Genomic DNA, 56981 nt, shown 5'->3' on the forward strand with positions numbered 1-56981 from the left:
CACCCCGATACGATTGGGATCTTCGGCCAGTAATGGGTACAAATACCCCATTGGATTCCTTCCAGCGCAGCTGTCAATAAAGCCGCTTAAGGCTATTTGAGTCCCATCCAACCAAACCTGGCGGGGTAGAGCGGGTTTTTAATACGTTTGTCATGTTTGATTCTCTGGTGTGCCGGGCCGCCAGCCCCGGCGACGGCCCATCGGCACGGCGATGCCGGCCGCGGTGACCAGAACGCCCGCGGCGAGCGCGCTCAGCGCGAGCCACAGAGCGCGCGAGACGGCGACGGGATCCCGGACGGGAGCGGGCCGCACCGCGTCCGCGGGCAGCGGGGCCGCCTCGCGCGGCGCGAGCGCCACCTGCTCGGACGGCAGGATCGCCGAGACCGCCAGCAGCGGGTTCACCATCCCCGCGCCGGTGCCCGTCCCGGTGCCGCCGTCCGCGGTCAGCTCGATGCGCCGCCGGATCCGCACGTTGTCCAGCTGCGGGTGGCGGGCGCGCACCAGCGCGGCCACCCCGGCCACGTACGGCGCGGCGAAGCTGGTGCCCTCCAGGTCCTCGCGGTAGCTCCGCCCGGCCCAGGTGCTCGTGACCCCCCGGCCCGGGGCCAGGACGGTGACCGGGGTGACCGCGTTCGAGGAGTCGGCCCTGGCCCCGTCGGGACCGGCCGCCCCGACCGAGATGACCCCCTCGTAGGCGGCCGGGTAGGCGGGCGCCGGGGTGCCGTCCTCCTTCTGCACGTTGCCGGCCGCGGCCACCACGACCGCGTCCCTGGCCAGGGCGTAGGCGACCGCGTTGCGCAGGTCGGCCTGGTCGCTCGCCTGCACCGAGACGTTGATCACGTCGGCGCCGAGCTCGGTGGCCCGCACGATGGCCGCGGCCAGCCTGCCCACGTCCCCGGTGCCGTCGGAGGTCTGCTTGACGGAGATCAGCCTCGCCTGCGGCGCGACCCCGGTGAACGGCACCCCCTTCATCTCCGCCGCCCCGATGATGCCCGCCACCGCCGTGCCGTGGCCGAGGCAGTCGCGGACCCCGGTGGCGGTCAGGTCGACCGAGCGGATCCTCCTCAGCTGGGGATGCCGGGCCTCCACCCCGCTGTCGACGACCGCGACGGTCACCCCGGCCCCCTTGGTCAGCTCCCACACCTCGGAGAGGCTGAGCCGGCGCTGGGCCCAGGACTCGGAGATGCTGGTCGTACCGCGCCTGGGAGTGCATTTCTCCGGCGCCGATCCCGCACCGCGCGCCGAGGCCGTGACCGTCGCTCCCGCGGTGGCCGCAGCCGCCGTCGCCGTCCCGACCGTCGCCCTCACGGCCGTCACCGTCCCGGCCACGGCCGGAGGGGCCGCGACCGCCACCAGCGCCAGCACCGTGGCGAGCATCCGACCGATCACGAAGAGCCCCCAGAACGACACGGCCCCTGAGCGCGACGGCCCCCTGACCGAGGCGCTCCGGAGCGCACAGGCCCCGGAAACAGGTGATACCGGGCAGCACCCTACTCAGCCCGGTGCCTTCCGTCACGGCGCGGCGGGATTTCCGGGCCGGGGACGCGATCGCGCGGCCATAAGCTGCGTGGGCGGGTGAGCCGGGCAGGCACCGGCGGAGCCCGCCCATGTTCCGACGCGAGACCAGGAGCAGTTGTGAGCCAGTACCCATGGGGTGAGGCGACCGCGACCGGCATCGGTTCGCATCCGGGCGAGGACCACGCCGAGGCCGTCAGGGTCGTCCTCGGCGAGTCGCCCGCGCTGCCGTACCTGCCGGAGCTGCCCGCCCGCGGCGTGGGCGCCGACATGATCGGGCGCACCGCGTCCCTCCTGCTGGAGATGCCGGTGGAGGTGCAGCCGTCGGGCTGGCGGTTCGCCGACCGGCCCGGACGCGACGCCAAGCGCGCCCGCGACCACCTGATCCGCGACCTCGACGGGCTGGAGGAGGTCGTCCAGGGGTACGAGGGTCCCTTCAAGATCCAGGCGTGCGGGCCGTGGACGCTGGCGGGCGCGATCGAGCTGCGGTACGGCGACAAGACCCTCGCCGACCCCGGGGCCGTGCGCGACCTGGTGGCGTCCCTGGCCGAGGGGCTCGCCGCGCACGTCGCCGAGGTGCGCCGCCGGGTGCCCGGCGCGTCGGAGATCGTGCTCCAGCTCGACGAGCCGGGGCTGCCCGGCGTGCTGGCGGGCACGGTCCCGACCGCCTCGGGCTTCGGGCGGCTGGCCGCCGTCGACCGGCAGGTCGTCGCCGAACGGCTGCGGGCGGTGTTCCCGCCGGACGTGTTCACGGTGGTGCACTGCTGCGCCCCGCGCGTGCCCTTCGGCGTGCTGCGCGCCGCGGGCGTCCGGGGCGTGTCGCTCGACGCCCGCCTGCTGAACAGGCGCGAGGAGGACGCGATCGGCGAGGCCGTCGAGGCGGGCACGGCCCTGTTCCTCGGCGTCGTGCCGGGCGTGGACTCCGTGATCGCCGACGCCGGTGCGGTGGCCGCGCCCGCGAAGGAGCTCTGGCGCCGGCTCGGCTTCCCCTCCGCGACCCTGGCCTCGCAGGTCGTGCTCACCCCCGCCTGCGGCCTGGCCGGGGCCTCGCCGGCCTACGCCAGGGCGGCCCTGGCCGCCTGCCGCCGGGCCGCCCTGGTGCTGCGGGACGACCCCGGCGAGTGAGCCCGGGGACGGCGGCGCGCCGGAGCCGACGCGCCGGTGACGTGGCACCGGCGGCGCACCGGCGGTGCCCGGTGAAGGTGACACGGCACCGGTGACGCGGTGGAAGTGACGCCGTACCGGTGACGCATCGGCGGTGACCCGATGGTGACGCGGTGGAGGTGACCCCGGCACCGGTGACGCGGTGGAGGTGACCCGGTATGGGCGGCCCGGTGCCGGTGACGTGGCGCCGGCGGCCGGTCGCCCGAGCCGGTTGTCGGTGTCCGGCGATAACGTTTGCCCTGGGCGACGACGAGGGGAGGGCCCGGCGATGGGAGCTGAGGTCGAGGGTGTGCCGGTGGCCGCGCTGGAGCGGCACGCGGAGCTGAGCGAGCTGGCCGAGGAGGCCAACTGGCGCTACCACGTGCTCGACGCGCCCACCGTGAGCGACGCCCAGTACGACCTGTGGATGCGCGAGCTGCGTGCCCTGGAGGAGGAGCACCCCACCCTGCGCACGCCCGACTCGCCCACCCAGAAGGTCGGCGCGCCGATCTCCAGCGACTTCACCCCGGTCGAGCACCTGCAGCGGATGGAGAGCCTCGACAACGCCTTCAACGCCGACGACCTGGCCTCCTGGCGGGCCAGGGCCGAGCGGCTGGCCGAGCGCGACCCCGCCCCGTACCTGTGCGAGCTGAAGATCGACGGCCTGGCGATCGCGCTGCTCTACCGCAAGGGCCGCCTGACCCGGGGGGCGACCCGGGGCGACGGCCGCGTCGGGGACGACGTGACGGCCAACGTCCGCACGATCACCGGCATCCCGCACCGCCTGACCGGCGACGACGTCCCCGACCTGGTGGAGGTCCGGGGCGAGGTCTACATGCCGGTCGAGGAGTTCACCAAGCTCAACGAGCACCTGGTCGAGGCGGGCAAGGCCCCGTTCGCCAACCCGCGCAACTCCGCGGCCGGCTCGCTCCGCCAGAAGGACCCGCGCGTCACCGCGCAGCGCCCGCTGCGCATGATCGTCCACGGGGTCGGCAGGTGGGAGGGCACGGCCCTGCCCCCCACCCAGTCGGAGATCTACCGGCGGCTCGCCGGGTTCGGCCTGCCGGTCAGCGATCTGTACCGGGTCGTCGACGACCTCGGCGGCATCGAGGAGTTCATCGAGTTCTACCGCGAGCACCGGCACGACCCGGCCTACGAGATCGACGGCGTCGTGGTCAAGGTCGACCGCGTCGAGCTCCAGCGCAACCTGGGCTCCACCAGCCGGGCCCCCCGCTGGGCGATCGCCTACAAGTACCCGCCGGAGGAGGTCAACACGAAACTCCTCGACATCCAGGTCGGGGTGGGCCGCACCGGCCGGATCACGCCGTACGGGGTGATGGAGCCGATCGTCGTGGCCGGGTCCAGGGTCGAGCGGGCCACCCTGCACAACGGCTCGGAGGTCGCGCGCAAGGGCGTGCTGATCGGCGACACCGTGGTGCTGCGCAAGGCCGGTGACGTCATCCCCGAGATCACCGGCCCGGTGACCGGCCTGCGCGACGGCAGCGAGCGGGCGTTCACGATGCCGGAGCGCTGCCCGGAGTGCGGCACCGGGCTGGCCTACGAGAAGGAGGGCGACGCCGACCTGCGCTGCCCCAACACCAGGGCGTGCCCGGCGCAGCTCCGCGAGCGCATCTTCTTCGCCGCCGGTCGCAAGGCCCTCGACATCGAGGGGCTGGGCTACGTGGCGGCCACCGCGCTGACCCAGCCGCTGCCGCCGCAGCAGCCGCCGGTCCGCACCGAGGCCGACCTGTTCGACCTGACGATGGAGCAGCTGCTGCCGATCCGGTCGGTGGTCCGCGACCTGGACACCGGCCTGCCCAGGACCGACCCGGAGACCGGTGAGCAGAAGGTCGTCACCTTCTTCGCCAACCAGAGCGGCGAGCCCAGCAGGAACGCCGAGAAGATGCTCCAGGAGCTGGAGAACGCCAAGGACCGGCCGGTCTGGCGGGTGCTCGTGGCGCTCTCCATCCGGCACGTCGGCCCCCCGACGGCCCAGGCGATCGCCGCGGAGTTCCGCTCGATCCCGGCGATCGCGGCGGCCTCGGAGGAGGAGCTCGCCGCCGTCGAGGGCGTCGGCCCGCGGGTGGCCGCGGCGATCCGTGACTGGTTCGAGGTCGACTGGCACCGGGAGATCGTCGACCGGTGGGCGGCGGCCGGGGTCCGGATGGCCGACGATCCCCCGGCCGAGCAGCTCCCGCAGACCCTGGCCGGGCTCACCTTCGTGGTGACCGGCACGCTGGCCGCCTTCACCCGCGACGAGGCCGGCGTGGCCCTGACCTCGCGCGGGGGCAGGGTCTCGGGCTCGGTGTCGAAGAAGACCTCGTTCGTGATCGCGGGGGAGAACGCCGGGTCCAAGCTCGACAAGGCGATCAAGCTCGGTGTGCCCGTCCTCGGCGAGGAGGGGCTGGGGGTGCTCCTGGCCGAGGGGCCGGAGGCGGCGTCCGCCATGACCGTCAAGCCCGAGGAATAGCCGGGGCTCCCGTGCCGGGTGATGAAAACGTGCGAATTCTCCGTGACGGAACGTGCGCAATCGGTTTCGCGAAGTGGCCCATAGGCCGTACTCTCCCATAGTGAACTAATGGGGGTTTTGTTACTCATGGCCGACCCGACCGATACCCGCGACACCGGACCGCGACCGGGATCGCCCCTGTGGGCCTATCTCGGTGCCGTCACCGCCGTCGGGTTCACCGTGCTCGTCGTGTCCCAGCTGCGCCTGGACGCGGTCGACGCGGCGACGCTGGTCCGCAGCCCGGTGTTCTGGATGCTCGCGGTCCTGATCGTTCTGGGCGAGCTGCGCCCGGTGGTGCTGTCGTCGTCGATGACGGTGGGCGGCACCTATCCGTCGACGATGTTCACCTTCGCCGCCCTGCTGCACTACGGCCTGCCGGTCGCCGCGCTGCTGCAGGCGGTCGCGATCGTGGTCAACGGGGTGGTGACCCGCAAGGCGTGGCACCGGGTCATGTTCAACATCGCCCAGGTGACGCTGGCCTGCAGCGCGGCCGGGCTGGTGCTGGGGGTCTTCGGCGACCTGCCCGTCATCGGGGGCTCGGGGGTGCCCGACGGCTCGGACCTGCTGGTGATCGGGGCGGCCGGGCTCGCGTACTTCACGGTGCGGGCGCTGCTGGTCTCCGGCGCGGTGGCGCTGCACGAGCGCAGGTCGATCCACCGGGTGATCCGGACCACCATCGGCCACCAGAGTCTGGTGTACGCGGGACTGCTCGGCCTGGCCCCGCTCGTGGTGGTGGTGATGAACCACTCACCGGCCATGGTGCCGCTGTTCCTGGCCCCGATGGTGGCGGTCTACTTCACGGCCACGATGTCGGTGCGCCGCGACCACCAGGCGATGCACGACGGGCTGACCGGCCTGCCCAACCGCAAGATGCTCGTGCTCAGCACCGAGGAGGCGCTGGCCGAGGCGCGGGACGGCGAACGGGTCGGCCTGTTCCTGCTCGACCTCGACCGGTTCAAGGAGATCAACGACACGCTCGGGCACCCGGTCGGCGACCGGCTGCTGCAGACGGTGGCGCACCGGCTCACCCACAGCGTCCGTCCCGGCGACGTGGTGGCCCGGCTCGGCGGCGACGAGTTCGCCGTCCTGCTGCCCTCGGTCAGGGACGCCGCGGCGGCCAGGGAGGTGGCGGCCCGCCTGCGGGTGGCGATCACCGAGCCGGTCCGGCTGGAGGGCATGAGCTTCGACCTGGACGCCTCGTTCGGCATCGCCCTCTACCCCGACCACGCGCCGGACTTCGAGATGCTGCTGCAGCGCTCGGACGTGGCGATGTACCTGGCCAAGGAGGGCCGGACCGGGGTCGAGATCTACGCCGCCGACAAGGACCGCAACAGCCCCGAGCGGCTCACCCTGCTGGGCGACCTGCGCAGGGCCATCGACCGCTCCGAGCTGCGGCTGCACTACCAGCCCAAGCTCGACCTGGCCGGGGGGCAGGTGCGGGGCGTGGAGGCGCTGCTGCGCTGGCGCCACCCCGAGCGGGGCATGATCCCCCCGGACGAGTTCGTGCCGATGGCCGAGCAGTCGTACCTGATGCGCCACCTCACCGGGTACGTCATCGACGCGGCCCTGGAGCAGGCCGCGCACTGGTGGCACACCGGGCTGCACGAGCAGATCTCGGTCAACGTCTCGGCCCGCGACCTGCTGGACTCGGCCCTGTCCGACCAGCTGGGGGCGGGGCTGGCGCGCTACCGGCTGCCGCCCAAGGCGATCCAGCTGGAGGTCACCGAGCGCATCCTGATGACCGACCAGGCCTACACCGCCGACGCCGTCCGGGCCCTGGCGTCGCTGGGCGTGCCGCTCGCGCTGGACGACTTCGGCACGGGCTACTCCTCCCTGGTGCGCCTGCAGCGCCTGCCGGTCGCCGAGGTGAAGATCGACTCCTCGTTCGTCCGCCGTATCGCCGAGTCCAAGGACGACGAGCGGATCGTCCGCTCCATCGTCGACCTGGTCCGCTCCCTGGGGCTGCGCTCGGTCGCCGAGGGCGTCGAGTCGGACGAGGTGGCCGAGCGGCTCAAGGCCATGGGCTGCGACCTGGGCCAGGGCTGGCTGTTCGCCGAGCCCATGTCGGCCGCCGACGCGACCGTGTGGCTGCGCGAGCACCGCGCGCTGGCCACGCACGATCTCAGCCTGCTGCGCCGCCACGAGATCCTCGACGCGCAACGGGCCTGAGAGCCGCGGGCACGCCCGCGCGCGCCTTGCCCTTCGCGGCCCATGGCGGTCCTTCGCGGTTCTTCGCGTGCCTCCGCCCGCCTCAGCGGGTCCGGCCAGGTCCGGCCCGGTGAAGGTCACAGGGGGGCCGTACGGGGATCGCGATGTGATCGCGGCGGGGTCAATGAGTCGGGAGCCTCAGGTCGCGAGCCATAGGATGACAGTGTCCAATTGACATTTCAGGAAACGGGTTCAACGACTCATGTCCGCCATAACCCGCGACGAGGTCGCTCACCTCGCCCGGCTCTCCCGGCTGGCGCTGGCCGACGAGGAGCTCGACCACTTCGCCGCCCAGCTCGATGTGATCATCGGTGCGGTCGCCCGCGTCGCCGAGGTGGCGGCCGACGACATCCCACCGTCCTCGCACGCGCTCCCGCTCACCAACGTCTTCCGTCCCGACGAGATCCGGCCCGGCCTGACCCCCGAGGCGGCGCTCGCCGGCGCCCCGGCGGTCGAGGACGGCCGCTTCCGCGTGCCGCGCATCCTCGGGGAGGAAGCATGAGCCTCATCCGCAAGACCGCCGCCGACCTGGGCGCGATGATCGCGAGCGGCGAGGTCTCCGCCGTCGAGGTCGCCCAGGCCCACCTCGACCGGATGGCCGAGGTCGAGCCGAAGATCAACGCCTTCCTGCACATCGACGCCGAGACCACCCTGGAGCAGGCGCGGGCCGTCGACGCCCGCCGCGCCGCCGGTGAGGAGCTCGGCCCGCTGGCCGGAGTGCCGATCGCGCACAAGGACGTCTTCACCACCTCCGACATGCCGACCACGGCCGGATCGAGGATCCTCGAGGGCTGGCGGCCGCCGTACGACGCGACCGTGACCCGGCGCCTGCGCGAGGCCGGGCTGGTGATCCTCGGGAAGACCAACCTGGACGAGTTCGCGATGGGCTCCTCCACCGAGAACTCCGCCTACGGCCCCACGCACAACCCGTGGGACCTGTCGCGCATCCCCGGAGGCTCCTCGGGCGGCTCCTCGGCCTCGGTCGCCGCGTACGAGGCCCCGCTGTCCACCGGCACCGACACCGGCGGCTCGATCCGCCAGCCCGCCGCGGTCACCGGCATCGTGGGCATGAAGCCGACCTACGGCGGCTCGTCCCGCTACGGGCTGATCGCCTTCGCGAGCTCGCTGGACACCCCCGGCCCCTTCGCCCGCACCGTGCTCGACGCGGCCCTGCTGCACGAGGCGTTCTCCGGCCACGACGTCATGGACTCCACCTCCGTCGACGCCCCGGTGCCCTCGGTGGTCGAGGCGGCGCGCAACGGCGACGTGGCGGGCCTGCGCGTCGGCGTGGTCAGGGAGTTCGGCGGCCAGGCCGAGGGCTACCAGCCCGGCGTGCTGGCCCGCTTCCAGGAGAGCGTGGAGCTGCTGGAGTCGCTGGGCGCGAAGGTCGTCGAGGTCTCCTGCCCGTCGTTCACCACCGCCCTGCCGGCGTACTACCTGATCGCCCCCTCGGAGTGCTCGTCCAACCTGGCCCGCTTCGACGCCATGCGCTACGGCCTGCGGGTCGGCGACGACGGCACGCGCAGCGCCGAGGAGGTCATGGCCCTGACCCGGGCCCAGGGCTTCGGCCCCGAGGTCAAGCGCCGGATCATCCTGGGCACGTACGCGCTCTCCAGCGGGTACTACGACGCCTACTACGGCCAGGCGCAGAAGGTCCGCACGCTCATCGCGCGCGACTTCGAGGCCGCCTTCCAGCAGGTGGACGTGCTCATCTCGCCGACGACCCCCACCACGGCGTTCCCGATCGGCGAGCGCGCCGACGACCCCATGGCCATGTACCTGGCCGACCTGTGCACGATCCCGTCCAACCTGGCCGGCAACGCGGCCATCTCGGTGCCGTGCGGCCTGGCCGACGAGGACGGCCTGCCGGTCGGCCTGCAGATCATGGCCCCGGTGCTCGGCGACGACCGCTGCTACCGGGTCGGCGCCGCGGTCGAGCAGGCCCTGCGGGACCGCTGGGGCGGCGACCTGCTGTCCCGGGCCCCGGAGCTGTAGGGGACGGGTTTCGGCACATCGGGATTTTCAGGGCTCGTGGGCCTCGGGACGGCAGGACGCCGGGGGCGTCGAGGACGTCGAGGGCGTCGGGGACATCGAGGCCAGGGGGCGACAGGTGACAGGGAGAACGGCGGCATGATCACTCGGATCGAGATCGACGGGTTCAAGTCCTTCTTGAACTTCGATCTCGATGTGCCGCCCTTTCTCGTGCTGGTCGGCCCGAACGCGAGCGGCAAGTCGAACCTCTTCGACGCGGTCGCGTTCGTGGCCGCCGAGATCGAGGGGGCCGGCGGGCTGTTCGGCGCGACCCGGGGGCTGCCGGGCGACCAGTTCCACCGGGTCGCCCAGGGCTCGGCCGTGCCCGGCTTCGTGGTCTCGGTGGAGGCGATGGTCGCCCCCGAGCCGAGGTCGGTCGTGCCGATCAGGTTCGACGTGGGGGCGGAGATGGTGCTGAAGATCCCCCGGTCCAGCGGGGCCGTCGTCAGCCACGTGGCGCAGCAGATCCCCCCGGAGCTGCTGGAGCTCATGATCGCCGACCCGGACCCGGAGGGCACGCCCCGCCGTACGGTCCGGTCCTGGCGCCGCTACGCGCCCTCGCCCGCGGCGATGCGCCGCCGCTGCCCTGCGGCCGACGCCGGGCCGCTCGCGGCCGACGGCGCGAACCTGGCCGCGGTGCTGGGCCGGATGGCGGGCACCGAGGCGATGACCGACCTCACGGCGGACCTGGCCGGGGTGGTCCCCGACGTCGCCGACCTGGTGCCGCGCACCGACCGGGGCGAGTGCTCCTTCGAGCTGGTCGTCGACGGGCAGGGGACGGTCCCGGCCGCGCTGCTGTCCGACGGCACGCTGCGCGTCCTGGGCCTGCTGACCGCCCTGCACGACCCCGACCACCCGGGCACGCTGCTGGTGGAGGAGATCGAGAGCGGCGTCCACCCCGTCCGCCTGGGCGAGCTGCTCCGCCGGGTGCGCCGGAGGGTCACCGTTCCCGGGGGGCCGGAGCCGCTGCGGCAGGTGATCATCACCAGCCAGTCCCCGGTGGTCGTCGCGGAGGTCTACCGGACCGAGCCGGAGGCGCTGACGTTCCTCGACACCGCGGTCCGCGTCGACCCCGACAACGACCGGGTGTCACGGGTGACGGTGGCCAAGCCGATCCAGCCGGACGGCGAGCCGGGCACGTTCGTCTCGCCCCGGCAGGTCCGCAAGTACCTGGGCGCGGCGGCGTGAGCAGCCGTCCGCTGGTTCCGGGACTCGTCGCCGAGGGGGAGGCCGACGAGGGCTTCCTCGGCATCGTGATCTCCCGGCAGCTGCGCGAGCTCACCTGGATGTCGCCGCACGCCGTCGACGTCGAGGCGACCGAGGTCGTCTCCTGCGACCGGGAGCGCCTGGTCGCCGCGCTGGAGGAGCTCGCGGCCGACTGCCACCTGCTGTTCACGCACGACGAGCAGCGGGAGCGCCGCAGGCGCGACAGCGTCCGCTACCACTCGCACTACCTGGTGCCGGTGATCGGCCTGGGCGAGACCGAGGGCTGGCTGCTGGCGGACCGGGCCGTGTGGGCGGGGCTGGAGGGCAGCGACCTGAGCCTCCTGCCGTCCCGGCCCCGCGAGGTCGACAGGATCGCCGATCCCGCCGGGGTGCTCGCCGCGACCGTCCCCCGGCGCGGCAAGCCGGTGCGCGACTACTTCGAGTACGTAGGACGCAACATCGATCTCGCCGTCCTGGCCCAGGTCCCGGCCTACGCGAACTGGGTGGCCGAGACGAGGAACGCGTTGAAGGGACTCGGCTACCTATGAGGCGGACATCCATGACGCGGGTTTTCGCAACGCACGTTTTCACGACGCAGATCCTCACGGCGCGGGACGCGGGCACGGTGGGCGCGGGCCGGTCCCGGCGCACCGGGCGCTCCGGCGCGCGAGGAACGATCGCTCCGCGGAGCGGAAGAGGAATGGTGAACGACCGATGAGCACCGAGACGTTGATGCCGTACGACGAGGCGCTGGAGCGCTTCGAACCGGTGCTGGGCCTGGAGACGCACGTCGAGCTGGGGACGGCGTCGAAGATGTTCTGCGGCTGCTCGACCACGTTCGGCGCCCCGCCGAACACGCACGTCTGCCCGGTCTGCCTGGCGCTGCCCGGTTCGCTGCCGACGGCCAACGCCGCCGCGATCGAGTCGACGATCCGCATCGGCCTGGCGCTCAACTGCTCCATCGCCGAGTGGTGCCGCTTCGCCCGGAAGAACTACTTCTACCCGGACATGCCGAAGAACTACCAGATCAGCCAGTACGACGAGCCGCTCTGCTTCGACGGGTACCTCGACGTCGAGGTCGACGGCAGGACCGTCAGGGTCGAGATCGAGCGCGTCCACCTGGAGGAGGACACCGGCAAGTCCACCCACGTGGGCGGCGCGACCGGCCGCATCCACGGCGCGGACTACTCGATCGTCGACTACAACCGCGCGGGCATCCCGCTCGTGGAGATCGTCACCAAGCCGATCCCGGGGACCGACCGGCTGGCCCCCGAGGTCGCCCGCGCGTACGGCACCGAGCTGCGCGAGCTGGTGCGCGGGCTCGGCGTCTCGGACGTGCGCATGGAGGAGGGCTCCATGCGGTTCGACGTGAACGTCTCCCTCATGCCGCGCGGCGCCTCGGAGTGGGGGACGCGTACCGAGACCAAGAACGTCAACTCGCTGCGCAGCGTCGAGCGTTCGGTCCGCGGTGAGATCGAGCGCCAGGCCGCGATCCTGGCCTCCGGCGGCCGGATCATCCAGGAGACCCGCCACTTCCACGAGAACACCGGGACCACCACCTCGGGACGGTCCAAGGAGGAGGCGCAGGACTACCGCTACTTCCCCGAGCCCGACCTGGTGCCGATCGCCCCCGACCCGGCGTGGGTCGCCACCCTCAAGGCCGCCCTGCCCGAGCTGCCGAGCGTGCGGCGCAAGCGGCTCCAGCAGGAGTGGGGCGTGTCCGACCTGGACATGGCGGCCATGCACAACGCCGACGCCATCGCGCTGGTCGAGGCGACGGTCGCCGCAGGGGCCCCGCCCGCGGACGCCCGCAAGTGGTGGATGGGCGAGCTGGCCCGTCGCGCCAACGAGTCCGCGGTCCCGCTGAGCGCGCTGCCGATCACCCCGGACCAGATCGCCCGGGTGTGCGCGATGGTCGCCGGGGGTGCGCTGAACGACAAGCTGGCCCGCCAGGTGCTGGAGGGCGTGCTGAACGGCGAGGGCTCCCCGGACGAGGTGGTGGCCGCCCGCGGCCTGCAGATCGTCAACGACGAGGGCGAGCTGATGGAGATCATCGACCGGGTGCTGGCCGAGAACGCCGACGCGGCCGACAAGGTGCGCGGTGGCAAGGTCGCCGCCGTCGGCGCGCTGGTGGGCGGGGTCATGAAGGCCAGCCGCGGCAAGGCCGACGCCGGCCGGGCCCGGGAGCTCATCCTGGAGCGCCTCGGCGTCTCGGGCTGACCTCTCGGGCTGACCTCTCGGGCTGACCGGGGGCCCCGGCTCCGGCCGGGGCTCCTCGACGGTGAAGGGTCCCGCGGGGACCTCTTGCGACGGGTGAAGGGGTTCCGCGCCGGCGGGGCCCCTTTTCCCATGGGTGAGGGGGCCCGTACGCCCGGCGGCCCCTTTTCCGGTGGCGCACGGTCGGCGGATCCCTTTTTCGACGGGCGGGGGTCTCGCACGTCGGCGGGACCCCTTCTCGACGGGGGAGGCCGTCCCGGGCGTCCGTCTCGGGTGGGTGAGGCCCGGACGGCACGGATTGCCCGGATGAACGCGGCCCTCCCGGATGGACACGGCCCACCCGGATGAACGCGGTTGAAAAGCGCGGTACCCCGATGACTTTTATGTGGTAATTCGCATTTCTGGAGTTCAGGGGCTATTGACGGAATTCGTGATTACTTGCACAGTGATCACGGCACTCTCGCCATTCACTCCGGTATGACCTGACCTCACGATCGGAAGAATGCACATGAGAAGTTTCCTGGCCTCCGCGGCCATGGCGCTGGTGGCGTTCGCGGGGACGGCCGCCATGGCGGTTCCCGCCTCCGCGACCCCCGTGACCGGCGGTTCCGCCCTGTCCGCGGTCCCGGGGATAGACGCCGTGATCATCGCCGACGGGGTACGCCTGAGGTCGACCCCGGGCGGCTCCAAGGTCATCGGCTATCTCTACTACGGCGATTACGGCCAGGTCGGTACGAGCTCGACGAACGGCTGGTGCTATTTCCGGCTGGGCGGGCGATCGGCCTCCGGATTGCCCGCGGGCACCGCGGGATGGGTCTCGTGCAGCTATCTGGCGAGGGAGGACGGCCTCGGGTACGACGGGCCGGCCGTCGACACCCTGGCGGGGTGAACCCGGCACCCCGAACCCGGAACCCGAGCCCGGACCCCGCGCTCAGCACCCTGAGCCCGGACCCTGAGCCCGGACCCCGGACCCCGTGCCCGGCACTCAGGCTCCGGCACCCCGGGAAAGGACCCGGCCGCCCGGCTCCCCACGGCCGGGCGGCCGTGACCCGCTCCCGCGGGTCCTTTCTCGATCGGGCCCCTTCACGATCGGGTCCTCCCCTCGCCCCTTCCCCGATCGGCCTCGCCGCGGGCCGGGCCCCGCTCCTTGCCCCCGCCGACCCGCTGTGGAACAGACCACCGGCCCCGGGCCGGGCGTCATCCCTCCAGGAGCTTGAGGCCGATGACGCCGAGCAGGATGAGCGCCAGGCAGGCCAGCCGGGCCGGTGCCGCGCTCTCGCCCAGGGCGACGATGCCCGCGACCGCGACCCCGAGCGCGCCGAGCCCGACCCAGACGGCGTACGCGGTGCCCATGGGAAGGGTCTTGAGGGCGAAGGTCAGGATGACGAAGCTCAGGGCCGCCGTCGTCACCCCGACGACCGTCGGCCAGAGCCGGGTGAAGCCGTCCGAGCGTTCGAGCGCGGTGGCCCAGACGATCTCCAGCATGGCCGCGAGGACGAGCAGGAACCAGGCCATGACGGTCAGGCCGTGGTGCCCGCGTCGACGACGACGGCTGTACCGGTGATGTTCCTGCCGCCCTCGCCCGCCAGGTGGGCGACGGTGGCGGCGATGTCGGCCGGGTCGCAGTAGCGGCCCAGCGCGGAGAAACGCCGTTCCTCCTCGGCCTCCTCGCCGTCGGCCGGATTCATCTCGGTGTCGGTCGATCCGGGATGGACGAGGTTGGCCGTGATGCCGCGCGGCCCCAGGTCCCTGGCCAGCCCCTTGGTCAGGCCGGTCAGCGCGGACTTGCTCATCGCGTACAGGGTCCAGCCCGGGTACGGCACGCGCTCGGCGAGGCTGCTGCCGATGCAGATGATCCGTCCCCCCTCCCTCATGTGCCGGGCGGCGGCCTGGGCCAGCACGAACGAGGCGCGGGCGTGGATCGCCAGGGTGGCGTCCACCTCGGCGAGCGTCACCTCCTCCAGCGGCCCGTACGGGGCGATGCCCGCGTTGCTCACCAGGACGTCGATCCGCCCGAACTCGGCGACCGTGCGCTCGACCGCCGCGACCAGCGCGCCGGCGTCGGCGGCCTCGGCCTCCAGGGCCAGGCCGCGGGTGCCGGCGGCCTCGATCTGTGTGACGACCGCCGCGGCCCGCTCCGCCGAGCGCGCGTACGTGATGACGACGTCGGCGCCTTCGGAGGCCAGGCGAACGGCGACGGCGGCGCCGATCCCGCGGCTCCCCCCGGTGACGAGCGCGACCCTGCGTGTCATGTCTTCTCCTCATGCGGAACGGATTCCGCTTGACCATAAAGCGGAATGTGTTCCGTTTGCAAGCCCGTCGAGCGCCCCTGACCGTTTAACCTGTGACCGTGGACGCCGTCACGAACCCACGCCCCGAGCGGATGGACGCGGCGCGCAACCGGATGAAGATCCTTGCCGCCGCGGCCGACATCGTCGCCGCCCGTGGCGTCGAGGGGCTGGCGATGGCCGAGGTGGCCGCCGCGGCGGGCGTCGGCGTCGGCACCCTGTACCGCCGGTTCGGTGACCGCTCGGGGCTGGCGTACGCGCTCATCGACGAGCGGGAGCGCGAGTTCCAGGCGGCGTTCATCGAGGGGCCGCCGCCGCTCGGGCCGGGCGCCGACGCGCCCGCCCGGATCCGTGCCTTCCTGCACGCCCTCGTCGACAGGACCGTGGAGCAGCTGGACCTGCTGCTCATGGCCGAGACGGCGTCCCCGCTGGCCCGTTTCGGCGGTGCCTACGACGCCTACCACGCCCACCTGTCGCTGCTCGTCACGCGGGCCAGGCCCGGAGCCGACGCCCCCGTCCTGGCCGACGCGCTGCTGGCGCCGCTGGCCGCCCCGCTGCTCGCGCACCGGCTGCGCGGGAGCCGGCCGGTGACGCCCGAGCGCGTCAAGGCGGCGCTGGACGACCTGCTGGCCACGTTCAGGGCCTGAGCGCCCGGCGTCCGCCCGGCCGAGGTCCGCCCGGCCCGAGGGCGGAGGGCCGAGGTCAGACGGCCGAGGGCGAGGGGTCAGGCGGTGCGCCGGGCGACCGCCTTCCTGATCAGGGGCGTCAGCAGCGCCAGGAGCGCCACGACGAGCAGCGTCGCCGCGATCGGGCTCCTGACCAGCACCGTCACGTCACCCGCGCCGATGGCCAGGGCCCGGCGGAGCTGGATCTCGGCCATCGGGCCCAGGATCAGGCCGATCACCGCGGGGGCGACGGGCAGGCCGAAGCGGCGCATCGCGAAGCCGAGCAGGCCCAGCAGGTAGAGGATGACCAGCTCCACCCAGGAGGAGTTCAGCGCGTAGACGCCGAGCGCCGCGAACAGCACGATCCCCGAGTACAGGTACGGCCGGGGGATGTGCAGCACCCTGGCCCAGAGCGGGGCCAGCGGCAGGTTGAGCACCAGCAGCATGGTGTTGCCCACGAACAACGACGCGATCATGCCCCAGACCAGCGCCGGGTTGTGGTCGAACAGCTGGGGACCCGGCTGCAGGCCGTACTGCTGGAAGGCCGCCAGCAGGATCGCGGCCGTCGCCGAGGTGGGAAGGCCCAGGGTGAGCAGCGGGACCAGCGTGCCGGCCGCCGAGGCGTTGTTGGCGGCCTCGGGACCGGCGACCCCCTCGATCGCGCCGTTGCCGTACTCCTCGCGGGCGACCCCGCGGGCCAGCCGCTTCTCGATCGAGTACGACAGGAACGTGGGGATCTCCGCGCCTCCGCCGGGCAGCGCGCCGAACGGGAAACCCAGCGCGGTGCCGCGCAGCCACGGCCGCCAGGAACGCGACCAGTCCGAGCGGCCGAGGAACGCCCGGCCGACCGGGATCACCTCCGGCGGGCCGTGCCGCAGCCGGGAGGCGACGTAGAGCACCTCGCCCATCGCGAACAGGCCGACCGCGACGATCACCACGTCGATGCCGTCGAGCAGCTGGGGCACCCCCAGGGTGAGCCGGGCCTGCCCGGTCTGCTGGTCGATGCCGACCAGCCCGATGACCAGGCCGAGCCCGAGCGAGGCCAGCCCCCGTACGACCGAGCGGGACAATACCGACGAGACGGCGGTGAAGGCGAGCACGGCCAGCGCGAAGTAGTCCTCCGGGCCGAAGGAGATCGCGAAGTCCACCACCAGGGGCGCCGCCAGGACCAGCAGCGCCGTGGCGATGGTGCCCGCGACGAACGAGCCGATCGCGGCGGTCGCGAGCGCCTGCGCGGCCCGGCCGCGCCTGGCCATCTTGTTGCCCTCCAGCGCGGTGATCATCGACGAGCTCTCACCGGGCGTGTTGAGCAGGATCGAGGTGGTCGACCCGCCGTACATGCCGCCGTAGTAGATGCCCGCGAACATGATGAACGCGCTGGCCGGGGGGACGGTGAAGGTGATCGGCAGCAGCAGCGCCACGGTCATGGCCGGGCCGATGCCGGGCAGCACGCCCACCAGCGTGCCCAGCGTGACGCCCGCCAGCGCGTACAGCAGGTTGACCGGGGACAGGGCGGTGGCGAAGCCCTCCATCAGCAACCGGAACGATTCCACTAGATCACCCCGGAGAGCAGCCCGGCCGGCAGCGTCACGCCCAGGCCCTTGACGAAGGCCAGGTAGGTGGCCGTGGACAGCAGGATCGCGATCACCGCCGCGCGCGGCCGGTGGGCGGCGCCCAGCGTGACCGACAGGCCGAAGAACAGCAGCGCGCCCGCGATGATCCAGCCCAGCAGGTCGAGCAGCCCGGCGAAGGCCAGGAAGATCACGCTGACCAGCGCGACCGTGCGCCAGTCGGCCCGCACACCGGTGTCGGCGTCCTCGGCCTCCTCGGGGTCGCCGTGCCCGCCCCTGAGCACGTCGATCACGTAGCACAGCCCGGTCAGCAGCATCGCCCCGCCGACCAGGACCGGGAAGAACCGCGGCCCCGGCCCGAGCGCGGCGCCCGCGGTGCCCACGTCGGCGGTACCGACGATCACGAACGTGCCCAGCGCGAGCACCAGCGCCGCCAGCCCCAGCTCGGGCCGCCGCCACGACCGGCCGGGGCCGGGGCCGGGGCCGGGGCCGGTGGACGGGTCCTCGACGGGGGACATCAGGAGACGAGACCCATCTCCGCGATGACCGCCTTGACCCTGGCCTGCTCCGCGGTGAGGAAGTCGGCGAACGGCTTACCGGTCTGGAAGACGTCCGTCCAGCCGTTCTTGGTGACCGCGTCCTTCCAGGCCGGTGAGGCGTGCATCTTCGTGACCAGGTCGGTGAGCCTCTTCGTGGCCTCGGCGTCCAGCCCGCCGGGCGCGACGAACCCGCGCCAGTTGGCCAGTTGCACGTCCAGGCCGCCCTCGACGAGGGTGGGGGCGTCCACGTTGCCGAGCCGCGCGGGCGAGCTGACGCCGAGCGCGCGCAGCTTGCCCGACTTCACGTGCTCGGCGAACTCGCCGATGCCGGAGATCCCCACGGCCACCTTCTCGCCGAGCAGCGCGTTCAGCGCCTCCCCGCCACCGGAGTGGGCGATGTAGTTGACCCGCTTGGGGTCGATGCCCGCGGCCTTGGCCATCAGACCGGCCACGATGTGGTCGGTGCCCCCCGCGGAACCGCCCGCGACGGCGACCTTCGCGGGGTCGGCCTTCCACGCCGCCACCAGGTCGGCCAGCGTCTTGTACGGCGACGCCGCGGGGACCACGACGATCTCGTACTCCTCGGTCAGCTTGGCGATGGGCGTGGTGTCGGCCAGGGTGACCTTCGACCTGTTCTGCTCCACCGCGCCGACCATCACCAGGCCCATGGTCATCAGCAGGTCGCCGTTGCCCTTCTCGCCCGCGAGCTGGGCGAGACCGATGGTGCCGCCCGCGCCGGGCACGTTGTACACCTCGACCTTGCGGGAGGGCTCGGCGGCCTTCAGCGCCTCCGCGGCCACGCGGGAGGTCTGGTCCCAGCCGCCTCCCGGGGCGGCCGGGGCCATGATTCTCAGCGCGCTCACGCCCGAGCCCTCACCCGAACCGCAGGCGGTGAGGGCGGCGAGGGACACCACCGCGAGGGCGGCCAGCCTCCGAAGACGCATTGCAACTCCCAACAACGTAAGTACAGCGTGGTGAGGATGGTGGGCCCCGTCGCCTCCCGTGTCGATCCTTTGCGTGTTTGCCGTCGTATCGGTCATATTGGTCACACCCCCCGCGATCCCGCCGTTACCTCGGGCTGCTTTCATCGAGACCCCTGACCTGGGAGTCATCTCGTGCGACGCCTGCTGAACGCCTCGCTCGGCACCCAGCTCTTCGTCCTGCAGACGGTGATCGTCGTCCTCGCGGTCGGCGGTACGGCCGGTGTCTGGATGGAGCACACCCGCGGCCTGCTGGACCGGCAGTACCAGCAGCGCGCGCTGGCGATCGCCGAGTCGGTGGCCGGACTGCCCCAGGTGCGGGAGGCGTTCACCAGGGCCCGGCCCGAGCTGAGCCTGCAGCCGATCGCGGTCGGCGTGCAGGCGGCCACCGGCGCGGACTACGTGGTGATCGCCAACCGCGAGCAGATCCGCTACGCCCACCCCAACACGGCCCTGATCGGCAAGAGGCTCTCCACCGACGGCTCGGAGGTGCTGACCGGCGGGCACACCTGGACCGGCGTGCAGACCGGCACCCTGGGCCGCTCGGTCCGCGGCAAGGCGCCGATCTTCGACTCCGAGGGCCACGTCATCGGCCTGACCTCGGTCGGCATCCTGGAGGCCACCGTCGCCGACCGGCTCGGCGAGGCGCTCCCGCCGCTGCTGTGGACGGTGCTGGCGGTCCTGGTCGCCGGGTCGGCCGCCACCGCCCTGATCGCGAGAAGGGTCCGCCGCCAGACGTTCGGCCTGGAACCGCGCGAGATCGCCGCCCTGCTCGAACAGCGCGAGGGCGTCCTGCACGGCGTCAAGGAGGGGGTGCTCGCCCTCGACCTCGCCGGCCGGGTGACGCTGGTCAACGACGCGGCCCGCGACCTGCTCGGACTGTCGCAGGACGACGTCGGCCGCAGCCTGCGGGAGATGCCGCTGTCGGACCGGATGCGGGACGTGCTGGACGGCGCGGACCCGGGGGAGGACCGGGTGGTGCTCCACCGCGACCGGGTCCTGGTCCTCAACCGGACCCCGGTGGCGGTCCGCGAACGGCGCAGCGGCTGGGTGGTCACCCTGCGGGACCGGACCGAGCTGGTCCGGCTGACCCGCGAGCTCGACCAGGCCAGCACCACGACCGGTGCGCTGCGCGCGCAGGCCCACGAGTTCGCCAACCGCATGCACACCGTGGTCGGCCTGCTGGAACTGGGCGAGCACGAGACCGCGGTCAGCTACATCACCCAGACCACCGAGGCCTACAGCAGGCACGCCTCCGCGATCCGGGAGAAGGTCGCCGACCCGACGCTGGCGGCGCTGCTGCTGGCCAAGTCGGCCGAGGCGGCCGAGCGGGGCGCCACCCTGACGCTGTCGGAGGACTGCCGGGTGGAGGAGGGCATGCTCGGCGACCCGCACGACGCGGTCCTGGTGGCCGGCAACCTGGTCGCCAACGCCCTGGACGCGCTGCAGGAGAGCGGCGGCACGGTGGAGGTCTCGGTCCGCACCGAGGCGGACGGGCTGCACCTGCGGGTGGGTGACTCCGGCCCCGGCATCACCCCCGACCTGGTCCAGGAGGTGTTCCGCGAGGGCTTCACCACCAAGGCCGCCCTGGCCGGGCCCCGGGGGCTGGGCCTGGCCTTGACCCGTCAGACGTGCGCGCGGCGGGGCGGGTGGGTGCGGGTGCACAACGCCGGTGGCGCCGTCTTCACCGCCTTCCTCCCGGTCCCGCCCGCGGAACGTACGGCCGGGCCGTCCCTGTCGGGTCCATCGGGTCCGTCCTCGGTCGATCCGCCCGCGAAGTCCCCGGCGGCGGACCCGTCCGCGCCGTCCCCGGCGGGCTCGCTCGCGCCGTCCGGGCGGGGGGCGCCGGGATGAGCGGCGGGCGCGGACCGGCGCGGGAGATCCGCGTGCTGGTCGTGGACGACGACTTCATGGTGGCCAGGATCCACGCCGGCTACGTCACCAGGACGCCCGGCTTCACCGTCGCCGGCGTCGTGCACACCGGGCAGGCCGCGATCACGTCGGCCGCGGAGTGCGGGCCCGACCTGGTGCTGCTCGACATCTACCTCCCGGACATGTCGGGACTCGACGTGCTCGGGACGCTCAGGAGTGCCTCGCACCCGGTGGACATCCTGGTGATCACCGCCGCGCGCGACGTGACCACGGTCCGGGCCGCCATGCGCGGCGGCGCGGTCAACTACCTGATCAAACCCTTCACCGCCCGCGCGCTCACCGAGCGTCTCGAACGGTACGCCGAGACCCACCGGCGGCTGGCCGGCCTCGGCGACGAGACCCGCCAGGAGGAGGTCGACCGGCTCTTCGGGGCGGTCAGGGGGGTCCCGCCACCGCTGCCCAAGGGGCTCTCGGTCACCACCTGCGCGCTGGTCGCGTCCGCGCTCAGGAAGAGCGGCACCGACCTGTCCGCGGCCGAGGCCGCGACGGTCACCGGCCTGTCCCGGGTGAGCGCGCGCCGGTACCTGGAGTACCTCTGCACGGCCGGTCAGGCCGAGCTCCGGCCCAGGTACGGGACCGCGGGCCGGCCCGAACACCGATACCGCTGGACGGGCTGATTTGTTATTCCTTTTTAGACGGTGGTCATCCGATGTGGTTTAGGGTTGCCGGAGGTGAATGCTGCGAGGCAGGAGGAGACGGAGGCCGTGCGGAACGCCGGAGCGTCTGTGAACCCGCCGACCGACCCCTTCGAAGGGGTTCCGCTTCCCTCGAACCCCGTCCCGCCGGGCGCCCGCGAGCCACGACTCCCCCCGGCAGGACGACAGCCCGGCCCGTCCAGGAACGGCTCCCGCCTGCCGCCCGGCGTGTCGTCCGACATCTTCGGCCCCACCGGCCTCGGCGGCTCCAGCGGGCCCGGCCGTGGATCACCGGTCATCCCGCCCGCGGCGGACCCCCCGCAGCCCTGGCAGATGCCGCCCCCGCCCGAGCGCCCCTCCCCGCGCGACGAGCCCACGCTGGTCCCCGGCGGTGACGGGGGTTTCCCCCGCCCCGAAGGGTCCCGCTTCGAGGAGCCGCCCCCGCGCAGCCGCAAGGGGCGCAGGATCTTCCTGATCGTCCTCGCCGTCCTGTTCGTCGCCGGGCTCGTGTACGCGGTACCGGCGGTCGTCATGTCCGGCAAGGTGCTGCCGGGCACCACCGTACGGGGCGTCGACATCGGCGGGCTGACCGTGACCGAGGCGGCCGACGAGCTCAGGGAGCGCCTGAGCGCCGTGGCGGCCGAGGAGATGACCCTGCTGGCCGCGGGCAAGCGCTTCGCACTCGACCCCGACAAGGCCGGGCTGGAGTTCGACGTCGTCGCCACCATCAACCAGGCCCCCAGCGGCTTCCCGGGCCCCGGCCAGGTCTGGCGGGCCCTCACCGGCACCACCGAGCTCGACCCCGAGGTCTCCTCCGACCGCGAGACGCTGAACGGCGCCGTGGACGACCTGGCCAGGAAGATCGACCTCAAGGTCCGCGAGGGCTCGGTCACCTTCAAGGGGGTCGAGCCCGTCGTCGTGACGCCCCGGGACGGCCGGGAGCTGGAGCGGGAGGCGGCGGTCGCCGCGATCGAGGACGCCTTCCTCGGCCCGGCGCGGGAGGTCCGCCTCCCGGTCTCGGTGATCAAGCCCAAGGCCTCGGCCGCCGCGGTGAGGAAGGCCGCGGCAGGCGCGTCCGGGGCACTGTCCGGACCGGTCACCCTCACCTCGTCCGGCAGGCAGGTCCTGCTGCCGGTGGAGACCCTCGCGGCGCACCTGTCCTTCGAACCGGACGCCTCCGGCGACATGCGTCCGGTGTTCGACGCCAGGAGCGCCGTCGCCTCGGTGGAGAAGGGGCTCATCGACCCGGCCACGGCCCCCCGCGACCCCACGTTCCGGATCGTCGGGGGAGAACCGAGGCTGGTGCCCGGCCGCAAGGGGAAGGGCATCGACGACGAGCGGCTCGCCACGGACGTGGCGGAGATGGTGCGCCGCGACGGCGAGCGGACGATCCCGGTGGCCCTGACCACCGTCCAGCCCCGGATGTCCGACGCCGAGGCGCGCGGGCTCGGCATCAAGGAGCGGATCAGCCAGTTCACCACCTTCTACGACTGCTGCCCGCCACGTGTCACCAACATCAAGACGATCGCCCGGCTCCTGGACGGCTACCTGGTGAAACCGGGCGAGACCTTCTCGCTCAACGAGATCGTCGGCCGGCGCGACACGGCCCGCGGGTTCGTGCCCGCCCCCATGATCGAGGGGGGCAGGCTGGTCGACTCGGTCGGCGGCGGCATCTCCCAGTTCGCCACCACCATGTACAACGCCGTGTTCTTCGGCGGGCTGGAGGACGTGCAGCACGTGGCGCACGAGTTCTACATCCCCCGCTACCCGGCCGGGCGCGAGTCCACGGTCTCCTGGCCCCAGCCGGACTTCCGCTGGAAGAACGACTCGCCGTACGGGGTGCTGGTGAAGACCGCGGCCGACGACCGGGGGGTCACGGTCGCCTTCTGGAGCACCAAGCGCTACGAGATCGAGTCGATCTCCTCCGAGCGGTACAACGTGACCCCGTTCGAGAACGCCACCGACACCGGCCCCGACTGCATCGAGATGATCGGCCAGCAGGGGTTCACGATCGACGTCTGGCGCATCTTCAAACAGGACGGCAAGGAGATCAAGCGCGTCAAGAAGACGACGATCTACAAGCCCGAGACCAACCTCAGGTGCTCCTAGCGACTGTGTTTATGGCGACGCTGCGCGTCGCGGTGAAGCCGCTTGGATCCGGCTCCTTCCCTCGTCGGGAGGAATCGTTCGTTCCTCACGATTTCTCCCTCCTCGGTCCAGTCGCCGGCGCGGCTTCACAGGTCCGGCGGCTGTGTTGATTGGGCCTGTGAGATCTGTCCATGGCGACGCTGCGCGTCGTGGTGAAGCCGCTTGGATCCGGCTTCATCCCTCGTCGGCGCGGCTTTACGGGTCCGGCGGATGTATTTGTGGCGATGCGCAGCGTCGCCTTGAGGTTGTGAGACCGCGCCGGTGACTGGACCGAGGAGCGAAGGAGCGAAGCGGATGAGCGACGAGGGAAGGAGCCGGCTCTAAGCGGCCTCACCGCGACGCGCCAGCGTCGCCATGAACACAGATAATGCCTCCATGAAGATCTGGGTTCCCTCCAAGGCCGCCGCCGATGTTCTGTGTGATCTGCCCGAGGTGGAGTGCGTCGTCTACGACGGCACGGAGCCGGTGCCGGAGGGGGCGCACGAGGCCGAGGTCTGGATCCCGCCGCTGATGCCGGTGGCGGACCTGCCCGCGCTGCTCGGCCGGATGACCGGGCTGCGGCTGCTGCAGACCGTCACGGCGGGGGTCGACGCCTACCTGCCGCACCTTCCGGAGGGGGTGACGCTCTGCAACGCGCGGGGCGTGCACGACGCGGGCACCGCCGAGTGGGCCGTGGGGGCGATGATCGCGGTGCTCCGGGAGTTCCCGGGGTTCGCGCGGGCGCAGGCGCGGGGCGAGTGGACCTACCACCACACCGGGGTGCTGGCCGACTCCACCGTGCTGATCGTGGGGTACGGCTCGATCGGTGAGGCGCTGGAGCGCAGGCTCGACGGTTTCGAGGTGGACGTGGTCCGGGTGGCCAGGACCGCCCGGCCCGGCGTGCACGGCCTGGACGAGCTGCCCGGGCTGCTGCCCGGCGCCGACGTGGTGGTGCTGCTGGTACCCTCCACGCCCGAGACCACCGGCATGGTGGACGCGGGGTTCCTGGCGGCGATGAAGGACGGGGCCGTCCTGGTGAACGCGGCCAGGGGGCCGGTGGTCGACACCGGCGCGCTCGTGGCCGCGCTGAACGGCGGCCGGATCCTGGCCGCGCTCGACGTCACCGACCCCGAGCCGTTGCCGCCGGACCACCCGCTGTGGACGGCTCCGGGGGTCTTCGTCACCCCGCACGTCGCGGGCAGCAGCCCGGCGTCCGTACGGCGCACGCTGAAGCTCCTCCGCTCCCAGCTGCTGCGTTACCTGGCGGGCGAGCCGCTCAAGAACGTGATCACGGGTTCTTACTGACCGGCAAAGGAATCCTGACCGTGGCTGCCTCGTGACCTGTGCTGCGTACCTTCGTCAGAAGCGGTCTGGTCCCCGCGGTTATCAGATCGGTGACGACTGCGGTGTTGTCGCCCCTCGCGTGAGCCGGACGGCACACACTTGGCCTGTGCCGGTGTGGGCTCCGAGACGTGACGGAGCGCTCGCGCCGGCGGCGTGGGCGCGGCGAGCAAGGGACGCTGCAGAGCGAGAGACACCGAGACGACACCGATGGGCAGACGACATTGATCCGCTGGCGTGACCCCCGGGTACCGCTGACCGCCGCCGCCATCGGCGTGCTGGGGCTCGTTGCCGCGCTTCTAAGCGGGGCCACGGCCGTGGTCGTGGAGGCGGTGGCGGGCGTCGTCAGCGCCGCGGCCGCCGCGGGATCGCTGTTCGCCGCGGCCTCCAGGACGGTCGGCCGGCGCAGGGCGCTGGCCTGGCGCTGGCTGGCGGGCGGCTCGGCCACCTGGCTGGTCGGGGTCGGCGTCCGGCCGATCGCGGACGGCACGCCCTTCGTGGTGACCTTCGCCGACCTGGTGCTGCTCGCCGGTACGGCGATGCTCGCCGTCGGCACCGGCCTGTCGGCGGCCAGGCCCGCCCGCGGGCACGCGCTGCTGCGCGACCTCGCCGACTCCTACGTGTGCGCGGCCTCCATCGTGGTGATCCTGTGGGTGACGCTGGTCGGACCGGCCTCCCGCGGGGCCGGGGACGCCGGGGACATCGCGGTCACGTTCGCCTCGCCCCTGTTCTGCCTGATCCTCGCCTGCGTGGTGGGCCCGGCCGTGGTGCCGGTCCGCCGGTCGGCCTGGCCGGTCGGCCTGGCCGCGCTGGCCGTGCTGGCCGCCGTCGCGGCCTCCGAGACGATCACCGCGCTGGCCCGGGTCGGTGGTGAGACGCCGTCGCTCACCTGGGTCTGGCTGGCCCCGGCCGCCTTCCTCGTGCTGGCCGCGGTCCCGTGGAGCGGGCCCGCGACGCAGTCGTACGATCCCGGCGACGACGAGATGCCGGCCCGTGAGAGCACGTCCTCGCTGATCGCGGCGGTGCCGCTCCTCCTGGTCGCGGTGGCCACCGTCGTGGTGCTGCTGCGGGTGGCCGGTGGCGGCGGGGTCCAGGGGTCGCCGATGGTCCTGTCCCTGGTGTGCGCGTCGATCGTGGCCGTCCTGGTGGGCCGGCTGTTCGTGATGCTGGTGGAGACCGGGCGGCTGCGCAGGCTGGTCCACCAGGGCGAGCGGCAGCTGAACGACCTCGCCGAGAGCACCGGGGACGTGGTCCTGGTCTGCGACCACGAGGGCGTGGTGCACCGGATCGGCGAGGGCGTCGAGATCACCTACGGGTACCGTCCCGCCGACCTGGTCGGAGGGACGATCTTCGACTACATCCATCCCGAGGACGTGCCGGGGATCCGGGCGGCGCTGAGCGTGATGAGCCTGGAGGACGAGCCGTCCGAGGGGCCGGGGGCGTGCATGGTCGCCTGCCGGGTCCGGGCCTCCGACGGCACCTGGCGGCCCGCCGAGTCGGTGGCCACCCGGCACGTGGGCGGGGAGGACCTGCTGCTGGTCACCACCCGCGACGTCAGCGACCAGGAGGCGCTGCGCAACCAGGTCGCTCACCTGACCTTCCACGACGGCATCACCGGCCTGCCCAACCGCGCCTACTTCGAGGAGCGCACCCGGGAGGTGCTGGCCCGTCCCGGCGCGAGCAGCGCGGCCGTGGTCTTCCTGGACCTGGACGGCTTCACCGCGGTGAACGACTCGGTCGGCCACGCCAGCGGCGACTACCTGCTGGGCCAGGCGGCCCGCAGGCTCCGCGCCACCGTACGGGCCGACGACACCCTGGCGCGCTGGGGCGGCGACGAGTTCGCGGTGCTGCTGGAGGGGGCGGCCGACGCCCAGACCGCGGTGGACCTGGCCGAGCGGCTGGTCCGTACGGTCTCCTCGGAGCCGTTCCGGGTGGCCGACCGCGACATCGCGCTGACCGCGAGCGTCGGGGTGGCCTTCGCCGACGACGACGTCCCCTCCGGGGACCTGATCCGCAACGCCGACGTGGCGATGGCCAGGGCCAAGGAGCTCGGCGGGCGCCGGGTCGAGGTGTTCGCCGCGCACATGCACGCCGACGTGGTACGGCGCCTGGAACTGGCCGCCGACCTGCAGCGGGCGCTGCTGGAGAACCAGTTCGCGATCGAGTACCAGCCCGTGGTCGACCTGGCCACCTCGCGGGTCACCGCGGTCGAGGCGCTGGTGCGCTGGTGCCGGGCAGGGGAGTTCGTACCGCCCGAGCAGTTCCTCGGGCCGGCCGAGGACACCGGCCTGATCGTGCCGCTGAGCGAGTGGATCCTGCGCGAGTCCTGCCGGGAGGTGGCCGCCTGGCGCGCCTCGGCCTGGGAGATCGGGCTCTCGCTCAACCTGTCGGCCCGGCAGATCATGGCGCCGCGTTTCGTGGAGACCGTCGAGTCGGCCCTGGGCGAGAGCGGCCTGCCGCCCAGCGCGCTGACCCTGGAGGTCATCGAGGAGATGCTGGTCGAGGACGCCGAGGAGACCATCGTCCGCCTGTCGGAGCTGCGGGCCCTGGGCGTCCGGCTGGCCATCGACGACTTCGGCACCGGGTACGCCTCGCTGGCGTTCCTGCGGCAGCTCCCGGTCGACATGATCAAGATAGATCCGTCCTTCGTGTCCGGGCTCGGCCGGGACGAGACGCTGACCCTGCTGACCCGCACGATCGTGCGGCTCGGGCACGACCTCGGGCTGATCGTGGTGGCCGAGGGCATCGAGCGGCCCGAGCAGCTGGAGCTGCTGCGCGAGATGGGCTGCACCCGGGGCCAGGGGTTCCTGGTGGCGCGCCCGATGGCGGCGCGCGGGGTCGACTCGCTGATGCGCACCAGCCTCTCCAGCCTCGGTTCCCCCGCCTGATGTCATATCTCAGGATCTGAGATACCTGTCCATGGATTTGACGTGGACACACCGGGTCGGCCATGGTGGAGCCATGCAGCTTCACCGTGGGATTCTCGTAGTACTTCGCCGGCGCGCAGGCCGATAGCCGAAGCACTACGACCTGCGCGCCGCCCCAGCTCCGCCGACCAGGTGGAATGGGGCCTTTTTTATGCCATCACGCATGCTCAGCCAGCCACAAGGAACGAGCCGATGACCGAACAGATGACAGGAGCCCAGGCCCTCGTGAGGGCGCTGGAGAACGTCGGGGTCGACACCGTGTTCGGGATCCCCGGCGGCGCGATTCTGCCCGCCTACGATCCGCTCTACGACTCGACCAAGGTCCGGCACGTGCTCGTACGGCACGAGCAGGGCGCCGGGCATGCGGCGCAGGGGTACGCGCAGGCCACCGGCAGGGTCGGGGTGTGCATGGCCACCAGCGGACCCGGCGCGACCAACCTGGTCACCCCGATCGCCGACGCGTACATGGACTCGGTCCCGATGGTCGCGATCACCGGCCAGGTGGCCAGCGCGGCGATCGGCACCGACGCCTTCCAGGAAGCCGACATCTCCGGCATCACCATGCCGATCACGAAGCACAACTTCCTGATCACCGAGGCCGCGGACATCCCCAGGACGATCGTGGAGGCCTTCCACATCGCCTCCACCGGCCGTCCCGGCCCGGTGCTGGTCGACATCGCCAAGGACGCCCTCCAGGCGAAGATGACCTTCCAGTGGCCGGTCGTCATGCAGCTGCCCGGCTACCGCCCGGTGACCCGGCCGCACTCCAAGCAGATCCGCGAGGCCGCCAAGCTGATCGTCGAGGCCAGGCGGCCGGTCCTGTACGTGGGCGGCGGCGTGCACCGGGCCGGGGCGTCGCCGGAGCTGCTGGAGTTCGCCGAGCTGACCGGCATCCCGGTGGTCACCACCCTGATGGCGCGGGGCACCTTCCCCGACAGCCACCCCCAGCACATGGGCATGCCCGGCATGCACGGCTCGGTGTCGGCCGTCGGCGCGCTGCAGAAGTCCGACCTGATCATCGGCCTCGGCGTCCGCTTCGACGACCGCGTCACCGGTGACCTGTCGACCTTCGCCCCGTACGCGAAGGTGGTGCACGCCGACATCGACCCGGCGGAGATCTCCAAGAACCGGCACGCGGACGTCCCGATCGTGGGCGACTGCAAGGAGGTCATCACCGAGCTGATCGCGGCGGTGCGCAACGAGGGCCGCAAGGGCGACTACACCGACTGGTGGACGGCGCTGAACACCTACAAGGCGACCTACCCGCTGGGCTACACCGAGTTCGAGGACGGCTCGCTGGCCCCGCAGTACGTCATGCAGCGGCTGAGCGAGATCGTCGGCCCGGACGCGATCTACACCGCGGGCGTCGGCCAGCACCAGATGTGGGCCGCGCAGTTCATCGGCTACGAGCGGCCCGGCAGGTTCATCAACTCCGGCGGCGCCGGCACGATGGGCTTCTCGCTGCCCGCGGCGATGGGCGCCAAGATGGGCCGTCCGGACACCACGGTCTGGGCCATCGACGGCGACGGCTGCTTCCAGATGACCAACCAGGAGCTCGCCACCTGCACGATCGAGGGCGTGCCGATCAAGGTCGCGATCATCAACAACGGTAACCTGGGCATGGTCCGCCAGTGGCAGACGCTCTTCTACAACCAGCGCTACTCCAACACCGACCTGCAGACGGTGCGCAGGATCCCGGACTTCGTCAAGCTCGCCGAGGCCTACGGGTGCGTGGGCCTGCGCTGTGAGCGGCCCGAGGACGTGGACGAGACGATCCGGAAGGCGATGGAGATCAACGACGTGCCGGTCGTGGTCGACTTCGTGGTGCACCAGGACGCCATGGTGTGGCCGATGGTCGCCGCCGGGACCAGCAACGACGACATCAAGTTCGCGCGCGACATGGCGCCGGTGTGGGACAGCGAGGACGACGCATGAGCAGGCACACGCTCTCGGTGCTGGTGGAGAACAAGCCGGGCGTGCTCGCGCGCGTCGCGTCGCTGTTCAGCCGGCGCGGGTTCAACATCGACTCCCTGGCGGTCGGGCCGACCGAGCACGCGGACATCTCCAGGATGACCATCGTGGTCAACGTCGCCGATCTCCCGCTGGAGCAGGTCACCAAGCAGCTCAACAAGCTCGTCAACGTGTTGAAGATCGTGGAGCTGGACCCGGCGCAGGCGGTGCAGCGCGAGCTGACGCTGATCAAGGTGCGGGCCGACTCGGAGAACCGCTCCAGCGTGCTGGAGCTGGTCAACCTGTTCCGGGCACGCTGCGTCGACGTCTCCTCGGACGCGGTGACCATCGAGGTCACCGGGACGCCGGACAAGCTGCAGGCCTTCATCAAGGTCCTCGAACCGTTCGGCATCAAAGAGCTCGTCCAGTCGGGCATGGTGGCCATCGGCCGCGGAGCCCGTTCCATCACCGACCGTTCTCTCCGGGCCCTGGACCGGACCGCGTAACGCGCGCAGAGAAACCCGAAAGGTTAAGTAAGTGACTGAGATCTTCTACGACGACCAGGCCGACCTGTCGATCATCCAGGGCCGGCACGTCGCCGTCCTGGGGTACGGCAGCCAGGGGCACGCCCACGCGCTCTCGCTGCGCGACTCCGGGGTGGACGTCCGGGTCGGCCTGCCCGAGGGCTCCAAGAGCCGGGAGAAGGCCGAGGCCGACGGCCTGCGCGTGCTCGCTCCCGCGGAGGCCGTCGAAGAGGCCGATCTGACCATGATCCTCGCGCCGGACCACATCCAGCGTCACCTGTACGCCGACCACGTGGCCCCGAACCTGGTCGAGGGCGACGCGCTCTTCTTCGGCCACGGCCTCAACATCCGCTACGGCCTCATCGAGGCGCCCGAGGGCGTGGACGTGGCCATGGTCGCGCCGAAGGGTCCCGGTCACCTCGTGCGCCGCCAGTACACCGCGGGCCGCGGCGTGCCGTGTCTCGTCGCGGTGGAGAAGGACGCCAGCGGCAACGCCCTGGAGCTCGCGCTGTCGTACGCCAAGGGCATCGGCGGCACCCGCGCCGGCGCGCTGCGGACGACCTTCAAGGAGGAGACCGAGACCGACCTGTTCGGTGAGCAGGCCGTGCTCTGCGGCGGCGTGTCCGAGCTGATCAAGGCCGGTTTCGAGACGCTGATCGAGGCGGGCTACCAGCCCGAGGTCGCCTACTTCGAGTGCCTGCACGAGATGAAGCTGATCGTCGACCTGATGTACGAGGGCGGCATCCACAAGATGTACTGGTCGGTCTCGGACACCGCCGAGTACGGCGGCTACTCCCGTGGCCCGCGCGTGGTGACCCCGGAGACCAAGAAGGAGATGCAGCGCATCCTCGCCGAGATCCAGTCCGGCGAGTTCGCCAAGGAGCTCGTCGAGGAGTTCGACGGCGGCCAGAAGAAGTTCACCGCCTACCGCGACGAGCTGGCCGAGCACCCGATCGAGAAGACCGGCGCCAAGCTCCGCCCGATGATGAGCTGGCTGAAGTAGCCGCGCGTCCGGGCGGTCCCGCCCGGACGGCCGAAGGCCCGAGCCCCCGCGACGCGTTCACGTCGCGGGGGCTCGGGCCTTGGCAGGGAGGTTCGGTGCTGGACTCAGCGTTCGGACTCAGTGCTTGGCGAAGTTCTGGGTCCAGTAGATGCCCCGGGGGCTGTTGGCCACGCCCACCCCGAGGTGGGTGTAGGCGCAGTTCATGATGTTGGCGCGGTGGCCGGAGCTGTTCATCCAGGCGGTGACGACATCGGCGGGGGTGCGCTGTCCCATCGCGATGTTCTCCGCCCAGGCGCGCATCGGGCTGAACCCGCTGGCCTTGATGCGGGCGGTCATGTCCCGGCCGTCCTGGGAGGTGTGGCTGAAGTAGTTCTTGGCGGCCATGTCGTCGGAGTGGCCCTGGGCGGCCGACCGCAGCTGCGGGTCGGACACCAGGGGGGCGCAGCCGCCCTTCTGCCGCTCGGCGTTGGTCAGGCGCACGACCTCCTCGGACAGGGAGGAGCCCGGCTGGGGGGCGGGGGAGGTGGTGGTGGGCTTGGGGGTGCTCGTCGGCTTGGCCGTCGGGCTCGCGGTGGGCTTGGCCGTGGGGCTCGCGGTGGGGCTCGCCGTCGGGCTGGTCGTCGGCGTGGGGGTCGGGGTGCTCGGGGAGCAGCCGAACCTGACCGGCCTGGAGCGGCCCACGTTGCCCCGGTAGTCGGTGACGACGGTGTAGTACACGCCGGGGGCGCACTGCAGTCTCACCGTCACCCGGCCGTTGGTGCCGCGCAGGGACGTGCTCTTGACGACGGGGTCGGCGCCGGGGACGGCCCGCTTGATGCGGATGCGGACCAGGGCGGTGTCGTCACAGCCCAGACGCGCGGCCGAGGCCTGGATCCGTCCCGCGGGGGTGAGGCGGGGTTTGGCGGCGTACACGCGGCACTCGGCCTGAGGAGAGGCCGCGGCGTGAGCCGTGGCGATCGGCGTGCTGAGGGCCGCCAGGCTTCCGAGGCAGAGAAGTAGCCCTAGCGGTCTGCGCATGTCGGTTTCCTCCAGTTGGTAGACGCTGGACGGATCCGCATTCTGTCGGTGACAGAACAGTCTTGTCAGCAAATTCCCGACATTAATCTGCGTCGCGGGTAAACCAGAGTGATCGCAGAGGCGTCTGTGGCCGGTGTTCCGGGGGCCGGATCGGGCCGTCGTTATGGTCGGTGGCATCGTTTCGTGACCTGGTTGAGCTGGACATCGGCGGCATCGAACGTTCCAGGCGGCCACCGTGGCGGATCATGGATCCGGCGCCGCGGCACCGCGGAAAAAAAGATGGGACCGCGCGGGGTCCGGTGATCACGTCCGGGAGGCGGAGGCGAGGGCCGCGCGTCGTCCGCAGGCTCCCGGCGATCACGTACAGAGGAGCGTCCGGGGCGGGAGGGGGCGGGGGGCGGAGGCTTCCGGTGATCACCTACGGAGGGACGGCCGGGGCGGTGGTGGGGCATTCGTCCCGTCCTGGACCTACCCAGTGCCCACGCGCTGCGATTGAATGTGGCATGGTCTTCCCGGCGACACCCCCCGCCGCCGTCACCGTGCCGCGCGGAGTGCGCATCGGCTACGGCGTCGGCGCAATCTGCACCGCGACCTTCTCCACGGTTCCGGGCCTGCTGCTGCTGTTCTACATGACGAACGTGCTGGCGGTCCCGGCCTGGATCGCCGGTGTGGTGGTCTTCCTTCCCAAGCTCTGGGACATGTTCATCAACCCCTGGGTGGGCCAGCGCTCCGACCGGACGGTCTCCCGCTTCGGGGCCCGCCGCCCGTGGATGCTGCTGGGCGCGTTCACCCTGCCGGTGACGTTCGCCCTCACCTTCGCCGGCCCCCCGCTCACCGGCATGTCCGCCGCGGTGTACGTGGCGGCCTGCTACTTCCTGACCGCGACCGCCTACGCCTTCTACGAGGTGCCCTACAAGGCGATGCCCGCGGAGATGACCGACGACTACCACGAGCGCTCCTCCCTGCTGCAGTGGAGGATGGCCTTCGTCGGCCTGGGGATCCTGCTCTCGGGGGGCGTCGCCCCGCTCATCGCCGGCACCGACGTCACCGGCTACCGGACCATGGGCCTGGTCATCGGGGCGGTGCTGCTGCTGTCCATGCTGGCCTCGTTCTTCGGCACCGCCCGCGCCCCGATGATCGCCCAGGCCGAGGCCGAGCCGTCGATCGCCGCCCAGTTCGCCGCCGCCCGCTCGAACAGGACGTTCATGGTGCTGCTCGGCCTGAGCTGTGCCCAGATGTTCTCGGCCGGCATCATGCTGGCCGGCTCGCCGTACTTCGCCACCTACACGCTGGGCGATCCGTCGGCGACCACCACGCTCTTCCTCGGCATCGTCGGCCCGCTGCTGATCACCATGCCGCCCTGGATCTGGCTGTCCAAGCGCTACGACAAGCGCGGCGCGATGATGCTGGCGTCGGCGCTGTTCATGGTGGGCACCGTCGCGATGGTCTTCTCCGGCCTGCTCGGCCCGGTGTACGCGCACGTGTGCGTGCTCCTGGTCGGCATCGGTTACGCCGGGTTCCAGATGCTGCAGTTCTCGATGCTCTCCGACGTGATCGTCCACGACGCCCTGGTCACCGGCAAGCGCAGGGCCGGGGTGTTCACCGGCCTGTGGACGGCGGCCGAGACCGTGGTCTTCGCCTTCGGCGCGCTGGTGCTCGGCTGGCTGCTCGGGGCGACCGGGTTCGTCGAGTCCAACCCCTCCACGCCGGTCGCTCAGCCCGAGTCGGCGACCACGGCCGTGCTGTACGGCACCACGCTGCTGCCGGCGCTCCTGATGGGGGTCAGCATCCTGCTGGTCACCCGCTACACCCTGACGGCCGAGAAGCTCGCCGAGGCCGGGGCCGCAGGGCCCCAGGTCGGCTGAGCGGACCCGGGCCCGGAGCGTCAGGACCCGGAGCGTCAGGACCCGGAGCGTCGGGATCCGGACGCCGAGGGCCCGGACGTCGAGGGCCCGGACGTCAAGGGCGGGAGCGCCCGGGGCCAGAGCGTCACGGCCCGGAGCGTCCGGGGTCAGAGCACCTGGGGCGTGACCATCAGGAAGCCGCAGTCACCGAAGGAGACGACGTCGCCGGGCCGGACCTTCGCCGGCCCCACCAGCCGCCAGTCGTTCAGCCGGGTGCCGTTGAGCGAGCCCAGGTCCACCAGGATCCAGCCCTCCTGGTCGCGGCGGAGCTCGGCGTGCACCCGCGAGACGGTCAGGTCGGCGAGGACCAGGTCGCAGGAGGAGCCGCGGCCGACCACGTAGCGGGTCCTGCCGTCGCCCGGTAGCGCCAGCCGGGGCATCCGGGGGCGCCGCCAGGCCGACTCGACCCGCTTGCTGAAGTCGGAGGCCGAGGCGACGGCCTCGGTGACGATGCGGCGCAACCGGCCGCGCTGCGGCAGGTCGGCGACCAGGTTGTCGAGCTCGCCCTGGTTTCGTGCGCGCAGGGCCATGTCGACCCGGCCGAGGAAGGTGTCGTGCGACAGGCGTCCCTCGACGGCACGATCACGGAGCTCGCTGATCGCACGATCGCGGTCCCCGTCGGAGGCGCGGGCCGGGGGATGCGTCGAGCTCATCCTCCGAGTATCGGCCCCGAGGGCGGAACCTGTCCAGAATACGCGGATCTCGTGCCGAGGACCCGTTCGGCACGATCATCCGGGCCGGCGCGGGCGACCGCGCGCACGCTGCGGAAACTCCTGCGTGCACGATCTCCTGCCGGATCCCGGAAACCTCGGACCCGCCGTCCCCGCACGCGCGGGGACGGTACGAGCGTGCGTGCGGCGGGCGCCCTGGTGGGAGCCGGCGCCACCCCCGCACGCGCGGGGACGGCACGCGGTGACATTGACGGGAGGCGTCGTGGACGCCGTGGGTCCGGCGAGTCGGCCGGTACCGGCCGGTGTCAGTCGGTGACGTCGGCGCAGACCACGTGGGCGCCCAGCTCGATCATCCGCTGCTCGCTGCGCGCGTCGGCGACCCTGGCCATCAGGATCGGCGCCTCGCTGGCGGCGAGCTGCGGCAGCCGGGCCCGTACCCCGCGGTGGATGTCCCTGACCACGTCCTCGGCCGCCGACATGTGCACCTTGACGTGCAGCATGATCCCCGGGGCACCCGAGGAGGTGCTGGCCTCGGAGATCCACACGTGGTGGACGAGCGGGTAGTCGACGAGCAGGTGCGAGATCGCGGCGCGCAGCGCGGGCAGGATCGGGTGGTCGCAGCGGCGGTAGCCGGGGTCCACCATCTGCATCGGGCCCGACAGGTGCGGCCGGGGCGCCGGGATCCACGAGGCGGCGGGCGCGGCGGGCACGGGGGTCCGCGGCCGGCCCTGCGGGTACGGGGCCTGCGGGGCCGCCGGGGGAGAGGTCTGCGGGTACGCCCCCGGGGAGGACGCGCCCTGCGGGTACGCGCCCGGCGCGGAGGGGGCCTGCGGGTACGGGCTCTGCGGGGCCGTCGGGGGAGCGCTCCGCGGAAGCGCGGGCGCGGAACGCGAGACCGTGGCCATCGCCCCGGTCGCGTACGCGGTGGGGGTCGCGCTCGACAGCGCGGGCGTGGGCCCGCTGCGCGTCGAGAGCAGGTAGCGCTGGAGGTCCTCGATCGGCACGGCCGCGGCGGCCGGACCGGCCGCGTCGATCACGATCTCCCGCACCCCGGTGACGCGCTGGATGTCGAGGACGGTGTCGGCGTCGCAGGCCGACAACGAGTGGCTGCCACGGTGCCGCGCGTAGGTGTCCGCCGAGGTGTATCCGAGCAGGACACGCTCACCCGCCTGGGTCGTGCCGAGCACGACGGAGCGGTCGGGTCGCACGGCGACCAGGAGTCCCCATTCCGCGAGCGCGGCCAGCAGCCGGTGCGGCTCGCCGTGCTGGGCGAGCACGGTGCCGAGAGCGGGGTTCCCGATGCTCATATGAGGAACGATAGGTAGTGGACCACGGCTTATCAGGGTAATCGCGAAGTTTTCTTGGGATCAATACCAACTTGAATTTTGCAGGCATGGGATGCGAGGACGGCGGGTAGCGCCCCCCGGTCACGGCCTACCCCGTCTCGGATCGCGGGACACTCGTGAACGCGTTCACAAGCGCCGATAGACTACGTGAGGTCCGTGCACCTCACCGCCTAGTAAGGATCTGCCTGTGAACAAGCCCGTCGTACTGGTCGCCGAGGAACTCTCCGAGGCCGGTCTCGCGGTTCTGGGCGCGGACTTCGAAGTCCGCCACACCGACGGCGCCGACCGCGCCCAGTTCCTGCCCGCCCTCGCCGACGTGGACGCCCTGATCGTGCGCAGCGCCACGCAGGTGGACGCCGAGGCGATCGCCGCCGCCCCCCGGCTGCGCGTGGTCGCCCGCGCCGGCGTCGGCCTGGACAACGTCGACGTGGAGTCGGCCACCAAGGCCGGCGTCATGGTCGTCAACGCGCCCACCTCCAACATCACCAGCGCCGCCGAGCACACCGTGGCCCTGATCCTCGCCTCCGCCCGCAACGTCGCCCAGGCCCACTCCGCGCTCAAGGGCGGCGAGTGGAAGCGCTCGAAGTACACCGGCGTGGAGCTGGACGAGAAGGTCGTCGCCATCCTCGGCCTCGGCAAGATCGGCCAGCTGGTCGCGCAGCGTCTCCAGCCGTTCGGCGTCGAGCTGATCGCCTACGACCCCTACCTGCAGCCGGCCCGCGCCGCGCAGATGGGCGTCCGCCTGGTCTCGCTGGAGGAGGCCCTGCGCGAGGCCGACTTCATCACCGTGCACCTGCCCAAGTCCAAGGAGACCATCGGCCTCATCGGCGAGCGGGAGCTGCACCAGGTCAAGCCGAACGTGCGCCTGATCAACGTCGCCCGCGGCGGGATCATCGACGAGAACGCGCTCTACTCCGCGATCAAGGAGGGCCGCGTCGCCGGTGCCGGCATCGACGTGTTCCCCAAGGAGCCGGTCACCGACAGCCCGCTCTTCGAGCTGGACCAGGTCGTGGTCACCCCGCACCTGGGCGCCTCGACCCACGAGGCCCAGGAGAAGGCCGGCACCCAGGTCGCGCGGAGCGTGAAGCTCGCCCTGGCCGGGGAGTTCGTGCCGGACGCGGTCAACGTCCAGGGCGGCGCCGTCGCCGAGGACGTCAAGCCGGGCCTGCCGCTGGCCGAGAAGCTCGGCCGGGTGTTCACCGCGCTCGCCGGTGAGGTCGCCACCAGGCTCGACGTCGAGGTGCGCGGCGAGATCGCCTCCCACGACGTCCGGGTGCTGGAGCTGGCCGCCCTCAAGGGCGTCTTCACCGACGTGGTCGAGGACTCGGTCACCTACGTCAACGCCCCGCTGCTGGCCAAGGACCGCGGGGTCACGGTCGAGCTGATCACCAGCTCCGAGAGCCCCGACTGGCGCAACGTGGTGACGGTCCGCGGCGTGCTCGCCGACGGCCGCGCGGTCTCGGTCTCCGGCACCCTGTCCGGGCCGAGGCAGATCACGAAGATCGTCGAGGTCAACGGCTACCAGATGGAGATCGAGCCGACCGACCACCTGTCGTTCTTCACCTACACCGACCGTCCCGGCATCGTCGGCGTGGTCGGCCGCATCCTGGGCGACCACTCGATCAACATCGCCTCGATGCAGGTGGCCCGGGACGTCAAGGGCGGCAAGGCCCTGATCGCGCTCACCGTCGACACCGCCATCCCGGCCGACGTGGTCGACCAGATCGGCGCGGAGATCGGCGCCGACAGCGGCCGCTCGGTCGACCTGACCGACTGACCGTCCCGGCCCGCCGCCCGGCCGCGTCCTGCCGCCTCCGGGAACGGCCGCGACGCGCCGCGGCCCGGCTCCGGACGGACCGTCCGGGGCCGGGCCGGCACCCGCCCACCGTCTCGACATGTGAGAAGTGTGTACGCGGGGCGAGACGACCCTTTCGTCACCGGGTAACCTGATGGAGATGCGCCGGGTGTTCTCGCACTCCGCACCCGCCGTGACGGGGCCTGACAGGGCAGGCCGGCGGCCCGCCACGGTGCCGTGGCGATCGCCGGCTCCGAGCCCTCCGCCCAGCGGTCCGTGACCCGGACCGCGGCATCGGGCCCGGTCCGAGTCCTGACCGGAGTCTCGGCCACCTTCACAGCTCACCCGCGATCGAGACGAGACTCACCATGTACGAGATGTACTCCTGGAACCGCCCGGACGAGAACGAGGACGAGGCGGCCGACGCGATCCAGACCGCCCTGGACCGCCGCGACAACGGTGGCGCGCCCACCCGCTGACCCCGCTGACCCCACCGGCCATCTGCCCGGTACGGCCGCGCGCCGGTCCGGGCCGGCCGGGGCGGACGGGGCGGACGGCTGCGCGAACGCTCGTGACGGGGCCGCAAAGGCTCACCCGTCGACGACGGATCCGGTCGCGCGCTCGATCCGCTCGGCCAGTTCGACCCCCTCGGGGTCGGGGCGCACCCCGCCGACGAAGGAGGCGCGCCGCCAGGAGGCGAGCCGCTCCTCCTTGACCACGTCCCCGCTCCGCGGGGCGTGCACCATGTACCCGGGCTTCGTGATCATTCCGACGTGCCCGAGACCCCGGAAGAAGACCAGGTCCCCGGGCCTGAGGTCCTTCCAGGGGATCTTCCTGGAGAACGCCCCGTACTGCTCGGAGGCGATGCGGGGCAACCTGATCCCGGCGGCCCCGTAGGCGCGGAGCATCAGCCCGGAGCAGTCGAAGCCGCCGCGGCCGGTGCCGCCCCACGCGTACGGCGTGCCGCGTTTGGACATGGCCCAGCTCAGGGCCTTCTGCCAGGCGGGACGCAAGGAGGCGGCGCGCAGGGCGCCCTTCAGGGCGGGCATGCCGAGCGCGGGAGGCGCGGGGGCGGGCAGGGGCGAGGCGGCCAGCGCGGTGGCCGGGGTCGCGAACACCGCGGTCCCGGCGACGAGGACGGACGCGACGCGCGAGGAGATCTTGCCGTACAGGGTCGTTCCTTCCATAGGGCCTGCCGGGTGAGCTGTCGGGCTCGGGCGTGGAGGCCGCCCTACGGCGCGCGGGCGCGCCGATTCGCCCCGAGGGATCCCGTCACGGGCGGCCGGGAACGCGCTCCCGTCGGGGAGCGGGGTTCCCGGGGCCCGGGACGATCCCGGAAAGAGTGGGTCCCCGGCTCCGTACGCATCGATAAGGGATGATCCGTACGAATTAGGCATCAACGTGAACGGTGAGGACCATAACGAAAGCTCACGAAACGGTCAACACAGGATAAAGACGGGCAAAGTGATCAAATGTCCCCGAGGGAAATTTCGTCCGAGGCGTGAGACCGGTGTTCAAGCACCGAGACGGCCCGGTAGGGTGGCCGCATGGATTCGCGTAACATCCGCCTGGCGGTCATCCCCGGGGACGGGATCGGGGTCGAGGTCGTCGCCGAAGGGCTGAAGGTCCTCGAAGCGGTCGGCACGAAGGTGGAGACCACCACCTACGATCTCGGCGCCAAGCGCTACCACGAGACCGGTGAGACGCTGCCCGACGTCGTCCTGGAGGAGCTGCGCGGATACGACGCGATCCTGCTCGGGGCGGTCGGCGACCCCAGCGTGCCCCCGGGCGTGCTGGAGCGCGACCTGCTGCTCAAGCTCCGCTTCCGGCTCGACCACTACGTGAACCTGCGGCCGGTCAAGCTCTTCCCCGGGGTGGAGACCCCGCTGGGCGGGGTCCGGCCGGAGGACATCGACATGATCGTCGTCCGCGAGGGCACCGAGGGCCCGTACGCCGGAGCCGGGGGCGTCATGCGCCACGGCACCCCGCACGAGATCGCCACCCAGGAGTCGCTGAACACCGCCTTCGGCGTCGAGCGCGTGGTGCGCTACGCCTTCGACAAGGCGCTGTCGCGTCCCCGCAGGAGGCTCACCCTGGTCCACAAGACCAACGTGCTCACCTACGCCGGTGACCTGTGGGCCCGCACCGTCGAGAGGGTCGGCCGGGAGTACCCGGACGTCCAGACCGACTACTGCCACGTCGACGCGGCCTCGATGTTCTTCGTCAACCAGCCCGGGCGCTTCGACGTGATCGTCACCGACAACCTCTTCGGTGACATCCTCACCGACATCGGCGCGGCGATCGCCGGTGGCATCGGCCTGGCGGCCAGCGGCAACGTCAACCCCGACCGCACCGCGCCGAGCATGTTCGAGCCGGTCCACGGCAGCGCCCCCGACATCGCGGGCCAGGGCAAGGCCGACCCGACCGCCACGATCCTGTCGGTCGCCATGCTCCTGGACCACCTGGGCCTGGACTCCGAGGCCGCCCGGGTCGAGCAGGCCGTCGCCGACGACCTGGTCGAGCGGGCGACCGGCCGGGCCGGCCGGACCACCCGCGAGATCGGCGACGACATCACCGCCCGAGTAGCCGGCTGAGGAAGCCGCCCACCTCGACCCAGACGCGCCTGGCGGCTCACCGAGCCGCCGGGCGCGTTTTGGTTTTTCCGCCCCGCTGACGGTTTTCGCTATCGATGCAGTAGTTTCCCGTTACCCGGTCCAACGCAGAATGGACGCAAGGGTAAGCCAGACACCAAGAGAAGGATCCGCGTCATGACCACCGCTCAGAAGCTCAGCTTCGACGTGCAGCTCTCCGACCACGCTCGCACCACGGACGAGCGTGAGCAGGTAATGGCGAGCCCGGGGTTCGGCCAGGTCTTCACCGATCACATGGTCTCCATCGACTACACCGAGGGGGAGGGCTGGCACGACGCCCGGCTCACCCCGTACGGGCCGCTCGTCCTCGACCCGGCGACCTCGGTCTTCCACTACGGGCAGGAGCTCTTCGAGGGTCTCAAGGCCTACCGCCAGGAGAACGGCGCCATCGTGACCTTCCGGCCGGAGGCCAACGCCGCCCGGTTCAACGCCTCGGCGCTGCGGATGGCCATGCCCGAGCTGCCCGAGGAGACGTTCGTCGAGTCGCTGGAGCTGCTCGTCCAGACCGACCGCGACTGGGTCCCCACCACCCCGGGGCACAGCCTCTACCTTCGTCCCTTCATGATCGCCACGCAGCCAGCGCTCGGTGTCAACTACCCCTCCAGGACCTACCGGTACATGGTCATCGCCGGACCGGCCGCGGCCTACTTCGGCGGGGGCAAGGCCGTCTCGGTCTGGCTCTCCACCGAGTACACCCGCGCAGCCCCCGGCGGCACCGGGGCCGCCAAGTGCGGCGGCAACTACGCCGGGGCCTTCGTGGCCCAGCGCCAGGCCGTCGAGCAGGGCTGTGACCAGGTGGTCTGGCTGGACGCGGTCGAGCACCGTCACGTCGAGGAGATGGGCGGGATGAACCTGTTCTTCGTCTACGGCGACCGCCTGCTCACCCCGGCGCTGACCGGGACGCTCCTGCCCGGCATCACCCGCGACTCCATCCTCACCCTCGCCGGCGACCTGGGCCTGCGGGCCGAGGAGGGACGCCTGTCGATCGAGGAGTGGCAGAGCGGCTGCGAGTCGGGCGAGCTGACCGAGGTCTTCGCCTGCGGCACGGCCGCGGTCGTCACCCCGGTCGGCGCGGTCAAGGGCGCCGACCGCGCCTGGACGATCGGCGACGGCAACCAGGGCCCGGTCACCTCGAAGATCCGCGAGGAACTCGTGGGCATCCAGTACGGGTCCCGCCCCGACCCGCACGGCTGGGTCCACAAGATCTGCTAGCCGCCACCGGAAGGCCCGGCCGCCGGCCGGTCCCGAAGCCCGGGTCCCGGGCCGGGCCTTCCCGCACGAGGATCAGATCTCGACCAGCCTGCCCGTGTCGATCGTGAGGTTCCACGGCGCGGGCAGTTCGAGCGGTTCACCGAGGGTCACCTGGTGCTGTTGCTGGTACCCCCTCTCTCCAGGATGGCTGAGCAGCCGGGCGATGTTCTGGAAGGCGTCGATCACCAGGTAGAGCGGAACACCCGCGATCGCGCAGTTCTCGGGTTTGACGACATGGTCGTCGTTCCGGCTGCTGGGAGAGACGACCTCCACGACGAGCAGGGTCTCCTCGGCGTAGACGTTCTCGTCGTCCCACAGGCGAGGGGACTTCGGAAGGACCAGGAGATCAGGCCTGTAACGATCTTTTTGGACCCCGAAGAAGATCTTGATGTCGCATACCGGGTCCCACCCCTGTTCCGTGGCGAAGGGGGCGAGCTGGAGCAGCAGACGCGTGATGATTCTGGCGTGGGTGAGCGTGGGCAACTCCCTCACCACGATCCGGCCGTTGATGATCTCGACCTTGCGGTCGGGCCACTGGTCGCACGTCCTCTGGTAATGCCGCTCGAGCTCCTGGTGGTTGGCGGACATGGGCTTCGCCTCACGACGGTCCAGAGTTTTGGCCATGGTGTCGATCCTTCCCTCCGCATCGGTGGGCGCAACGTGCTCGTCATGTGACGTAAAGTAATCGGAAAGCGTCGCGCCCGCGTACGGATCCGGGGAAGTTCTCGTCAGTGCTTTCGAATCATGGTGAGGCCGTCGGCGATGGGGAGCATGACCGAGGTGGTCCGCTCGTCGGCGGTGACCATGTCGTTGAACGCGCGCATGTGCCTGACCGTCTCCTCGTCGCTGGCGGGATCGGCGACACGGCCGCCGCGCAGCGTGTTGTCGGCCAGGATCAGTCCGCCGGGAGCCAGGCGCTCCATCAGGAGCTCGTAGTAGACCGGGTAGGCGGCCTTGTCGGCGTCGATGAAGGCCAGGTCCACGGCCGGGTGCTGGGGCAGTTCGAGCAGCCGCTCGGCCGCCGGGCCGATCCGCAGGTCGATCAGGTCGGCCACCTGCGCCTTCTCCCAGTACCTGCGGGCGATCGCCGTCCACTCCTCGCTCACGTCGAAGCAGGTCAGCCCTCCTCCGGGGGCGAGCCCGCGGGCCAGGCAGATGGAGGAGTAGCCGGTGAAGGTGCCCACCTCCACCGCGTTCCTGGCGCCGCAGAGGCGGGTGATCATCGTCAGGAAGCTCCCCTGGTCGGGGGAGATCTGCATCCTGGCGTCGTCGCCGGTCAGCTCGCGGGTCTCGACGGCCAGCGCGTCGAGGATCTCGTCGGGCAGGGTGGTGTGCGCGAGCAGGTACTGGCCCACGGCGGGGTCGAGGTAGGTGGCCTTCATGGGAGCCATTCTCGCCCGTGACGACCGGCGGTGTCGGCGATTCCGCACCGTGTCGGCACGCCGCCGGCGCGCCGCCCATCTCGGATCGTGAGATCGATGTGTCAGATGGTGTCGGCGTGTGGCAGACTCCGAGGCATCATGTTCTACGGTCTGCTCATTATCGGCAGGCGCGCCGGCTGAAAAGGGACACCGCTGGCGCGCAGACCTCTCACGTCCGTGAGGGGTCATTTTTGTTTCCGGAGCCGGACTGCGCGCGGCGGATCATCGAACCCGCGAAGGAGAACGACATGGCCGACGATCGCTTCCACGTGTACGACACGACTCTCCGTGACGGAGCCCAGCAGGAAGGGCTCAACCTCACGGTGGCCGACAAACTGGCCGTCGCGCGTCACCTGGACGGCCTTGGCGTCGGCTTCATCGAGGGCGGCTGGCCGGGCGCCAACCCCAAGGACACCGAGTTCTTCAGGCGGGCTCGAACAGAGCTGGACCTGAGGCACGCGCAGCTCGCCGCGTTCGGCGCGACCCGCCGGGCAGGTGTGAAGGCGGCCGACGACCCGTTGGTCGCCGCGCTGCGCGAATCCGGCGCGCCGGTCGTGACCCTTGTCGCCAAGAGTCACGACCGGCACGTGGAGCTGGCCCTCCGCACGACTTTGGAGGAGAACCTCGCGATGATCCGCGACACGGTCTCCCATCTTCGTGCGGAGGGGCAGAGGGTCTTCCTCGACGCCGAGCACTTCTTCGACGGCTACATCTCCAACCCGGCGTACGCGCTGGAGGTCCTGCGCGTCGCCGCCGAGGCCGGCGCCTCGGTGATCGCGCTCTGCGACACCAACGGCGGCATGCTCCCCGACGAGCTGGCCGACGTGGTGCACGCCGCCGTCCAGACGTCGGCCAGGATCGGCATCCACTGCCACGACGACACCGGCTGCGCGGTCGCCAACTCGCTGGCCGCGGTGAAGGCCGGCGCCACCCACGTGCAGGGCTGCGCCAACGGCTACGGCGAGCGCTCGGGCAACGCCAACCTGTTCACCGTCGTGGCGAACCTCCAGCTCAAGCGGGGCTTCGACCTGGTGCCCCGGGAGGCGCTGGCGGACATGACCAGGATCGCCCACGCGATCACCGAGGTCACCAACGTCACCCCCAACTCGCACGCCCCCTACGTGGGCGTCTCCGCCTTCGCGCACAAGGCCGGGCTGCACGCCAGCGCCATCAAGGTCGACCCCAACCTCTACCAGCACATCGACCCGGCCCAGGTCGGCAACGACATGCGCATGCTCGTCTCGGACATGGCCGGGCGCGCCTCGGTCGAGCTCAAGGGCCGCGAGCTGGGCTACGAGCTGGGCCCGGACATCTCGCGGGAGCTGGTCAACCGGGTCAAGGAGATGGAGTCCAGGGGCTACACCTTCGAGGCCGCCGACGCCTCCTTCGAGCTGCTGCTCCGCGACACCGTCGCGGGCGAGCGCAGGAGCCACTTCCAGGTCGAGTCCTGGCGGGTGATCGTCGAGCGGGCCCGGGGCGGCGAGGTCGTCAGCGAGGCCACCGTGAAGCTGTACGCCAAGGGTGAGCGGATCGTCGCCACCGGCGAGGGCAACGGCCCGGTCAACGCCCTCGACCGGGCCGTACGGCTCGGGCTGGAGCGCCTCTACCCCGAGCTGGCCGAGGTCGAGCTGATCGACTTCAAGGTCCGCATCCTGGAGGGCACGCACGGCACCGACGCGGTCACCCGCGTGCTGATCACCTCCAGCGACGCGGCCGGGGAGTGGTCCACGGTCGGCGTCGACGAGAACATCATCGAGGCGTCCTGGCAGGCGCTGGAGCAGGCCGTCACCTACGGCCTGCTGCGGGCGGGCCACACCGCCTGAGGGACGCGCCGTCCCCGGCCGGAGAGCCGGGGACGAGGCGGGGACGAGGCGGGGAGCCGCAGGGGACGGGACCGGGAGCCGGGAAACCGTAGCCGGGGACCGGCGGGACGTCAGGCCGGGCCGTCAGGACAGGTCGGCGCCGCGGGCGCGGAGGCTCACCGTACCCTCGGAGGTCTTCACGGTGACCGTGCCGCCTGAGCAGGAGAGCGACGGGTCGTCGGTGCCGGGGACCACCACGGTCAGCACGGAGGCTCCGGCGGCCGGGGCCACCACCGCGGGGGCGGGGTGCCGTTGCAGGTAGGCCGACGAGACCCAGCCCTGGTACGGGTTCTTCCCGCCGCGGACGACCTTCAGCCCGCCGACCGGCCTGCACGACGGCATCGAGACCTGCGCGAGCGTCGCCTTCCACCCCTTCTCGTCCTTCAGCACGACCCGGCCACCGCCGTTCGAGACGACGGACAGGTCGCGGGAGAAGTGCCAGAGGTTGCCCACCCGCGAGCCCTTGGGGACCGTGTCGAGCACGGCCATCACGTCCCGGCCGTGGCCGACGAGCACCGAACGGGTCCTGGGGACGCCGTAGGCCCTGTCGGTCAGCCGGTAGCTCTGCCGGTCCTGCCCGATCGAGGACCTGCTCAGGGCGGTGGCCGTGCCACCGCGGAACCGGGCCCCGGCCACCGTCGAGGTGTTGTGCGCCTGGGGGGACATCGTCCAGCGCCGGTAGCCGCTGTTCTCGTACGAGTCGAAGCCCGCGTCGACCAGGACGTCGCGGCCCTGGGCGTAGTAGGTCACGCCCAGGTGGTCCTCGTGGCCGTGGTACTTCATGCCGGGCCCGAAGCGGATGGAGTAGAAGGCCGAGCCGGGGTCGTTCCAGGAGGTGCGCCCGTAGACGTAGCCGTTGCCGAACACCCGCACGGTCTTCTTCGGCGGGCTGTAGCCGACCGGCCGCACGTCCGCCCCGCCGTCGCCGATCGGGACCATGTACCCGTTCGGCTGGGTGGAGTGGGAGATGAAGTCCTCCATCGACTCCCAGCGCCGGGAGATCTCCCCGGGCACCGTGAGTCTGCACGCCCGGATGTTGTCCATGGCCACCCGCAGGCGCTCGTACACGTAGATCGCGTAACGCGGGGCCTGCTCGCGCAGCGCGCCCTGGGAGTCCACGTCGAGCTTCACGGTCTCGGTGAGACGCCTGATCGCCAGACCGGACCACTCCTTGCGGCCGTAGCGGCAGCCGATGCCCAGCAGCGCGATGTCCTGGTCGATGCCGTGGTTGTGGCCCTTCTCGTACAGCTTGGGGTTCGACAGCATGGTGGCGTGCTCGCTCAGGCTGCGGGTGAGCCAATCCGCGTCGACGTGCTTGCTCAGGCAGACCAGCGCGGGCGCGCGCAGCGCGATCGGGTGCTCCTGCCAGGCGTACGGGCTCGTCCGCGCGCCGCCGCGCGGGTTGTCGGCGACCCAGTCCTTGGCGATCTCGACGGCCCGGTCCAGGTACGCCTTGTCGCCGTTGGACTCGTAGTCGGCGACGAGGCGGCCCATCCAGCGCAGCGAGTGGAACACCATGCTCCACGAACGGTTGCGGTAGGGATCGGTGCGCCAGTCGACGTTCTTGCCGATCTTCACCGGGGCCAGGTCCAGGAAGCCGAGCCTGCCGCCCATCACGTCCGACCCGGTGGGCGTCGCGGGCAGCCAGTCGCCCTGACACTCCGTGGTGCGTTTCGCGGCCCCGGCCTCGGCGGTGCCGACCGGGACGAGGCAGGTCAGCAGGGAGACCAGGGCAAGAGCGAGTGCTTGTGTGCGGCGGCGCACGCCAGTTCCTTCCGGGCGGAGTCGAGTCGCGTCATGAGGGCGGATCATGCTGTCCGAATCCCACCAAACCGGTCAAGGTGGGAGGGGCGCTTCCAGGAGATCGTTAGCAATTGGATGCGGGTCCCCGCCCGTGGGACCGGTGGGTCCCCTGAACCCTACGGGGCCGATGAGACCTCATGGGCCCCGGGGGCACGTGGTCACAAGGGTCAGGGGGCCGAGGGCGAAGGGCGGGAGGGCACGGGATCGCGGAGGGCCGAGGGTCACAGGGGCGAGGGACGCGGAGTCACGGGGCCGGGGACGTGGCGGCTTCCGCTCCGGGGGCGATGCCTCCCGGGGCGGTGCCTCCCGGGACGATGCCTTCCGGGGCGGTGCCTCCCGGGACGGTGCCGAAGGTCTCCCGGTAGGCGGTGGGGGAGACGCCCACCCGGCGGCGGAAGTGCGGGCGCAGCGCCACCGCCGAGGCGAACCCCACGCTGCGGGCCACCCGTTCCACCGGCTCGCGGGTGGTCTCCAGCAGCCGCTGGGCCTGCAGGACCCGCTGGTGCAGCAGCCACTGGGCCGGGGTGGTGCCGGTGACCGCGCGGAAGCGCCGGTCGAAGGTGCGGCGGCTCATCGCGGCGCGGGCGGACAGGACGTCCACCGTGAGCTCCCGGTCCAGGTGGCGCAGGGCCCATTCGAGGGTCTCGCCGATCGGGTCGCCGGTGGAGGGCGGCGGCACCGGATGGTCGATGTACTGCGCCTGGCCGCCCGCCCGGTGCGGCGGCACCACCAGGCTCCTGGCGATCTGGTTGGCCGTCTCCGGACCGTACGTCCGGCGGACGAGGTGCAGGCACAGGTCGATGCCGGCCGCGCTGCCCGCGGAGGTGAGGACGTCGCCCTCGTCGACGTACAGGACGCCGGGCCGGACCTCGACGCGGGGGTGGGACGCGGCGAGCAGGCCGGTGTAGCGCCAGTGGGTGGTGGCCCCGCGCCCGTCCAGCAGCCCGGCGGCGGCCAGTACGAACGTGCCCAGGCAGAGCCCGACCACGGTCGCCCCCCCGCTGATGGGCGCGGCGCAGTGCCTCCAGCGCCTCCGCCGCGGGCGCGGGCCCCGACGGGTTCCGCCAGGTGGGCACGACGACGAGGTCGGCGTCCTCGACGGCGTCCAGGTCGTACGGGGCGGCGAGGGTGATCCCGATGTCGGTGCGGACCGGGCCGCCCTCGGCGGAGACGGCCCGGGTGTCGAACTCCGGCAGCCCCTCCCGCCGCTCCCCGAAGACCGCGATCGGCACCGACGCCTCGAACAGCGGGATGCCGTCGAACAGCATCACCGCGACCGTCCGGAAGCTCATGGCGTGATCCTATCGGCCGGTGTCCTCCAGGCCACTCACGGGAGGCCCGCCCGTTTCGGCAGGCTGGGGGCATGAGACTCGCCGACATCGTCGTCCCCGACACCCAGGCCGCCCGCGGTGCCCTGGAGGTGGCGACCGCCTACTGCACGGCCGCCCTGCTCAACCACTCCGTCCGCGCCTACCTGTGGGCGGCGGCCTACGGCGCCATGAACGACATCGCCTTCGACGCCGAGCTGCTGTACGTGGCGTCGATGCTGCACGACATCGGCCTGGTCGAGGAGTTCGACAGCCACACCGTGCCGTTCGAGGAGGCGGGCGGCCACGTCGCGTGGGTCTTCGCCGCCGGTGCCGGCTGGCCGGTCGAGCGCCGGGTGCGCGCCTCGGAGGTCGTCGTACGCCACATGTGGGACGAGGTGGACCCCGCCAAGGACCCGGAGGGGTACCTGCTGGAGCTCTCCACCGCGCTGGACATCTCCGGCCGCAGGCCCGAGGACTTCCCCGCGGAGCTCCGCGCCGAGGTGCTGAGGGCCTACCCCCGGGCGGGGATCGGCCCGTACTTCACCATGTGCATCCTGGACCAGGCGGGGCGCAAGCCGGACAGCCAGGCCGGACGGCTGGCCCGGTCCGGGATCGCCGAGCTCATGGCCGCCAACCCCCTGGAGGGGTGAGCCCGGGATCCCGGCAGGGCCGGTCGTGCCGGTGGTCAGGCCCCGGGGGCCGGGCCGGTGCTCTGCACCACCTCGAAGGACCACAGCTCGGCCCCGGTGGCGGCGGGACCCTGGCCGTGCCCGTGTCCCTGGGCGGGGCCGTGCCCCTGCTGGCCCTGCTGCCCCTGCTGCCCCTGCGGACCCTGGCCCTGCTGGCCCTGCTGGCCCTGTCCCTGGCCCGCGCCGCCCGCGGCCTGGGCGTGGCCCCGCTGGAAGGCCTGGCTCTCGGTCCAGCGCTTGAAGTCCTCCTCCGAACGCCAGCGGGTGTAGACCAGGTAGCGGTCGGTGCCCTCCATCGGCCGGAGCAGCTCGAACCACTCGAATCCGTCGGCGGACTCGACGAACCCTGCCCGCGCGGAGAAGCGGCGCTCCAGTTCCTCGCGCATCTCCGCGGACACCGTCAGGGCGTTGATCTTCACGACCGGCACATCGTCTCCTCGAGGTGGTGGGTTCCCGACCACTCTATGATCGGCGCCCCGTCAGGCGAGGGTCCTGCGGGGGTGTGGCGCGTCCTGCACGCTCACCCGGGCGACGGCGGGCATGTCCGGGCTCTCCAGGGCCTGACGCATGTGCGGCAGCACCACCTCGCCCAGCTGCTCGCGGACCGCGCTCATCGGCGCGTCCCCGGCCAGCGTCACCCGTACCCGCACGCAGGGGTCCCGTTCCGTGCCGACCATCGTGGTGGTGGCGCCGAGGATCGCGGGGTGCGCGCCCGCCTCCGCCGACGCCGCGTCGGTCACTCCGCCGGTGTCGACCTCGGTCACCCCGGCCGGGCCGCCGTCCAGCCGCATGGTGTCCAGGCTGCGGCGGCGTCCCTGGACCAGCAGCCAGCGCAGCCCGAACAGGGCGAGCACGATCCCACCGGCCGCGATCACCCACCGCAGCGACGGGTCGTAACGGGCGAACGCCGCGCGCATCGGCTCGTCGACGAGCGGGGCCCGGGCCGGTGCCGCGTCCTGCGGGAGCGCCCCGGCTCCGCGCGCGACCACCAGCGCCGACAGCGCGAGCAGCGCCAGCCCCACGAGGAGCAGTCCCAGCCGGTTGCCCCGGGCGGTCGTGTCGTTCACGGTGCTCACCTGCCTCGCAGCCGCACGCGGACGGAGTGCCTCCGGACGGGGGAGAACGCGTCGATCCGCGCGTTCACCGCCTCCCGTACGACGTCGCCCAGGCCGGTGGCGTCCCGCGTCCCGGCGTCGGCCCGCACGCGCACGGTCCTGCCCAGCAGCCGCACCCGGGCGCGGTCGACGCCCGGCACCGCCTCGGCGGCACGGGCCAGCGACCGGGCGAACCCCCGGCGCTGCACGCCGACGAGCAGCTTCCTGGTCCCGGTCCTGACCGGGACGAGCGTGGGCCGTCCCGGCACGATCGCGAGCAGGACCAGCAGCAGGCCCAGCAGGCCGGTCAGGCCCGCGCCCGCCATCACCCGCGGGTCGCTCCACGGTGTGGACGAGGCCCAGGGAAGGATCCGGTCGTAGGGCACCAGGCGGAGCGGGCGGTTCAGCAGCGCGGAGACGACCTCCAGCGCCACGAGGAGGCCGAGCGCCGTCATCAACAGGGCCGTGATCACCGAGGGGATCACCCGGCGCGGGCGGAACGCCCTGACCGCCGCGCGGTCCGCCGAGGCGTTCCTCGGCACCGCGCCGGTCGCCTGCGACGTGAGCGGTTCCGCGATCTCCGCGCCGGGTGCGGTCGTCGTCCCCGGAGCCGGTCCCGCCGCCTCGGGGACGGGACCGGTCCCGCCGGACGTGCGGGTGGTCATCCGCGCTCCCCGTGGAAGGCGTGAGCCGCGGTGCTCCCGGCGGTCTCGGTGGACCCGGTGCTCCCGCCGGTCCCGGTGGCCTCGGCGGCGCGGGGGTGGCGGGCGGCCGCGCCGGTCCCGGTCAGGGTCACGTCGGTGACGTCGATGTCGATGTGGCCGACGTACAGTCCGGTCAGGGCCATGATCCGCTCGGCCACGTGGCTCCTGACCTGCTGGGCCACCTCGCGGAGCGGGGCCGGGTAGTCCACCGTCACGTCCAGGCGGAGGGTGGTGAGCTCACCGTCCACGGTGGCGCGGGTACCGCCCCGGAAGGACAGCGGCCCCCGCTCGCCGACCTTCCGTACCCGTGCCACCTCTCCGGCCGCGCGGGTCGCGATGCGCGACACCACCCGATCGGATATGTCGGTCCTGCCGCGCTGCTCCGCCGGTACGGCCGGGCGGCCGGACACGGTGGACGGCGCGGACCGGCCCGTCCGTTCCGGGACACCGCCCGGCCCGTCACCGAGCTCCGCGAGCTCCGTGGAGCCCGCGGAGCTCGCGGAGCCCGCGGTCGCCCGGCCGGGCACGGGACGGTGTTCGACCGGAGTGCTCATCGCCGCCTCGCCGCCAGCCTGGACAGGTCGATCTGCCCGCTCTCCGCCAGACGGCCGATCATGAATCCGATCGCGCCCAGCACCAGGACCAGCAGGAACGCCGACAGGCCGCCGAAGGCCCCGGCGAACCCGAGCAGGATGCCGGCCACCGTGCCGAGCACCGACCAGATGGGGAAACCGTTCACGTCACACCTCCGATATGGACGTTCACCGGCCGGTCGCCCGCCATCGAGGCGACCGCCGCGCGCACCTCTTCGGCGATCTCCGGCAGCGGGCGTCCCAGCCTGACGACGATGGAGACCTCCACCTCGTCCTCACGCAGCGCGACACCGGGCATCATCTCGCCGGGCATGTAGGTCGCCACCGTCCCGAACGGGCCGCCGGACAGATCGACGACGTCGGGACAGCGCCGTACCGCGTCGGCCATCCCGCGGGCGAGGGCCGCCGCGCGGTGGACGGGATCCTGCGAGACGTCCCCCGCTCCCGGCCCGTCCTCGGCTTCCGGCCCGTCCGTCCCGCTCCGCGGGCCCGAGGCGATCCCCGGTCCGGTGACCCCCTGCCCGGCCGTCCCCTGCCCGGCCGTCCGTGGTCCGGCCGTCCGCGCGGATCCGTACGCGGGTGCGGGCGGCTCGTGGGCCGGGAGGCCGGGATCGGGTACGGCCGTGCGGCGGGCCGAGGGCCCGGGGTCGGGCGCGGGCACGGCCGTGCGACCGGCCTCGGACGGACCGCGTGCGGGTCCCGGCGCTCCGGGGACGGGGTCGCTCACTGGACGCGCGGCTCCGGCTCGGGCGACTCCTCCGTCCCGTCCTGGCCGGGCATGTGGACGTCGGAGACCTTGATGTTGACCTCGGTGACCTCCAGGCCGCACATCCGCTCGACCGCCGTGATCACGTTGCGGCGCACCGCGCCGGCCAGGTCGGGGATGGACATGCCGTACTCGACGACCACCTCGAGGTCGGCGGCGGCCTGCCGCTCGCCCACCTCGACCGAGACCCCCTGGGTGACGCTTTTTTCGGCGCCCACCATGCCGCGCATCGCGCCGAAGGCGCGCGCCGTGCCCGCGCCCATGTTGTGCACGCCCTGGATCTCCCGGGCCGCAAGACCCGCGATCTTCGCGACCACGCCGCTCTCGATGGTGGTGGTCCCCTTGGGGGTGACCAGCCCACTCTGCATTCCGGAACTGTCGGTGCGAGCCCGGGGCACCGTCGCCTCGCCGCCCTGGGGCCTGTTCACCGTGCTGGCTTCAGTCACGTCCGTTCCTTCCCCCGAGAGGAGACCGTGCCGGTCCCCCGATGGTGCTATAGCCGGTAATACCCCCCATATGGCACACAACCAGGACATACCTTTTCTTAGGGCAATCCTGGCGGTATCCGGAAAATAGGATTTATCTATATTTTTGGGTGCATATGGGTTGTGGGGTCACCGGCCCGGGTGGGCGTACGGCCGGAGACGGCCACGGTCCTGCGGGACCCGGAGCGCGACTAGCCTTGTCCGTGTGCGTATAGCGAGGTTCTCCACAGGAGACGGTGTCGGGTTCGGGGTGGTCGAGGGCGGCCCCGGGGAGGAGTTCGTCGCCGGGATCTCCGGTCATCCCTTCGGGCCGATCCAGTTCACCGGGGAGCGGTTCTCGCTCTCCCAGGTGAAGCTGATCGCCCCCATGCTGCCCAGCAAGGTCGTGGCGATCGGCAGGAACTACGCCGACCACGCCAAGGAGATGGGCGGGGAGGTGCCGGACGAGCCGCTGGTCTTCCTCAAGCCGTCCACCTCGGTGATCGGCACGGGCGAGGCCATCGCCTACCCGACGGCGCTCTCCCAGCGGGTCGACTACGAGGGCGAGCTGGCCGTGGTGATCGGCAGGCTCTGCCGGGAGGTCCCCCGCGAGCGGGCGCACGAGGTGATCTTCGGCTACACCTGCGCCAACGACGTCACCGCGCGGGACCTGCAGAAGAAGGACGTCCAGTTCACCCGGGCCAAGGGCTTCGACACGTTCTGCCCGCTCGGCCCGTGGATCCAGACCGAGCTCGACCCGTCCGACGTCGCCATCGTCACCTCGGTGAACGGCGAGGTCCGCCAGAGCTCGCGCACCTCCAAGCTCATGTACGACATCCCCGCGCTGATCGCCCACGTGAGCGCGGTCATGACGCTGATCCCCGGCGACGTCATCCTGACCGGCACCCCCGAGGGGGTCGGCCCGCTCAGCGTCGGCGACGAGGTCAGCGTCTTCGTCGAAGGAATCGGCACTCTCAGCAACCGGGTGGTCCCCCGTGATTAGGGTTCGCTTCGCCCCCTCGCCGACCGGCATGTTCCATGTCGGCGGCGCCCGCTCCGCGCTGTTCAACTGGGCCCTGGCCGAGCAGGCCGGAGGCCGGTTCGTCCTGCGCATCGAGGACACCGACGCCGCGCGCAACCGGCCCGAGTGGACCGAGGGCATCATCTCGGCACTCGCCTGGATCGGTGTCAACGACACCCACCCGGCCTTCGAGGGCCCCTACTTCCAGTCCTCGTACGAGAAGCAGCACCGCGAGGCCGTGGCCACGCTGCTCGCCGACGGCCGCGCCTACCACTGCGGGTGCACCCGGGACGAGGTCAAGGCCCGTACCGGCTCCGAGCACCAGGGCTACGACGGCTTCTGCCGCGACCGCGGCCTGGCCGAGGGCGCGGTCCGCTTCCGCACCCCCGACGAGGGCGTCACCGTGATCCAGGACCTGGTCCGCGGCACGGTGGAGTTCCCCAACGCCGCGATGGAGGACTTCGTCGTCGCCCGCGGCGACGGATCGCCGCTGTTCGTCCTGGCCAACGTCGTCGACGACGTGGAGATGCGGATCAGCCACGTGGTCCGCGCCGAGGAGCACCTGTCCAACACCCCCAAGCAGCAGCTGCTCTGGGACGCGCTCGGCGTCACCCCGCCGATCTGGGCGCACGTGCCGGTGATCGTCAACGAGAAGCGCCAGAAGCTGTCCAAGCGCCGCGACAAGGTCGCCCTGGAGTCCTACCGCGACGAGGGTTACCTGGCCGAGGCGATGGTCAACTACCTGATGCTGCTCGGCTGGGGGCCCGGCGACGACCGGGAGATCATGCCCTGGTCGGAGATGGTGCCGCTGTTCAGGCTCCAGGACGTCAACCCCTCCCCGGCGTTCTTCGACGAGAAGAAGCTCCGCGCCTTCAACGGCGAGTACATCCGGGCGCTGCCCCTGGCGGAGTTCGTCTCCCGCTGCGACCCCTGGCTGGAGCCCGGCTGGGACCGCGAGGTCTTCGCGAAGGTCGCCGAGCTCGCCCAGACCCGCATCGCGGTCCTGTCGGAGATCACGGCGAACGTCGACTTCCTCTTCCTGGACGAGCCCGTCTTCGACCAGGCGTCCTGGGACAAGGCCATGAAGAACTCCGCGGTGGAGATCCTCACCGGCTACCTGGCCCGGCTGGAGACCGTCGCGATGGACCCCGACTCGCTCAAGGGTGCCCTGGAGGAGGTCGGCACCGAGCACGGTCTCAAGCTCGGGAAGGCCCAGGCCCCCGTACGGGTGGCCGTCACCGGCCGGACCGTGGGCCTGCCGCTGTTCGAGTCCATCGAGGTCCTCGGCCGCGAGCGCACCGCCGAGCGCCTGCGCGCCGCCCTCGCCAGGCTCGGGGCCTGACCGGGCGCACCGACCCGACCCGGTGAGGCCCGGGACCCGGCCGTCCGCCGGGTCCCGGGCCTCACGGTTCCCGAGGGCTCCCGCGCTTTCTCAGGAGGGGGAGCCGGAACGGCGCGCGTCCGGCGTTCCCTGCTCGGCGAGGCCGTCCCAGAAGGCGAGCCGGTGCGCCGCGTCCCGGTCGAACGGCCCGACACCGCCCCGGCCCAGGGCCAGCTCCTGCACGTACGGGGTGCCGTCCGAGGCGCGCACCCGCGGCCACGCGGGCAGGCCCGGCCGGTTCGGGTCGCCGGTCGCGGCGAACCGGGACCAGTAACCGATCATCACGTCACCGAGCCGCCGCTGCTCGGCGGTGAGCGGGGCGGACGTCCAGCCGGCCCCGAACAGGAACGTCAGCTCCGAGCCGTGCGAGGCCAGCGGCTCGACCCCGTTCGGCAGCGGGAACAGCACGGGGGCGGTGCGGTCGGTGAACTCGTAGGAGAACGTCGGCACGTACCGGGCGAACATCAGGTCGGTGTCGCGGGCCGGCCACGCCCAGTCCAGGTCGCTCATCACGGCCGCCAGCGCCTGCAGGGGCGAGCCGCCGTGGGCGGCCGGCGGGTACTGGGCCAGCACCGCGGCCCCGGCGGCGCCGAACCTCTCGGTGAGGGTCGCCCGGTACTGCTCGGCCGTCATCGGCGGGAACATGAGCGAGGTGAACAGCGTGCCCTCGTCCCGGGTGACGCCCGTCAGCACCGGCACCCGGTGGAAGCGGCCCTCGTCCAGGACCCTGGCGGGGTCCTCGGGCAGCACCGCGTTGCCGTACCCCGGCAGCGGGAGGGGCTGCAGGGCGAGCAGGTCGGCCACGGGCCTGCCGCGCAGGCAGGCGAGCGCGGTGTCCGGGTCGGTGCAGCCCGCCGTGGCGGCCAGGACCTGCCCGTACCCCTCGTGGGCCGCGCGGGGCACCCAGAGCGGCACGTCCATCAGCGGCCGCGGCCTGCGGTCCGCGGAGTCGCCCGTCCGGCACGGGCTGCTCTGGGCGATCGCCCGGTGGAACAGCCCCGCCGCCGAGGGGGAGGCGAGCTGCGCGCACACCGAGTGCGAACCGGCGGACTCGCCGAACAGGGTGACGTTGCCCGGGTCGCCGCCGAACGCCGAGGCGTTGCGCCGCACCCACCGCAGGGCCGCCTGCTGGTCCTCGATCCCGAAGGCCCCGGAGTCCTCCATCCCGGGATGCCCGAAGAACCCGAAGATCCCCAGCCGGTAGTTGACGGTCACCACCACGACGTCGCCCCGCACGGCCAGCCTGCGGGCGTCGTACTCGCTGCCCGCGCCCCTGGTGAGGCCCCCGCCGTGCAGCCACACCATCACCGGCCGGGGCCGCTTCGCGTGCCCGCGCGCCGGGACGGTCACGTTGAGGTAGAGGCAGTCCTCGGTGTCGCTCGCCGGCAACCCCCAGACGTCGGAGACCTGCGCGCACCGGCCACCGGGCGCGGTGGCGTCGCGCACGCCCGTCCACGGCGTGACCGGCCGCGGGGAGCGCCAGCGCAGGTCCCCGACCGGCGGCGCGGCGTACGGGATGCCCTGGAAGAGCCGGTGGCCGGCGGCGACCGTGCCCCGTACCAGGCCGGCGTCGGTGCGGACGGTCGCGTTCCCGCCGGCCGTCCCGGTCGCTCCTGTCGCCTCCGTCCGGGCCACGGCCGGGCTCGCGGTGCCCAGCAGGGCACCGGTGAGGAGGGCGACGAGCGCGACGCCCGTCCTGTTCCATGCTCGTCTCATTGTCCGATCATGACGCCTTCCGTACGGAAGGCGCATGGGATGTGCGTCCCCGGCCGGGGTGAGGTTTTCCCCACCCCGGCCGGGGAGGCAGGGTCACGCCTGCAGGCCCCGGCGCTCCAGCAGCGGCTCGATGCGCGGGTCGCGCCCGCGGAAGGCGCGGAAGGCGTCCATCACGTCCCGCGAACCTCCCACCGACAGCAGGGTGGAGCGG

At 72.1% G+C, this 56981-nt stretch carries 50 protein-coding genes, 1 pseudogene and 1 riboswitch (2 of these 52 only partly in view); of the genes and pseudogenes, 27 read left to right on the plus strand and 24 right to left on the minus strand.

What is annotated here, in order from left to right; all coding sequences use genetic code 11:
- Both ABD832_RS13980 and ABD832_RS13985 read right to left on the minus strand, forming a co-directional pair.
- A protein-coding gene (locus ABD832_RS13980) for a serine/threonine protein kinase (RefSeq protein WP_344894060.1) crosses the window boundary here: on the minus strand, window positions 1-3 show its 5' end (the start). Its footprint begins 2367 nt before the window's first position; only the first 3 of its 2370 coding nucleotides appear in the window; the start codon lies at window positions 1-3; its stop codon lies beyond the left edge, outside the window.
- A gap of 147 nt (window positions 4-150) precedes the next feature.
- Window positions 151-1389: a S8 family serine peptidase gene (locus tag ABD832_RS13985; protein ID WP_344894062.1), complete on the minus strand. Its 1239-nt coding sequence runs from the start codon at window positions 1387-1389 to the stop codon at window positions 151-153.
- A gap of 246 nt (window positions 1390-1635) precedes the next feature.
- On the opposite strand from ABD832_RS13985, the gene ABD832_RS13990 reads away from it, so the two are divergent.
- The 9 genes from ABD832_RS13990 (at window position 1636) to ABD832_RS14030 (ending at window position 13718) form a co-directional block, all read left to right on the plus strand.
- Entirely contained in the window at window positions 1636-2640 is a 1005-nt protein-coding gene (locus ABD832_RS13990; RefSeq protein ID WP_344894065.1) for a methionine synthase, read from the plus strand.
- Window positions 2641-2947: 307 nt separating this feature from the next.
- Window positions 2948-5128, plus strand: coding sequence for an NAD-dependent DNA ligase LigA (gene ligA, locus ABD832_RS13995; protein WP_344894068.1), 2181 nt, complete (start codon window positions 2948-2950; stop codon window positions 5126-5128).
- A 126-nt stretch (window positions 5129-5254) separates the two neighbouring features.
- Window positions 5255-7336 (plus strand): putative bifunctional diguanylate cyclase/phosphodiesterase, encoded by a 2082-nt coding sequence (locus tag ABD832_RS14000; RefSeq protein ID WP_344895950.1) that lies wholly within the window; start codon window positions 5255-5257, stop codon window positions 7334-7336.
- A gap of 241 nt (window positions 7337-7577) precedes the next feature.
- Window positions 7578-7877, plus strand: a complete 300-nt coding sequence (gene gatC / locus ABD832_RS14005; RefSeq protein ID WP_344894071.1) for an Asp-tRNA(Asn)/Glu-tRNA(Gln) amidotransferase subunit GatC — start codon at window positions 7578-7580, stop codon at window positions 7875-7877.
- Window positions 7874-9370 (plus strand): Asp-tRNA(Asn)/Glu-tRNA(Gln) amidotransferase subunit GatA, encoded by a 1497-nt coding sequence (gene gatA, locus ABD832_RS14010; protein ID WP_344894074.1) that lies wholly within the window; start codon window positions 7874-7876, stop codon window positions 9368-9370. The genes gatC and gatA overlap by 4 nt, the downstream gene beginning before the upstream one ends.
- A gap of 135 nt (window positions 9371-9505) precedes the next feature.
- A complete protein-coding gene (locus ABD832_RS14015) occupies window positions 9506-10594 on the plus strand; it encodes an AAA family ATPase (RefSeq protein WP_344894077.1) in 1089 nt (362 codons plus the stop codon).
- Entirely contained in the window at window positions 10591-11160 is a 570-nt protein-coding gene (locus ABD832_RS14020; RefSeq protein ID WP_344894080.1) for a hypothetical protein, read from the plus strand. The genes ABD832_RS14015 and ABD832_RS14020 overlap by 4 nt, the downstream gene beginning before the upstream one ends.
- Window positions 11161-11326: 166 nt before the next feature.
- Entirely contained in the window at window positions 11327-12832 is a 1506-nt protein-coding gene (gatB, locus tag ABD832_RS14025) for an Asp-tRNA(Asn)/Glu-tRNA(Gln) amidotransferase subunit GatB (protein WP_344894083.1), read from the plus strand.
- Between the two features lie 505 nt (window positions 12833-13337).
- Complete coding sequence (locus ABD832_RS14030; RefSeq protein WP_344894086.1) at window positions 13338-13718, plus strand: SH3 domain-containing protein; 381 nt, start codon at window positions 13338-13340, stop codon at window positions 13716-13718.
- Window positions 13719-14026: 308 nt separating this feature from the next.
- Here ABD832_RS14030 and ABD832_RS14035 read toward each other — a convergent pair whose 3' ends face one another.
- Window positions 14027-14344, minus strand: coding sequence for a DMT family transporter (locus ABD832_RS14035; RefSeq protein WP_344894089.1), 318 nt, complete (start codon window positions 14342-14344; stop codon window positions 14027-14029).
- A gap of 5 nt (window positions 14345-14349) precedes the next feature.
- A complete protein-coding gene (locus tag ABD832_RS14040; protein WP_344894092.1) occupies window positions 14350-15081 on the minus strand; it encodes an SDR family NAD(P)-dependent oxidoreductase in 732 nt (243 codons plus the stop codon).
- A gap of 98 nt (window positions 15082-15179) precedes the next feature.
- Between ABD832_RS14040 and ABD832_RS14045 the strand changes: the two genes are divergently transcribed.
- Entirely contained in the window at window positions 15180-15764 is a 585-nt protein-coding gene (locus ABD832_RS14045; RefSeq protein ID WP_344894095.1) for a TetR family transcriptional regulator, read from the plus strand.
- 77 nt (window positions 15765-15841) lie between these two features.
- Here ABD832_RS14045 and ABD832_RS14050 read toward each other — a convergent pair whose 3' ends face one another.
- From ABD832_RS14050 to ABD832_RS14060, 3 genes are read right to left on the minus strand one after another with little or no spacing between them, the layout of a single operon-like run.
- A complete protein-coding gene (locus ABD832_RS14050) occupies window positions 15842-17335 on the minus strand; it encodes a tripartite tricarboxylate transporter permease (protein WP_344894098.1) in 1494 nt (497 codons plus the stop codon).
- Window positions 17335-17871 carry a tripartite tricarboxylate transporter TctB family protein gene (locus tag ABD832_RS14055; RefSeq protein ID WP_344894101.1) on the minus strand — a complete coding sequence of 179 codons (537 nt, stop codon included), beginning with the start codon at window positions 17869-17871 and terminating at the stop codon, window positions 17335-17337. The genes ABD832_RS14050 and ABD832_RS14055 overlap by 1 nt, the downstream gene beginning before the upstream one ends.
- Entirely contained in the window at window positions 17871-18836 is a 966-nt protein-coding gene (locus tag ABD832_RS14060; RefSeq protein WP_344894104.1) for a tripartite tricarboxylate transporter substrate binding protein, read from the minus strand. Before ABD832_RS14060 ends, ABD832_RS14055 begins: the two co-directional genes overlap by 1 nt.
- Window positions 18837-19007: 171 nt before the next feature.
- On the opposite strand from ABD832_RS14060, the gene ABD832_RS14065 reads away from it, so the two are divergent.
- From ABD832_RS14065 to ilvC, 8 genes are all read left to right on the plus strand, one after another.
- Window positions 19008-20726 (plus strand): ATP-binding protein, encoded by a 1719-nt coding sequence (locus tag ABD832_RS14065; RefSeq protein WP_344894107.1) that lies wholly within the window; start codon window positions 19008-19010, stop codon window positions 20724-20726.
- On the plus strand, window positions 20723-21421 hold the full coding sequence (locus ABD832_RS14070; protein ID WP_344894110.1) for a response regulator: 699 nt from the start codon (window positions 20723-20725) through the stop codon (window positions 21419-21421). The genes ABD832_RS14065 and ABD832_RS14070 overlap by 4 nt, the downstream gene beginning before the upstream one ends.
- Before the next feature lie 246 nt (window positions 21422-21667).
- Window positions 21668-23548 (plus strand): VanW family protein, encoded by a 1881-nt coding sequence (locus ABD832_RS14075; protein WP_344894113.1) that lies wholly within the window; start codon window positions 21668-21670, stop codon window positions 23546-23548.
- Between the two features lie 414 nt (window positions 23549-23962).
- On the plus strand, window positions 23963-24871 hold the full coding sequence (locus tag ABD832_RS14080; RefSeq protein ID WP_344894116.1) for a 2-hydroxyacid dehydrogenase: 909 nt from the start codon (window positions 23963-23965) through the stop codon (window positions 24869-24871).
- A 260-nt stretch (window positions 24872-25131) separates the two neighbouring features.
- Window positions 25132-27795 (plus strand): putative bifunctional diguanylate cyclase/phosphodiesterase, encoded by a 2664-nt coding sequence (locus ABD832_RS14085; RefSeq protein WP_344894119.1) that lies wholly within the window; start codon window positions 25132-25134, stop codon window positions 27793-27795.
- A gap of 195 nt (window positions 27796-27990) precedes the next feature.
- A complete protein-coding gene (locus ABD832_RS14090) occupies window positions 27991-29769 on the plus strand; it encodes an acetolactate synthase large subunit (RefSeq protein ID WP_344895953.1) in 1779 nt (592 codons plus the stop codon).
- Window positions 29766-30290, plus strand: coding sequence for an acetolactate synthase small subunit (ilvN, locus tag ABD832_RS14095; RefSeq protein WP_344894122.1), 525 nt, complete (start codon window positions 29766-29768; stop codon window positions 30288-30290). The genes ABD832_RS14090 and ilvN overlap by 4 nt, the downstream gene beginning before the upstream one ends.
- 40 nt (window positions 30291-30330) lie before the next feature.
- The gene (gene ilvC, locus ABD832_RS14100) at window positions 30331-31311 is read left to right on the plus strand and encodes a ketol-acid reductoisomerase (RefSeq protein WP_344895955.1); all 981 of its coding nucleotides are present in this window, start codon (window positions 30331-30333) and stop codon (window positions 31309-31311) included.
- 117 nt (window positions 31312-31428) lie between these two features.
- Here ilvC and ABD832_RS14105 read toward each other — a convergent pair whose 3' ends face one another.
- Entirely contained in the window at window positions 31429-32328 is a 900-nt protein-coding gene (locus tag ABD832_RS14105) for a CAP domain-containing protein (protein ID WP_344894125.1), read from the minus strand.
- Window positions 32329-32831: 503 nt separating this feature from the next.
- On the opposite strand from ABD832_RS14105, the gene ABD832_RS14110 reads away from it, so the two are divergent.
- On the plus strand, window positions 32832-34193 hold the full coding sequence (locus ABD832_RS14110) for an MFS transporter (protein WP_344894128.1): 1362 nt from the start codon (window positions 32832-32834) through the stop codon (window positions 34191-34193).
- Window positions 34194-34339: 146 nt separating this feature from the next.
- Here the strand turns inward: ABD832_RS14110 and ABD832_RS14115 are convergent, their stop codons facing one another.
- On the minus strand, window positions 34340-34885 hold the full coding sequence (locus ABD832_RS14115) for an FHA domain-containing protein (RefSeq protein WP_344894130.1): 546 nt from the start codon (window positions 34883-34885) through the stop codon (window positions 34340-34342).
- Between the two features lie 323 nt (window positions 34886-35208).
- Complete coding sequence (locus tag ABD832_RS14120) at window positions 35209-36210, minus strand: hypothetical protein (protein WP_344894133.1); 1002 nt, start codon at window positions 36208-36210, stop codon at window positions 35209-35211.
- Window positions 36211-36436: 226 nt separating this feature from the next.
- On the opposite strand from ABD832_RS14120, the gene serA reads away from it, so the two are divergent.
- Complete coding sequence (gene serA / locus ABD832_RS14125) at window positions 36437-38026, plus strand: phosphoglycerate dehydrogenase (protein ID WP_344894136.1); 1590 nt, start codon at window positions 36437-36439, stop codon at window positions 38024-38026.
- Between the two features lie 608 nt (window positions 38027-38634).
- Here the strand turns inward: serA and ABD832_RS14130 are convergent.
- Window positions 38635-39231, minus strand: coding sequence for a C40 family peptidase (locus tag ABD832_RS14130; RefSeq protein WP_344894139.1), 597 nt, complete (start codon window positions 39229-39231; stop codon window positions 38635-38637).
- Window positions 39219-39450: riboswitch (cyclic di-AMP (ydaO/yuaA leader) on the minus strand. (Overlaps the previous gene by 13 nt.)
- Before the next feature lie 141 nt (window positions 39451-39591).
- On the opposite strand from ABD832_RS14130, the gene ABD832_RS14135 reads away from it, so the two are divergent.
- On the plus strand, window positions 39592-40638 hold the full coding sequence (locus ABD832_RS14135) for a 3-isopropylmalate dehydrogenase (RefSeq protein WP_344894142.1): 1047 nt from the start codon (window positions 39592-39594) through the stop codon (window positions 40636-40638).
- Between the two features lie 174 nt (window positions 40639-40812).
- The gene (locus ABD832_RS14140) at window positions 40813-41907 is read left to right on the plus strand and encodes a branched-chain amino acid aminotransferase (protein ID WP_344894145.1); all 1095 of its coding nucleotides are present in this window, start codon (window positions 40813-40815) and stop codon (window positions 41905-41907) included.
- A gap of 72 nt (window positions 41908-41979) precedes the next feature.
- Here the strand turns inward: ABD832_RS14140 and ABD832_RS14145 are convergent, their stop codons facing one another.
- Complete coding sequence (locus ABD832_RS14145; RefSeq protein WP_344894147.1) at window positions 41980-42570, minus strand: Uma2 family endonuclease; 591 nt, start codon at window positions 42568-42570, stop codon at window positions 41980-41982.
- A 104-nt stretch (window positions 42571-42674) separates the two neighbouring features.
- Window positions 42675-43328 (minus strand): O-methyltransferase, encoded by a 654-nt coding sequence (locus ABD832_RS14150; protein ID WP_344894150.1) that lies wholly within the window; start codon window positions 43326-43328, stop codon window positions 42675-42677.
- A 287-nt stretch (window positions 43329-43615) separates the two neighbouring features.
- Between ABD832_RS14150 and cimA the strand changes: the two genes are divergently transcribed.
- Entirely contained in the window at window positions 43616-45190 is a 1575-nt protein-coding gene (cimA, locus tag ABD832_RS14155) for a citramalate synthase (RefSeq protein WP_344894153.1), read from the plus strand.
- A gap of 123 nt (window positions 45191-45313) precedes the next feature.
- On the opposite strand, the gene ABD832_RS14160 is transcribed toward cimA, so the two are convergent.
- Complete coding sequence (locus ABD832_RS14160) at window positions 45314-46993, minus strand: heparinase II/III domain-containing protein (protein ID WP_344894156.1); 1680 nt, start codon at window positions 46991-46993, stop codon at window positions 45314-45316.
- A 283-nt stretch (window positions 46994-47276) separates the two neighbouring features.
- A pseudogene (locus ABD832_RS14165) lies at window positions 47277-48108 on the minus strand (helix-turn-helix domain-containing protein).
- A gap of 61 nt (window positions 48109-48169) precedes the next feature.
- Here ABD832_RS14165 and ABD832_RS14170 point away from each other — a divergent pair.
- Together ABD832_RS14170 and ABD832_RS14175 are read left to right on the plus strand one after the other, a co-directional pair.
- A complete protein-coding gene (locus ABD832_RS14170) occupies window positions 48170-48331 on the plus strand; it encodes a hypothetical protein (protein WP_344894162.1) in 162 nt (53 codons plus the stop codon).
- Between the two features lie 64 nt (window positions 48332-48395).
- The gene (locus ABD832_RS14175) at window positions 48396-48992 is read left to right on the plus strand and encodes an HD domain-containing protein (RefSeq protein ID WP_344894165.1); all 597 of its coding nucleotides are present in this window, start codon (window positions 48396-48398) and stop codon (window positions 48990-48992) included.
- 35 nt (window positions 48993-49027) lie between these two features.
- Here the strand turns inward: ABD832_RS14175 and ABD832_RS14180 are convergent, their stop codons facing one another.
- The 7 genes from ABD832_RS14180 to ABD832_RS14210 are packed head-to-tail and all read right to left on the minus strand — an operon-like array spanning window position 49028 to window position 52634.
- Window positions 49028-49459: an antibiotic biosynthesis monooxygenase family protein gene (locus ABD832_RS14180; RefSeq protein WP_344894168.1), complete on the minus strand. Its 432-nt coding sequence runs from the start codon at window positions 49457-49459 to the stop codon at window positions 49028-49030.
- Window positions 49460-49510: 51 nt separating this feature from the next.
- Window positions 49511-50098, minus strand: a complete 588-nt coding sequence (locus ABD832_RS14185; RefSeq protein ID WP_344894171.1) for an Asp23/Gls24 family envelope stress response protein — start codon at window positions 50096-50098, stop codon at window positions 49511-49513.
- Between the two features lie 5 nt (window positions 50099-50103).
- Window positions 50104-50790: a DUF6286 domain-containing protein gene (locus ABD832_RS14190; protein ID WP_344894174.1), complete on the minus strand. Its 687-nt coding sequence runs from the start codon at window positions 50788-50790 to the stop codon at window positions 50104-50106.
- The gene (locus tag ABD832_RS14195; protein WP_344894177.1) at window positions 50787-51383 is read right to left on the minus strand and encodes an Asp23/Gls24 family envelope stress response protein; all 597 of its coding nucleotides are present in this window, start codon (window positions 51381-51383) and stop codon (window positions 50787-50789) included. The genes ABD832_RS14190 and ABD832_RS14195 overlap by 4 nt, the downstream gene beginning before the upstream one ends.
- On the minus strand, window positions 51380-51568 hold the full coding sequence (locus ABD832_RS14200; RefSeq protein ID WP_344896009.1) for a hypothetical protein: 189 nt from the start codon (window positions 51566-51568) through the stop codon (window positions 51380-51382). The genes ABD832_RS14195 and ABD832_RS14200 overlap by 4 nt, the downstream gene beginning before the upstream one ends.
- A complete protein-coding gene (locus tag ABD832_RS14205; RefSeq protein WP_344894179.1) occupies window positions 51565-52149 on the minus strand; it encodes an Asp23/Gls24 family envelope stress response protein in 585 nt (194 codons plus the stop codon). The genes ABD832_RS14200 and ABD832_RS14205 overlap by 4 nt, the downstream gene beginning before the upstream one ends.
- Window positions 52146-52634, minus strand: a complete 489-nt coding sequence (locus ABD832_RS14210; protein ID WP_413224208.1) for an Asp23/Gls24 family envelope stress response protein — start codon at window positions 52632-52634, stop codon at window positions 52146-52148. Before ABD832_RS14210 ends, ABD832_RS14205 begins: the two co-directional genes overlap by 4 nt.
- Window positions 52635-52878: 244 nt before the next feature.
- Here ABD832_RS14210 and ABD832_RS14215 point away from each other — a divergent pair, with 244 nt between their 5' ends.
- Both ABD832_RS14215 and gltX read left to right on the plus strand, forming a co-directional pair.
- Complete coding sequence (locus ABD832_RS14215) at window positions 52879-53655, plus strand: fumarylacetoacetate hydrolase family protein (protein ID WP_344894181.1); 777 nt, start codon at window positions 52879-52881, stop codon at window positions 53653-53655.
- 28 nt (window positions 53656-53683) lie between these two features.
- On the plus strand, window positions 53684-55015 hold the full coding sequence (gltX, locus tag ABD832_RS14220; RefSeq protein ID WP_344895961.1) for a glutamate--tRNA ligase: 1332 nt from the start codon (window positions 53684-53686) through the stop codon (window positions 55013-55015).
- Window positions 55016-55105: 90 nt separating this feature from the next.
- Here the strand turns inward: gltX and ABD832_RS14225 are convergent, their stop codons facing one another.
- Window positions 55106-56770, minus strand: a complete 1665-nt coding sequence (locus ABD832_RS14225) for a carboxylesterase/lipase family protein (RefSeq protein WP_344894184.1) — start codon at window positions 56768-56770, stop codon at window positions 55106-55108.
- Between the two features lie 93 nt (window positions 56771-56863).
- A protein-coding gene (locus ABD832_RS14230) for a M3 family metallopeptidase (protein WP_344894187.1) crosses the window boundary here: on the minus strand, window positions 56864-56981 show its final stretch. The gene runs 1862 nt beyond the window's last position; only the last 118 of its 1980 coding nucleotides appear in the window; its start codon lies beyond the right edge, outside the window; the stop codon is at window positions 56864-56866.

Source organism: Streptosporangium longisporum, from assembly GCF_039534895.1.
GTDB classification, from domain to species: domain Bacteria; phylum Actinomycetota; class Actinomycetes; order Streptosporangiales; family Streptosporangiaceae; genus Streptosporangium; species Streptosporangium longisporum.

Excerpts from the sequence above, each read along its gene's own strand:
- ligA (WP_344894068.1), top strand. The coding sequence starts at position 2,948 with ATGGGAGCTGAGGTCGAGGGTGTGCCGGTGGCCGCGCTGGAGCGGCAC.
- ABD832_RS14000 (WP_344895950.1), top strand. The coding sequence starts at position 5,255 with ATGGCCGACCCGACCGATACCCGCGACACCGGACCGCGACCGGGATCG.
- gatC (WP_344894071.1), top strand. The coding sequence starts at position 7,578 with ATGTCCGCCATAACCCGCGACGAGGTCGCTCACCTCGCCCGGCTCTCC.
- gatA (WP_344894074.1), top strand. The coding sequence starts at position 7,874 with ATGAGCCTCATCCGCAAGACCGCCGCCGACCTGGGCGCGATGATCGCG.
- ABD832_RS14015 (WP_344894077.1), top strand. The coding sequence starts at position 9,506 with ATGATCACTCGGATCGAGATCGACGGGTTCAAGTCCTTCTTGAACTTC.
- gatB (WP_344894083.1), top strand. The coding sequence starts at position 11,327 with ATGAGCACCGAGACGTTGATGCCGTACGACGAGGCGCTGGAGCGCTTC.
- ABD832_RS14030 (WP_344894086.1), top strand. The coding sequence starts at position 13,338 with ATGAGAAGTTTCCTGGCCTCCGCGGCCATGGCGCTGGTGGCGTTCGCG.
- ABD832_RS14035 (WP_344894089.1), bottom strand. The coding sequence starts at position 14,344 with ATGGCCTGGTTCCTGCTCGTCCTCGCGGCCATGCTGGAGATCGTCTGG.
- ABD832_RS14040 (WP_344894092.1), bottom strand. The coding sequence starts at position 15,081 with ATGACACGCAGGGTCGCGCTCGTCACCGGGGGGAGCCGCGGGATCGGC.
- ABD832_RS14055 (WP_344894101.1), bottom strand. The coding sequence starts at position 17,871 with ATGTCCCCCGTCGAGGACCCGTCCACCGGCCCCGGCCCCGGCCCCGGC.
- ABD832_RS14060 (WP_344894104.1), bottom strand. The coding sequence starts at position 18,836 with ATGCGTCTTCGGAGGCTGGCCGCCCTCGCGGTGGTGTCCCTCGCCGCC.
- ABD832_RS14070 (WP_344894110.1), top strand. The coding sequence starts at position 20,723 with ATGAGCGGCGGGCGCGGACCGGCGCGGGAGATCCGCGTGCTGGTCGTG.
- ABD832_RS14080 (WP_344894116.1), top strand. The coding sequence starts at position 23,963 with ATGAAGATCTGGGTTCCCTCCAAGGCCGCCGCCGATGTTCTGTGTGAT.
- ilvN (WP_344894122.1), top strand. The coding sequence starts at position 29,766 with ATGAGCAGGCACACGCTCTCGGTGCTGGTGGAGAACAAGCCGGGCGTG.
- ABD832_RS14105 (WP_344894125.1), bottom strand. The coding sequence starts at position 32,328 with ATGCGCAGACCGCTAGGGCTACTTCTCTGCCTCGGAAGCCTGGCGGCC.
- ABD832_RS14110 (WP_344894128.1), top strand. The coding sequence starts at position 32,832 with ATGGTCTTCCCGGCGACACCCCCCGCCGCCGTCACCGTGCCGCGCGGA.
- ABD832_RS14115 (WP_344894130.1), bottom strand. The coding sequence starts at position 34,885 with ATGAGCTCGACGCATCCCCCGGCCCGCGCCTCCGACGGGGACCGCGAT.
- ABD832_RS14120 (WP_344894133.1), bottom strand. The coding sequence starts at position 36,210 with ATGAGCATCGGGAACCCCGCTCTCGGCACCGTGCTCGCCCAGCACGGC.
- ABD832_RS14130 (WP_344894139.1), bottom strand. The coding sequence starts at position 39,231 with ATGGAAGGAACGACCCTGTACGGCAAGATCTCCTCGCGCGTCGCGTCC.
- ABD832_RS14135 (WP_344894142.1), top strand. The coding sequence starts at position 39,592 with ATGGATTCGCGTAACATCCGCCTGGCGGTCATCCCCGGGGACGGGATC.
- ABD832_RS14140 (WP_344894145.1), top strand. The coding sequence starts at position 40,813 with ATGACCACCGCTCAGAAGCTCAGCTTCGACGTGCAGCTCTCCGACCAC.
- ABD832_RS14145 (WP_344894147.1), bottom strand. The coding sequence starts at position 42,570 with ATGGCCAAAACTCTGGACCGTCGTGAGGCGAAGCCCATGTCCGCCAAC.
- ABD832_RS14150 (WP_344894150.1), bottom strand. The coding sequence starts at position 43,328 with ATGAAGGCCACCTACCTCGACCCCGCCGTGGGCCAGTACCTGCTCGCG.
- cimA (WP_344894153.1), top strand. The coding sequence starts at position 43,616 with ATGGCCGACGATCGCTTCCACGTGTACGACACGACTCTCCGTGACGGA.
- ABD832_RS14170 (WP_344894162.1), top strand. The coding sequence starts at position 48,170 with ATGTCGGTGCGGACCGGGCCGCCCTCGGCGGAGACGGCCCGGGTGTCG.
- ABD832_RS14175 (WP_344894165.1), top strand. The coding sequence starts at position 48,396 with ATGAGACTCGCCGACATCGTCGTCCCCGACACCCAGGCCGCCCGCGGT.
- ABD832_RS14190 (WP_344894174.1), bottom strand. The coding sequence starts at position 50,790 with ATGACCACCCGCACGTCCGGCGGGACCGGTCCCGTCCCCGAGGCGGCG.
- ABD832_RS14195 (WP_344894177.1), bottom strand. The coding sequence starts at position 51,383 with ATGAGCACTCCGGTCGAACACCGTCCCGTGCCCGGCCGGGCGACCGCG.
- gltX (WP_344895961.1), top strand. The coding sequence starts at position 53,684 with ATGTTCCATGTCGGCGGCGCCCGCTCCGCGCTGTTCAACTGGGCCCTG.
- ABD832_RS14225 (WP_344894184.1), bottom strand. The coding sequence starts at position 56,770 with ATGAGACGAGCATGGAACAGGACGGGCGTCGCGCTCGTCGCCCTCCTC.